General features: G+C 59.1%; 35 protein-coding genes and 20 pseudogenes (1 of these 55 running past the window's edge). 40 read left to right on the top strand and 15 right to left on the bottom strand.

Going from position 1 to position 57,671, the window contains the following annotated elements; genetic code table 11:
• Window positions 1–19 carry the final stretch of a hypothetical protein gene (locus I6F16_RS34280; RefSeq protein ID WP_225174365.1) on the top strand. The gene continues 176 nt to the left of window position 1, outside the view, so 19 of the gene's 195 nt are visible here — the last part of the coding sequence; its start codon lies off the left edge, out of view; its stop codon occupies window positions 17–19.
• A 349-nt stretch (window positions 20–368) separates the two neighbouring features.
• Here I6F16_RS34280 and I6F16_RS34275 read toward each other — a convergent pair.
• Window positions 369–654: pseudogene (locus tag I6F16_RS34275) on the bottom strand (ISNCY family transposase); the annotation flags it as partial.
• A gap of 19 nt (window positions 655–673) precedes the next feature.
• On the opposite strand from I6F16_RS34275, the gene I6F16_RS34270 reads away from it, so the two are divergent.
• Both I6F16_RS34270 and I6F16_RS38095 read left to right on the top strand, forming a co-directional pair.
• Complete coding sequence (locus I6F16_RS34270) at window positions 674–982, top strand: enoyl-CoA hydratase-related protein (RefSeq protein ID WP_249785702.1); 309 nt, start codon at window positions 674–676, stop codon at window positions 980–982.
• A 56-nt stretch (window positions 983–1,038) separates the two neighbouring features.
• A complete protein-coding gene (locus I6F16_RS38095) occupies window positions 1,039–1,173 on the top strand; it encodes a hypothetical protein (RefSeq protein ID WP_276573572.1) in 135 nt (44 codons plus the stop codon).
• A gap of 188 nt (window positions 1,174–1,361) precedes the next feature.
• Here the strand turns inward: I6F16_RS38095 and I6F16_RS34265 are convergent.
• A pseudogene (locus I6F16_RS34265) lies at window positions 1,362–1,666 on the bottom strand (transposase); the annotation flags it as partial.
• 1,387 nt (window positions 1,667–3,053) lie between these two features.
• On the opposite strand from I6F16_RS34265, the pseudogene I6F16_RS34260 reads away from it, so the two are divergent.
• Window positions 3,054–3,676 (top strand): annotated as a pseudogene (locus I6F16_RS34260) (transposase); the annotation flags it as partial.
• A gap of 328 nt (window positions 3,677–4,004) precedes the next feature.
• Here the strand turns inward: I6F16_RS34260 and I6F16_RS34255 are convergent.
• Together I6F16_RS34255 and I6F16_RS34250 are read right to left on the bottom strand one after the other, a co-directional pair.
• On the bottom strand, window positions 4,005–4,391 hold the full coding sequence (locus I6F16_RS34255; protein WP_225174363.1) for a transposase: 387 nt from the start codon (window positions 4,389–4,391) through the stop codon (window positions 4,005–4,007).
• Window positions 4,392–4,514: 123 nt separating this feature from the next.
• Window positions 4,515–4,703 (bottom strand): hypothetical protein, encoded by a 189-nt coding sequence (locus I6F16_RS34250; protein ID WP_225174362.1) that lies wholly within the window; start codon window positions 4,701–4,703, stop codon window positions 4,515–4,517.
• Between the two features lie 393 nt (window positions 4,704–5,096).
• On the opposite strand from I6F16_RS34250, the pseudogene I6F16_RS34245 reads away from it, so the two are divergent.
• The 19 genes and pseudogenes from I6F16_RS34245 to I6F16_RS34155 all read left to right on the top strand — a co-directional run.
• Window positions 5,097–5,298: pseudogene (locus tag I6F16_RS34245) on the top strand (transposase); the annotation flags it as partial.
• 394 nt (window positions 5,299–5,692) lie between these two features.
• Complete coding sequence (pimC, locus tag I6F16_RS34240) at window positions 5,693–6,892, top strand: pimeloyl-CoA dehydrogenase large subunit (protein WP_225174361.1); 1,200 nt, start codon at window positions 5,693–5,695, stop codon at window positions 6,890–6,892.
• Between the two features lie 88 nt (window positions 6,893–6,980).
• On the top strand, window positions 6,981–8,144 hold the full coding sequence (locus I6F16_RS34235) for an acyl-CoA dehydrogenase family protein (protein ID WP_225174360.1): 1,164 nt from the start codon (window positions 6,981–6,983) through the stop codon (window positions 8,142–8,144).
• Between the two features lie 53 nt (window positions 8,145–8,197).
• Window positions 8,198–10,408 (top strand): acetate--CoA ligase family protein, encoded by a 2,211-nt coding sequence (locus I6F16_RS34230; RefSeq protein ID WP_225174359.1) that lies wholly within the window; start codon window positions 8,198–8,200, stop codon window positions 10,406–10,408.
• A 310-nt stretch (window positions 10,409–10,718) separates the two neighbouring features.
• A pseudogene (locus I6F16_RS34225) lies at window positions 10,719–11,253 on the top strand (MaoC family dehydratase); the annotation flags it as partial.
• A 165-nt stretch (window positions 11,254–11,418) separates the two neighbouring features.
• Window positions 11,419–11,994, top strand: coding sequence for a hypothetical protein (locus I6F16_RS34220; protein ID WP_225174358.1), 576 nt, complete (start codon window positions 11,419–11,421; stop codon window positions 11,992–11,994).
• A gap of 151 nt (window positions 11,995–12,145) precedes the next feature.
• Window positions 12,146–12,274, top strand: coding sequence for a hypothetical protein (locus tag I6F16_RS38090; RefSeq protein WP_276573571.1), 129 nt, complete (start codon window positions 12,146–12,148; stop codon window positions 12,272–12,274).
• Between the two features lie 990 nt (window positions 12,275–13,264).
• A complete protein-coding gene (locus I6F16_RS34215; RefSeq protein ID WP_225174357.1) occupies window positions 13,265–14,056 on the top strand; it encodes a hypothetical protein in 792 nt (263 codons plus the stop codon).
• Window positions 14,057–14,805: 749 nt separating this feature from the next.
• Window positions 14,806–15,210: a hypothetical protein gene (locus I6F16_RS34210; protein WP_225174356.1), complete on the top strand. Its 405-nt coding sequence runs from the start codon at window positions 14,806–14,808 to the stop codon at window positions 15,208–15,210.
• Window positions 15,211–16,553: 1,343 nt separating this feature from the next.
• A pseudogene (locus I6F16_RS34200) lies at window positions 16,554–16,690 on the top strand (IS3 family transposase); the annotation flags it as partial.
• Between the two features lie 61 nt (window positions 16,691–16,751).
• Window positions 16,752–17,073 (top strand): annotated as a pseudogene (locus I6F16_RS34195) (IS5/IS1182 family transposase); the annotation flags it as partial.
• Between the two features lie 1,474 nt (window positions 17,074–18,547).
• Window positions 18,548–20,203, top strand: a complete 1,656-nt coding sequence (locus tag I6F16_RS34190; protein ID WP_225174355.1) for a class I adenylate-forming enzyme family protein — start codon at window positions 18,548–18,550, stop codon at window positions 20,201–20,203.
• 434 nt (window positions 20,204–20,637) lie between these two features.
• A pseudogene (locus tag I6F16_RS34185) lies at window positions 20,638–21,462 on the top strand (serine hydrolase domain-containing protein); the annotation flags it as partial.
• A gap of 592 nt (window positions 21,463–22,054) precedes the next feature.
• Window positions 22,055–22,744 (top strand): hypothetical protein, encoded by a 690-nt coding sequence (locus I6F16_RS34180; protein ID WP_225174354.1) that lies wholly within the window; start codon window positions 22,055–22,057, stop codon window positions 22,742–22,744.
• A 200-nt stretch (window positions 22,745–22,944) separates the two neighbouring features.
• Entirely contained in the window at window positions 22,945–23,169 is a 225-nt protein-coding gene (locus tag I6F16_RS34175) for a hypothetical protein (protein WP_225174353.1), read from the top strand.
• A gap of 448 nt (window positions 23,170–23,617) precedes the next feature.
• Window positions 23,618–24,205, top strand: coding sequence for a hypothetical protein (locus I6F16_RS34170; RefSeq protein ID WP_225174352.1), 588 nt, complete (start codon window positions 23,618–23,620; stop codon window positions 24,203–24,205).
• Window positions 24,154–24,855, top strand: a complete 702-nt coding sequence (locus I6F16_RS34165) for a hypothetical protein (protein ID WP_225174351.1) — start codon at window positions 24,154–24,156, stop codon at window positions 24,853–24,855. The genes I6F16_RS34170 and I6F16_RS34165 overlap by 52 nt, the downstream gene beginning before the upstream one ends.
• A 99-nt stretch (window positions 24,856–24,954) precedes the next feature.
• Window positions 24,955–25,590, top strand: a pseudogene (gene istB, locus I6F16_RS34160) (IS21-like element helper ATPase IstB); the annotation flags it as partial.
• Window positions 25,591–25,862: 272 nt separating this feature from the next.
• Window positions 25,863–26,187: pseudogene (locus I6F16_RS34155) on the top strand (transposase); the annotation flags it as partial.
• A 412-nt stretch (window positions 26,188–26,599) separates the two neighbouring features.
• On the opposite strand, the gene I6F16_RS34150 reads toward I6F16_RS34155, so the two are convergent.
• A complete protein-coding gene (locus tag I6F16_RS34150; RefSeq protein ID WP_225174350.1) occupies window positions 26,600–26,767 on the bottom strand; it encodes a hypothetical protein in 168 nt (55 codons plus the stop codon).
• Window positions 26,768–27,379: 612 nt separating this feature from the next.
• Window positions 27,380–27,544, bottom strand: coding sequence for a hypothetical protein (locus I6F16_RS34145; protein ID WP_225174381.1), 165 nt, complete (start codon window positions 27,542–27,544; stop codon window positions 27,380–27,382).
• 1,503 nt (window positions 27,545–29,047) lie between these two features.
• Between I6F16_RS34145 and I6F16_RS38260 the strand changes: the two genes are divergently transcribed.
• The 3 genes from I6F16_RS38260 to I6F16_RS34125 all read left to right on the top strand — a co-directional run bounded on the left by I6F16_RS38260 (window position 29,048) and on the right by I6F16_RS34125 (window position 31,923).
• Window positions 29,048–29,605, top strand: coding sequence for an ATP-binding cassette domain-containing protein (locus I6F16_RS38260; RefSeq protein WP_346656614.1), 558 nt, complete (start codon window positions 29,048–29,050; stop codon window positions 29,603–29,605).
• A 5-nt stretch (window positions 29,606–29,610) separates the two neighbouring features.
• A complete protein-coding gene (locus tag I6F16_RS34130; protein ID WP_225174348.1) occupies window positions 29,611–30,342 on the top strand; it encodes an ABC transporter permease in 732 nt (243 codons plus the stop codon).
• Between the two features lie 129 nt (window positions 30,343–30,471).
• Window positions 30,472–31,923, top strand: a complete 1,452-nt coding sequence (locus tag I6F16_RS34125; protein ID WP_225174347.1) for an amidase — start codon at window positions 30,472–30,474, stop codon at window positions 31,921–31,923.
• A gap of 241 nt (window positions 31,924–32,164) precedes the next feature.
• Here I6F16_RS34125 and I6F16_RS34120 read toward each other — a convergent pair.
• Window positions 32,165–32,523: pseudogene (locus I6F16_RS34120) on the bottom strand (FCD domain-containing protein); the annotation flags it as partial.
• 612 nt (window positions 32,524–33,135) lie between these two features.
• On the opposite strand from I6F16_RS34120, the gene I6F16_RS34115 reads away from it, so the two are divergent.
• Together I6F16_RS34115 and I6F16_RS34110 are read left to right on the top strand one after the other, a co-directional pair.
• Window positions 33,136–34,350 (top strand): serine hydrolase, encoded by a 1,215-nt coding sequence (locus I6F16_RS34115; protein ID WP_225174346.1) that lies wholly within the window; start codon window positions 33,136–33,138, stop codon window positions 34,348–34,350.
• Between the two features lie 299 nt (window positions 34,351–34,649).
• A pseudogene (locus I6F16_RS34110) lies at window positions 34,650–35,121 on the top strand (transposase); the annotation flags it as partial.
• On the opposite strand, the gene I6F16_RS34105 reads toward I6F16_RS34110, so the two are convergent.
• The 5 genes and pseudogenes from I6F16_RS34105 to I6F16_RS34085 form a co-directional block, all read right to left on the bottom strand.
• Entirely contained in the window at window positions 35,099–35,347 is a 249-nt protein-coding gene (locus tag I6F16_RS34105) for a hypothetical protein (protein ID WP_225174379.1), read from the bottom strand. The pseudogene I6F16_RS34110 and the gene I6F16_RS34105 sit on opposite strands and share 23 nt — an antisense overlap.
• 101 nt (window positions 35,348–35,448) lie before the next feature.
• Window positions 35,449–36,275: pseudogene (locus I6F16_RS34100) on the bottom strand (IS5/IS1182 family transposase); the annotation flags it as partial.
• A gap of 65 nt (window positions 36,276–36,340) precedes the next feature.
• Window positions 36,341–37,195 (bottom strand): annotated as a pseudogene (istB, locus tag I6F16_RS34095) (IS21-like element helper ATPase IstB).
• Window positions 37,195–38,406: pseudogene (istA, locus tag I6F16_RS34090) on the bottom strand (IS21 family transposase). Before istA (I6F16_RS34090) ends, istB (I6F16_RS34095) begins: the two co-directional pseudogenes overlap by 1 nt.
• Before the next feature lie 136 nt (window positions 38,407–38,542).
• Window positions 38,543–39,043, bottom strand: a pseudogene (locus tag I6F16_RS34085) (transposase); the annotation flags it as partial.
• A 400-nt stretch (window positions 39,044–39,443) separates the two neighbouring features.
• Between I6F16_RS34085 and I6F16_RS34080 the strand changes: the two are divergent.
• The 10 genes and pseudogenes from I6F16_RS34080 (at window position 39,444) to I6F16_RS34035 (ending at window position 50,974) form a co-directional block, all read left to right on the top strand.
• Window positions 39,444–41,039, top strand: a complete 1,596-nt coding sequence (locus tag I6F16_RS34080) for an ABC transporter substrate-binding protein (RefSeq protein ID WP_225174345.1) — start codon at window positions 39,444–39,446, stop codon at window positions 41,037–41,039.
• A 7-nt stretch (window positions 41,040–41,046) separates the two neighbouring features.
• Window positions 41,047–41,988, top strand: coding sequence for an ABC transporter permease (locus I6F16_RS34075; protein WP_225174378.1), 942 nt, complete (start codon window positions 41,047–41,049; stop codon window positions 41,986–41,988).
• Window position 41,989: 1 nt separating this feature from the next.
• Window positions 41,990–42,871, top strand: coding sequence for an ABC transporter permease (locus I6F16_RS34070; protein WP_225174377.1), 882 nt, complete (start codon window positions 41,990–41,992; stop codon window positions 42,869–42,871).
• A 1-nt stretch (window position 42,872) separates the two neighbouring features.
• Window positions 42,873–43,880: an ABC transporter ATP-binding protein gene (locus I6F16_RS34065; protein WP_225174344.1), complete on the top strand. Its 1,008-nt coding sequence runs from the start codon at window positions 42,873–42,875 to the stop codon at window positions 43,878–43,880.
• A complete protein-coding gene (locus I6F16_RS34060; protein ID WP_225174343.1) occupies window positions 43,877–44,947 on the top strand; it encodes a dipeptide ABC transporter ATP-binding protein in 1,071 nt (356 codons plus the stop codon). Before I6F16_RS34065 ends, I6F16_RS34060 begins: the two co-directional genes overlap by 4 nt.
• 423 nt (window positions 44,948–45,370) lie before the next feature.
• A pseudogene (locus I6F16_RS34055) lies at window positions 45,371–45,600 on the top strand (IS630 family transposase); the annotation flags it as partial.
• A 57-nt stretch (window positions 45,601–45,657) separates the two neighbouring features.
• Window positions 45,658–46,361: pseudogene (locus I6F16_RS34050) on the top strand (aminotransferase class III-fold pyridoxal phosphate-dependent enzyme); the annotation flags it as partial.
• A 1,152-nt stretch (window positions 46,362–47,513) separates the two neighbouring features.
• A complete protein-coding gene (gene istA, locus I6F16_RS34045) occupies window positions 47,514–49,016 on the top strand; it encodes an IS21 family transposase (RefSeq protein WP_225174376.1) in 1,503 nt (500 codons plus the stop codon).
• Window positions 49,013–49,854, top strand: a pseudogene (gene istB / locus I6F16_RS34040) (IS21-like element helper ATPase IstB). Before istA (I6F16_RS34045) ends, istB (I6F16_RS34040) begins: the two are co-directional and overlap by 4 nt.
• A gap of 571 nt (window positions 49,855–50,425) precedes the next feature.
• Complete coding sequence (locus tag I6F16_RS34035) at window positions 50,426–50,974, top strand: hypothetical protein (protein WP_225174342.1); 549 nt, start codon at window positions 50,426–50,428, stop codon at window positions 50,972–50,974.
• Window positions 50,975–51,598: 624 nt separating this feature from the next.
• Here the strand turns inward: I6F16_RS34035 and I6F16_RS37860 are convergent.
• Complete coding sequence (locus tag I6F16_RS37860; protein WP_249785701.1) at window positions 51,599–51,937, bottom strand: hypothetical protein; 339 nt, start codon at window positions 51,935–51,937, stop codon at window positions 51,599–51,601.
• A gap of 302 nt (window positions 51,938–52,239) precedes the next feature.
• On the opposite strand from I6F16_RS37860, the pseudogene I6F16_RS34025 reads away from it, so the two are divergent.
• Window positions 52,240–52,932, top strand: a pseudogene (locus I6F16_RS34025) (transposase); the annotation flags it as partial.
• A gap of 536 nt (window positions 52,933–53,468) precedes the next feature.
• Here the strand turns inward: I6F16_RS34025 and I6F16_RS34020 are convergent.
• Entirely contained in the window at window positions 53,469–55,922 is a 2,454-nt protein-coding gene (locus I6F16_RS34020; protein WP_225174341.1) for an FAD-dependent oxidoreductase, read from the bottom strand.
• 209 nt (window positions 55,923–56,131) lie between these two features.
• Here I6F16_RS34020 and I6F16_RS34015 point away from each other — a divergent pair, with 209 nt between their 5' ends.
• On the top strand, window positions 56,132–56,785 hold the full coding sequence (locus I6F16_RS34015) for an XRE family transcriptional regulator (RefSeq protein ID WP_225174374.1): 654 nt from the start codon (window positions 56,132–56,134) through the stop codon (window positions 56,783–56,785).
• Window positions 56,786–56,921: 136 nt separating this feature from the next.
• Here the strand turns inward: I6F16_RS34015 and I6F16_RS38085 are convergent, their stop codons facing one another.
• The gene (locus I6F16_RS38085; RefSeq protein ID WP_276573570.1) at window positions 56,922–57,254 is read right to left on the bottom strand and encodes a hypothetical protein; all 333 of its coding nucleotides are present in this window, start codon (window positions 57,252–57,254) and stop codon (window positions 56,922–56,924) included.
• Window positions 57,255–57,671: the final 417 nt, after the last annotated feature.

Below are 57,671 nucleotides of genomic sequence, written 5' to 3'. Positions count from 1 at the left end.
CGCGTATTGCCGCACGTAAAAGTGCTCCCTCAGGCTGGTCCGCTGCCTCATCTTTTTTGGTCCCGACTTGAAGTGGAGGCGGCGTCTCAATGATTGCCGAAGTGGGCCTAAGATGCGGTGCTGGAGTAACCGCCATTTGGTGGCGGTTCGCCATGAGCTTTGCTGACCGGGACAGGCCTCAAGGCCGGGCCTGCCAGCAAAGCTCATGGTGTCCGCGGCCTGATCCGTGCGCAGGGGTCAAGGCTCGCGGAGCGACCCGCGTAGCGGGCATGGCCTTGACGCCGAGCACGGATCAGGCACTCGGCCCGCACCGGATGCGATGATGGTCGCGGTTGGCAGCGCCCTGCTTTTCCTGCGCGAGCTCGCCGTTACTGAGGCGCTACGACGTCAAGGGCGAGCGGCGGCACTTGGAAGGGACCAAACAGCATGGCGTTGGCCTGTTCGGTGCGCCAGGTCTTTAGGCAACGCTGTAGCGTGCGCAGAAGTTTTTGGGGATAGATTCCAGGGTATTCTGCCTGCAATCGCGCCATAGTTCGCTGCCGGTCCGCCACGGCTCGGCTTCAAACCATTTGCGCAAATCCGCCGTCACTCGAATGAGCGGATCGGGACGGCGACGGCCTCTTTTGCTTTGGCGATCGGCCGATCTGTCGGCCGGGCATCGCGAGCGGTCGGATTGCAAAGGGCTAAGTGGTTGATTTTGAGCGCGGCTGCAATATCTGCTTCCCTAGCTAGGGATTGGGGGATCGTCACAGAGCTCAGTGGGGATCTGGACCTAATCGATGTAGCCGAGCAGATGGCGATGGCTCTCACTCGTGCGGACAGTGAAACCGTGGCAACGGTGAAAGGACTGATTTCGGATGGCTCGGAACATCCTTTGACTGCTTGTCTTGAAGGGGAGATTACTGCGCTGGAACGCCGATATGATGCCGCGTCGTTTCAAAACGGGATCCGCAACTTTCTTGAACGTAAATCGCGATCGTGAGGGGGAGCGCCGCCGGATTTCCGGCGGCGGATCGACAGCGACATGAAGCATCTCTGATGCCCCTGTACGACACCCTCGATCCGGTGGAGATCGTCATCGCGTCCGAGGTGCCCCTGGTTGCGAACGGTTGGAGAAGATCCGGCGAAGATGTGTCGAAGTGGCTGGACATGATGCGGGCTAAGTTCCGGTGATCGCCACCCGCCTACTCCTGTTGCAACCACGACGGCGGGTTTGGCAGGCCGCCGCCCATCTGGTCCAGAGCCTTCCAACCCAAGCTCCAAATATGCCGACTGGCGGCCCCTCTGCCGCAGCACGCCAGGCAAAGTCCGTCACGATCGTCGAAACAACTCTTCGACCGTAAGCAGCGTGCTTCCCGCACCTAACCTGCCACTGAATTCTCATAAGCAGCGGTTAGAGTCTCACGGTTTTGTACGCCAAGGGGCAGGTGGAGCAACGGACGATCGGCGCAGCTGGTCAGGGTTGCGCAGCCGATCGTCGGTTGCGGTGAGGTGCGCCTGTGAGGCAGGTATTTCAGCGACGAGTCAGGCTGCCGGATATTGTAGTCGGCGGCGCAGGCCGCAATCTTGGCGCGGCGCCATCCGGGTCGAAGAACAGAGTCTCATTGAGCAGTTCATCCCGCATCTGACCGTTGAAGCGCTCCACGAAGTCGTTCTGCATCGGCTTTGCCGATAAAGCGTTTTTCTCAATCTGAAGGAACTACGCGGTGGGAGGTCACCTTCACTAGAGTAGGTAGTGTCTCAATCCTTGTTGATGCTGTACAGCAAATACTAGACCTACACTCGATTGTCCCATAGGCAACGATGGCGGCGGGGCGGCCTGGCCAAAAAGTTTCTGGCAAGTTCGTCGTAGCGAGTTGCGACAGGCCGAAATCCTCGAGGTGGCAGAAATAGCATTCGATGACGTTTGCGCCCCTTATAAGCGCGTTTGCTAAGCTGTGGAGGGCGACTCTGTTGGACTTGTTTGGAAACGACGGGCTTGGCACCACGATTGATTATTTCGCCCCGAAAGCCGTCGCCTCGTATCCTAAGTGGCCGATCGCCTGTTCATGTTCGCCCTTTTCCGCCCCTTGCCGAGCGATGCTCCTTGATCGAAGTGGAGTCGATGGACAAAGTGACGCCGTCCTTTCCGTTAGCGGGCGAGCGTTCCAAACCTCGCCTGCCAATGACGCGCTTGGCCCACCGACAAAAGCGATTGTAGATCGTTGTGTAAGGACGAGTGTCGGGCGGGCAATCGAGAAAGCGTGCGCCGCAGTGAAGCGCATCTGCCAACGAAACTCGGCGCGCGATGACAATCGACACATATCAGCGGTATCATTCAGACGGCTCAATCTGAGTCCACTGCTTGTTGTTCATTCAGAACAGCCCCTTGCACATCGAAGTCCCCTGCGCCGGATGAATTCGGCGCAGGGTATCAGGAACTGCTAATTAGGGACAGAATCTATGTCGCAGGTTATGACAACTGGAAAAGGTGCAGCAATGAACGGCCTAGTTAATCTTCTGCACGTCACACGGTTTCTGCAAGTATATGATGATGCCGCCGCCAAAAGAGGCATCAAGCTTTCGATGGGATTCGACTTCCACAAGTATGTCTCGATCGCACGGGCCACTCCGACGAAGGCGCCAACAAAGACCAATGCAGATCACATCCAGGACCGGTGGCTCGCGTGGCGAGCAGGATAAGCTTCATACCAGCGTAGCCGAACTCCTCGGGTAGCGGGTAGCATCTTGGTCCGGCGGTCTTTGTCATGCCGCTCCGCTTTGACGAAGACCCAGAAGCGGGTTGTCCCAATCGACGGCTAGACTGTTTCGCATCACGCGATCATCACCTCGCAATTCGATTACCTTGTTTCGCCGTCGCCTCACGCTCCCATTGGGTGCGATTGCTCGAACGATTGCATTGAAAGAACCGGTTACATGCGCCTGGAGGCTGTCCGCTAGAAGGGAGAACGATGCTGGGTGAGGCTCTCTATTTCAAGAGAGCGATGGCATGTTCGCGCAAATTCAAAGCGACGCAAGTGACTCCGCGAGGCTTTGCCAATTGGTTGGCCTGTGTGCGGGGCGTCTCGACTCGCTCGGTGGACGACCTGGTGCAGGCGATGGGCAAGAGTGGCATCTCCAACAGCCAGATGAGCCGGCTCTGGCGCGGCGATCGACGACAAGGTGAAGGCCTTTCTCGCCCACCGATCGAAGGCCTATCTGTGGATCGACGCCACCTAGTTGAAGGTGCGCCAGAATGGCCGCATCGTCTCGGTCATGGTGATCGTCGTGGTCGGCGTCAACAGCGACGGCCAGCGCGAAGTTCTCGGCACGGACATTGGAGCCTCGGAGGCCGAGACGTTCCGGGCAGCCTTTATGCGCAAGCTCGCCCGCCGCGGGCTGCGCGGTCTCAACCTGGTCCCGTCCGACGCCCACGAGGGCATCAGGGGCCACCGGCGCTAAGGTGCTCAACGCAACGTGCCAACGCGCTGGCGCATGCCGGCAAGAGCGGCCGGGTGGTCTCCGCCTTCACGCCAGCGCGTTTGCCCAGGACGACGCCGCAACTGCGCAATGGGCAAGGGTCGCCGATCAACTCCGCCCCAAGCTGCAAAAGCTTGCCGGCTTCCTCGACGAGGCCGACACCGACGTGCTCGCCTACAAGTCGTTCCCGCCGCAGCATCGAACCAAGCTGCACTCCCGGATGAGATGGACAAGCGATTTTTTATGACCGCGCCGCGATGACGATTGCGGGAATCCCGTCCATTCTTTCGTTCGGCCGCACCGCGCGCCATTCTTCCGTCCCGGCCGCCGATCTCGCAGCCGCCGCGCGCAGGTTCGGTCAAGGCTGGCCGCGTTTGCGGCCACCGCACGGCTTGGCCTTGACCGGCCCGAGCACGGCGGCATGCTGGCGTGGAACGGGACTGCATTCCTGGCCGGCACTTGCCGTCACCGGCGGTTATGGTCGTCGGGCGCGGGCGCCCTCGTGGCGAAGCGTGACGCGTCGGCTGCAAGCATCACCGGACTGCCTATTTTGTCCTGCCGAACTGAGGCGCCCGCGCGCCGGGTTTTGGCCGCCGCAGTTTGCCCGGTCCCGACTGCCGCACCCGCGGGTTCAGCCCGAAATAGCTCACCAGCTTCTGCGGGCTGTCGAACCGGCTGATGTCACCGATCGCCGCCACTATGCCGGCGGCAACCGCCAGATTGACCCCGGTGATCGTCATCAATCTGTTGACCGCGAGATCGTCGATTGCGACCTGCGCGATCTCGCGGTCGAGCAGAGCCAGGTCTTCCGCCAGCCGGTCAAGCTCACGGCGCGCGCGCCCGGACGTGCCGATCCATGGCCGTGCGCTCATCGTCCGGCAGCTGTTGGGCGGCCAACCACGCCCGGCCACGGGCGTTGAAAAGATCGGCATGCGGGCACTTCGGGATTAGGTGCGCGTGCAGGATCGAATGCACCTCGTTCTTGAGCCGCGTGCGATGCCGCACGACCTGGTAGCGCCGCGCCACCAGGCGACGCTTGCGTTCGGTTCTCCGCGTCAGGCGTCCAGATCTGCGGCAGGTACCCGGCCGCCTGCAGACTGGCGAGCGTGCCGGCATCGATCTTCGGACTTAACGTGAGCCTGGGCGATCGCCTTCACCTGCACCGGATTGGCGATAATCACCCGTGCCACGAACGGCGCCAGAACCCGCGACACCGCCATGCTGTTGGCAGTCGCATCGACCACCACCTCATCAGTGGTCAGCGGGGTCTTGCCAAATCCTCCAGCGCAGTCTGTGTCATATCGATGCGGCCCGCATGTCGGAGCCTGCCGTTCTCCCAAAACACCACCTCGCCGAAAGTTCGGTGGACGTCGATGCCAATCACCCGTCGCATTCGCACCTCCCGCCAGACATATGACGGGAGCTGCGGGCGCCACGACAACTACGGATTCGCGCTCCCAGCGCAACCGGGCGAGCCGCAGAGGCGGCCAGCTACTAACTCGAGCTCTCGGCTCATCGAATAACTTCGGCCTGCCCGCGCTTCGTGCTCCCGGTGCCTCTGTTCCGATGATCGCACCATACGCCACGATGTAGAACTCCGCGCGGGAACGTTGCCAGCGAGACATCTCATACCGGTTACCAACATGCTGGAGAGGCTCAACGAGGAGATCAGGGGCGCGCACTTACGTGGTGCGGATCTTCCCCGATGCCGAGCGCTGCTTGCGGCTGGTGCGCGCCTTGACCGTCGAGCGTCACGAGATTTGGCTCGAGGATCATCGCTATCTGAACATGGACCTGCTGAAGGAACACAAGAAGGAGGCATTACGCCAAGCGGCCTGACGATGCTCAGGCCCACCTAGGGGATACGCCACCCGTCTCCGCCGCCGTCGCTCGCCAGCGCTACGTTTTTGGGCAAGCGAGCGACGGCGGCTCCGACGGGATGGCTCGAACGGACCCCATGATCAATTCGCTGAACGCTTTTTCCGCTTATCGAAGAAAATTCCAACGCGCATAGCCAACATCATGGTTTAGATTGGGCCCTCAGCTAAATTAAGGCTGATTTACGATGGGGACCGGGACAACCCAACTTCTTGGCGCAGAAAAGACTCGAGATTTCAGGCTATATCGCAGGTTTTCGGCTTCGTTCCGTCGGAATCGGGATTTTTGGATTCGGCGTCTGGTATATTGCCAACAATAACGATCGGCGCGCCGTGCAGCGCAATAGGAAGCATCGATGGATCTGAATTTTACTGCTGACGAACTTGCCTTCCGCGACGAGGTTCGAGCATTCTGCCGCTCCACAATCCCTGCAGATATCCGCGAGAAGCTGATTGCGGGCCGGCATCCTAGTAAGGATGATAAGGTGCGCTGGACGCGCATTCTGGCGCAGAAGGGGTGGGCCGTACCGCACTGGCCCATCGAGTACGGCGGCAAGGGATGGACACCAGTCCAGCAGTACATCTTCGGCGAGGAAGTGAGCCAGACGCCGGCGCCGGAGCCAGCCGGTAGCGGCATCAACTTGGTTGGGCCGGTTATCTATACTTTCGGCAACGAAGCGCAGAAGAAGTACTTCCTGCCGCGCATCGTAAACGTCGACGATTGGTGGTGCGAGGGCTTCTCCGAGCCGGGAGCCGGTTCCGATCTTGCGTCACTCAAAACGCGGGCCGTGCGTAACGGCGACCACTACATCGTCAATGGCCAGAAAATCTGGACGTCCTTGGCGCAATACTCCAACTGGATCTTCTGCCTGGTTCGGACGGATCCTGACGCCAAGAAACAGCTGGGCATCTCGTTTCTCCTGATCGACCTGAAGTCGCCGGGCGTAACCGTGCGGCCGATCCAGTTGTTCGACGGTTATCCCGAAGTTTGTGAGGTTTTCTTTGACGACGTGCGGGTCCCTGTCGAGAACCTCGTGGGCGAGGAAAATCGCGGCTGGGATTACGCCAAGTTTGTTCTTGGCAACGGGCGCGTCACGATTGCTTGTGTTGGCCTTTCGAAGGAGCGTATCCGGCGCATCAAGGAACTTGCTTCACGCACCCGCGTCGGGGGCGAGCGGCTCATCGACAGGGCCGATTTCCGCAAGAAGATTGCTGCCGTCGAGGTCCAGCTCAAGGCGCTCGAGATGACGCAGCTCCGGGTCGTGGCCAACCAATCGAAGCTCGAGAAGGGTGCGCAGGATCCCGCGAGCTCGATTCTCAAGATCAAGGGTTCGGAGATCCAGCAGGCGACCGCTGAGCTTCTGATGGATGTGATCGGCCCTTACGCACTGCCTTATCAGTCAGAGGAGGAGTTTCACCGCGGGGAGCCAGCGATCGGTCCCGATTGGGCTGGACCGATCGCGCCCGCCTATTTCAACGGACGTAAGGTGCCGATCTATAGCGGCTCGGATGAGATCCAGAAGAACATCATCGCGAAGATCGTCCTCGGCCTCTGACGCTTCAGCAACATGGAAGATGCTGACTGCGAGGGTTCTAAAGGGTTTGAGGGGCGAAGATGTGGCCCCGTTTCAGGAGGGTTTTCTAGTGGATCTTGATCTTTCCGAGGAGCAGCGGCTCCTTAAGGATGGCGTCGAGCGCTTGATGCGTGAGCATTATAGTTTTGAGGACCGCCGCAAGTACCAGACCGAGAAGCTGGGATTCAGTGAAGCGATGTGGGCGCGCTATGCTCAGTTGGGGCTTCTCGGGCTGCCATTTGCGGAGGTTTATGGCGGGCTCGGCGCCGGGGCGATCGAGACCATGATCGTCATGGAAGCTTTCGGCAAGGCGCTTATCCTTGAGCCATATTTCGCAACCGTCGTACTCGCAGGCGGCATCCTGCGGCATGGGGCGAATGAAGCGCAAAATTCGAAGCTCGTCCCCGCCATTGCGGAAGGTCGGATGAAACTCGCCTTCGCGTACGCCGAACCTCAGTCGCGATATGACCTCTTCGATGTTGAAACACAGGCCAAGAGAGATGGCGACGGTTGGGTACTCAACGGGACCAAGGGTCTTGTCCTCCATGGCGATGCCGCGGACAAAATCATCGTGTCGGCGCGAACGGCGGGGGGCGCGCGAGAAAAGGGCGGGATTGGCCTTTTCCTGGTTGACGCTAAGGCGCCGGGCCTTATGCGTCGCGCCTATCCCACGCAGGACGGGCTGCGCGCGGCCGAGATCACGCTTCAGAACGTACGAATCGGTGGGGCTGACGTTATCGGCGACCCGGCTGGCGCTTTGCCCATTATCTCCCGCGTAGCAGACGAAGCGATTGCGGCCTTGTGCGCCGAGGCCATCGGCTGCTTCGCTGAAATGCATACCATCACAGTAAATTACTTGAAGACGCGCAAGCAGTTCGGCACGACAATCGGCTCCTTCCAGGTGCTTCAGCACCGCGCGGTCGATATGTTTGTCGAATTGGAGCAGTCGCGTTCCATGGCGACGTACGCCACCATGATGGCGGGAGAGAGCGATGTGACCGAGCGTGAGCGGGCGCTCTCCGCCGCAAAAGCGCAGATCGGTCAGTCTTCCAAAGCGCTCGGACGGCAGGCTATCCAGCTCCATGGTGGCATCGGGATGACCATGGAATACAGCATCGGGCACTACTTTAAGCATGTGACGATGATCGACGCGTCATTCGGCGATATCGACCACCATCTTCAGCGCCTCGCCTCGCTCGGGGGCCTCTTCGGCGATCAAGCAATTCAAAGATAGGACTGGGATCTCGTCCAGACGCCAGCGTTACGCAAAGAACCGACGGGTTTAACATGCAAGTTGATCGTTTGCTGCAACAAGACCGCCTTCAGCAGGGAACGGCGGGTAGGATCGGCCAGCTTTTTCGGCCGGAATCCGTCGCCATTGTGGGCGCCTCCCAGAAGGGAGGCTTCGCGACCGAAATCCTCAGGAATATCAAGAAATGGGGTTTCTCAGGCGAGGTCGCTGCGGTGAACCCGCGTTACACGCAGATCGCGGGCGTACCATGCTATTCGAGCTTGAAAGCCATCCCTCATCCCGTTGGCCTGGCCACGATCGCCATTCCAAGCAAGGCCATTCCCGAAGTCCTCGAGGATTGCGAAGCCGCTGGTGTGCGAGCGATTCAGATCATCTCTAGCGGATTTGCCGAGCAGGCCGGAGATGGGGAAAGTAAGCAACGCTGGCTTATGGAGTGGGCCGCACGAACCGGCATTCCGGTTGTCGGTCCAAACTGCTTCGGCTTGATGAACTCGGCCAATCAGCTGATGGCGGTCCCGCTGGACTTTCACACCATGAAGGCAGGCGGAATTAGCTCCATCCTGCAGAGCGGTACCCTCGTCTATAGCTTGATCGTGCCGTTGCTAGCCCGTGGAATCGGCATCGGTCGCGTGGTCACGGTCGGCAATGAGGCATGTCTCGATGTCGCAGATTTCATTGAATATTTTGTCGACGAGGAGGAGACGCGCGTCATCACCTCATACTGCGAGCAGATCAGGCGGCCGGTTGAATTCATCAAGGCCTGCGAGCGCGCGGCCGACAAGGGCAAGCCCATTGTGATGATCAAGGTTGGCCGCTCCGAAAAGGCGCGCCAAGCGGCATTGGCTCATACCGGCTCTCTCGTAGGTTCGGACGTGGCGATCGATGCCGTCCTGAAACGATTGGGTGTCATCCGGGTCGATACCGTTGACGATCTGATCGAGACCGCGGTTGCGCTGTCTTCGACGAAGCGGCCGCGCGGCCGCCGCGTCGCGTTCGCATCTTTCTCTGGTACCGCCGCCGGCATTCTGTCCGACGTCGCCGATTCCTACGGCATAGAATTTCCGCCGCTGCCCGCACCGGCGAAGGCTCGGCTGGAGACGGTCTTTCCCGAGTTCGGCAATGTCGGCAATCCGCTCGATCTCACCGCACAGGGCGGCTATGACACGCACATCATCGATGAATCCCTGAGCACGCTTGCCAGCTGTGGCGCGTATGACATGGTGATCTGGGGGCGCGGCTTCCCTTCGTGCCTGGATATGCGCTCGGCTCTGGGACAAGCTTTGACGCGGGCTGCTGCGTCGGTGCCTGAGGTTGTTTTCCCGATCTTGAGCCTTGCAGGCGGTCACTTCTACACCTCTCTCGATCCGAAGGATCCGATGATCGAGCCGAAAGCGGAATTCGAAGGCATGCCATTTCTGCAGGGTCTAGCTCCTGGGCTGAAGGCGCTCTCTGCTCTGATTGGTTATGCTGAGTTCCAACGCGGCCGTAAACCTGGTGATCGCCTATCGGCACAGTGGGGCCGGCGCAGCCCTTCCTATTCTGACGCATTGCGCATCATGCGCGAGGCGAAAGACGACGTTCTGACGGAGCGGGAGGGCAAGCGTCTACTCGCGCTCTACGGAATTCCCGTCACGCGCGAAGCGCTCGCAACGCGGGCGGATGAGGCGGCGCGCATTGCACCGACGCTTGATTTTCCGGTGGTGATGAAAGTCGAGTCGGCCGAGATTGTGCACAAAACGGACGTTGGCGGCGTCATCTTAAATATTCCGTCAGCCGAGAAAGCAGCGGAGGCGTTCGAGCAAATCGTAGCTTCGGTCCGGTCGCACCGCCCTGAAGCGAAGATCGCCGGCGTCGTCGTGCAAGAAATGGCCAAATCTGGGCGGGAAATCATGCTGGGCGCTACTTTCGATCCGCAATTCGGGCCCGTCATCGCCTTCGGATTGGGCGGAATCTGGGTTGAGGCACTCAACGATGTGCAGGTGCTGCTGCCGCCTTGCGATGCGGCGGACGTGCAATCGGCAATCGGGCGGCTACGCGGTGCGAGCGTTCTGCGTGGCGCGCGGGGCGGCGCCAAGGCAGACTTGGAGGGACTGGCCGACTGCATTGTCAAGTTCGGGACGCTCTGCACCGATCTGGCCAACGAGATCGGCGAGATCGACATCAATCCCATCATCCTTTCTGCGAGTGGGACTGGGCTAGTCGCCGTTGACTGCCTTATCACCAAAAAGAAGCTCACAGGAGTTTGACGGGCGAGCCGGCGATTAGCTGCGAGGCTTGGCTCGACCAGCGAGATCGCCAAAGAAGGATATCGCCGCCTGCTCGAGGAGAGAGGCGGCGCAGAGTGATGTTTCTTATCTAGAAGAGAGATTTAAGTTAACTCGAGGAATGCTCGTTGTTTGGTTCCTCTCCGCAAAAAAACGCAAGCAGTCGAAGCTGTCCAAATTCCAGCTAGGCCTTGGCGCGAGGAAGATCAAAATGGCAATCAACTATGAGCAGCTGATGGCCATGAAGAGACTCGACCAATATAGCTAAAGCGATGGCGATGTGCTGCTTTACGACTCTTCCGTCCTTGCCGTCTACGACAAGGGCAGACACAAAGGGACAGTCATCCGCTTCCAAACGGTGCTGAAGGGCAGCCATGGAGAACCGATGGCTAACTTAGTGACTTCGTATTTTGCCAGGGGGGATGGCGGATTTGGCGGGCCTGCCGGTGGTCCGCCCGAGCCACACCAAATGCCGTGCCGAGCGCCCGACCGGGTCGTCAACATTCCCACGCGCCCCGATCAGGGGCTGATCTATCGGCTTTGCGGTGATCGCCATTCACTGAATTCCGATCCGGAGTCCGTCAAGCAATTTGGGTTTCTGAAGCCAATGCACGGCATGTGCTCCTACGGAATCACCTGCCGCGGCATTCTGCAGACATATGCCGATTATGATCCCAGCGCCTTCAGGCGGCATGCGGCTCGTTTTTCATCACGCGGAGACCATGAAGCTGGAGATGTGGAAGGATGGCAACGTGATCTCGTTTGAAGCGAGCGTGAAGGAGCGCGGCGTCAAAGTTGTCAAGAACGGCATGACAATGCTTGGCTGATAAGCCTGCGTAGCGGCGCGGGACGATTTCGCGAAACTTGCCCTTTATTCTGCAGAATTTCTTCGGTCCCCGCCGATTTATGCGCTCCTTGTGCCGGTTAGGCGGCTACGCTCATACGCAATTATACGCCGAACAACATAGTTCTGCATAACGAGGGCGAGCGTCATGACTAAAGGGGAGTCCGGGAATCATTCCGTTGGCGGCCCGAGTCGTCGCCTCGTACTCCAGTCGACGGCGACCTTGCTCAGCCTGCCGCTTGTTGCCAACACCACAAGAGCCTGGGCGCAGGAAAAGATCGCCGGCGGCGGCGAAGTCGTCGTCTTCAGCTATGGCGGCTCCTTTACCGAAGGTGTTCGGCGCTCCGTTTATGAGCCGTTCACGAAGTCGACCGGAATAGAAGTCGTAGATGTGGTGGCTGATTTAGCGGAGCCACAGGTCAAGGCGATGCACCAGGCTGGCCGCGTCGATTGGGACGTTGCTTATATCGAGGCAGAGGCCTTTCCGGCAATGCACAAAGCCGGGATGTTCGAGCCGATAAATTACAGTCTGTGGGATCAAGAAGCGCTTGAGGGCGCCGCCGCATACACGGCTCAAAAGACGCGGTCGTGGGGCTTGCGTCCGCGATCGTGCTTGCTTACGACCAGCGCCTCTTTTCGGGAAGCTTGGCCCTCAAGACTGGGCGGATTTTTGGGACGTCAAGAAGCTTCCGGGACCAAGGGGGCTCGACACTCTCTTCGGTAAGCACGCCATCTAATTTGCGCTCCTGGCCGGTGTCGCAAAGGATATCTGGCCACTGACAGACGACAAGCTCGATCGCGCGTTTGCAAAGCTGAACGAGATCAAGCCGTACATTAGCAAGTGGTGAAGCGCGGGCGGTGAGGCGCCACAGCTCTTGATCAATCGAGAATATGGTATAGCGGCCGCGTTCGATGGCCGATTGATTGCTGCGATCCGGCAGGGCGCGCCGATCAAATTTGTCTGGGAGGGCGCCTACGTCACCTACACATACATGCTGTTCTGAAGGGGGCCCCAACGCGGGGAACGCGAAGGCTGATCGCCTTTCTGAACCGCGCACAGATCGCGGCCGGCTGGACGCAGGGTACCGGCTGCCCTGGGCCAAATACAAATCAGCTAAAGTACCTGCTGGCCGAGTTGATCCCGCAGGTCAACGTGAACAATCCGCAGAACGCTTCGAAGTGCATCATTGATGACGCCAACTGGCTCGCGGAGATGCGACCAGATGGCAAAGACAGTGCAGATCACATGCAGGAGCGTTGGCTGGCATGGCGGACGCGCTGAGCTCAAGCGCAATCAGCCACCTGGCGGAGTTCTCGCGAGCTTGGTCCGCACAACGGGGCCTTGCCGCTCCTTGCCACTCGCGAGAGTGAGTTGGCTCCTTGCTATTCCGGCAGGTGCGGCGACGCTCCAGTGCGTATCGCACTAGAGTGTTTGAGCACAGCTTCAAAGGGAATTTTTTGTTATGGCAGGCGAGCAAGGGCAGAAGACTTCATCACTTGGTGTGATCACGGCAATCCGACTCATCGTTCATGTCTATACCCGCGGTCCCACCGCCCGCCCACGATATCGATCGACCTCTTCGTGATCTGATGGATTGCATCCGCCTGCGATCGCATTATCAATTTCGTCATTGAGCGCACGGCTGCTTCGCGCCTTCGAACGAGCACCGTAAGTCGCTAGCCCTGGCACGTGGCTAATGCTGTCCGAAACCGCAGGTGTAGATATCGAGATGTCCTCACCCCGACATCTGCACGCTCCATCTCGATACCATGAGATCGGCGGCGACGGCGTATGCGCGCAACGTTCGCAAGGGCGGCCGCTTGCATGAAAGGCCGGATCTCGCAGTTTTTTATCGGTCGGATGCCGGTTTTTAGCTGAAATGCAGCGCCGAGACGAGTTTACAATGTTGGCCGTTCGCTTTGAGTGGCTGGCACGGGCGCTGATTGACCGACCTTCACCGGTGGACTGGCGCATGTGGAGAGAGGGTAGCTAGATGAACAATTCTCAGCTCACCCAAGGCAAGTCCCGGCTCGCCGCGCGGCACCCGAACCAGGCGTTTTATGGCGCACCGGTCGGTATCTTGCTCCTTGAGCGGATCGGTCGCGGCGGTGAGTTCAGCCGCCCATTCATTCCCGGCAGCGTCGGCAATGCCAGCACTTGGAGCATACCTGCTCGCTACAAAACCATCCCTGGCCTTTCATTCACTGAACTTGTGGCACCCGATTACGAAAAATACACTTCAGCCGCCGTCCAGGCCGCCATTGAGCTCGTACGCGAGGGCGCGCAAATGATTACCGCCAACTGCGGGTTCATGTTGCGTTATCAAGACGCCGTGCGCAATGCCGTCGACGTGCCCGTGCTGCTTTCACCTCTACTTCTCGGTGCATTGCTGGGACAAATGCTTCCGCGCGGCAAAGCGCTTGGTATCATCACGGCAAAGGCGTCGTCGTTGACTCCGGACGTGTTGGAAGCCGCGGGGGTCCCGGCCGATTCCGACCGTGTGGTCATAGCGGGCCTTGAGGATGCCCCCTGTTTCGCCGCTGCTTTTCTTACAGCTAGCGGTGACCTCGATGGCAGTGCTGTCGAAAGGGAAACTATCGCTGCCGCCGTCGCACTCCTCAAGGATCGACCGGACATCCGGATGCTGCTCTTCGAATGTTCAGAGTTACCGCCCTATGCGGCCGCGGTTCAGCGAGCTACAGGCGTTCCGGTCTTCGACTTTACCTCGATGATCGAGTTCGTCATCAGTGGTTTGATACGTAAGCCATTCGCTGGAATCGACTAGGGGCGATGACGTGGTGATTGACTCTCGCGCGGAACTCTCCGCCCGCCGCCTCTTCGGTATACAGTCAGCTTGGCGCATAATCTGAGCTTCTTGCCGTCGCTGCGGCGATCGGCTCGGCTGTGCATACCGGTATGCAGTCGGCGCAGGGAGGGCTGCCGGGCCATGAGAGGTCCCCCTCGACTAAGTCCATGGTTTATTGATTGCGGATGCAGTGCATTCAAAGCATTGTCTACCCGCGCCATGTTCACCGCTGGTTCCTGCATCAGCATAGCTCCCGGGTGCGTAGCGCGGCGACGTTGGTGTGATCGACAATGGGCTCGCGGCCTACCTTGGGAAGATCACGTCCTTCAGCGGCCGGTCGTACCTTGGCCACATACCGCCAAGGGCTGCGCCGGTCCGTGAGCGGCCCTTGCCAGTCGACCTCCAATCGCTTCTCCCGTCAATCCATCGCTGGCCAACAACACAATCCGCGTCTTCCAACTTAAGTTCTCCGGCCCCGGCCGGCCGCTCAAGGCTTTGTCGATTAGCCGCGCGGCATGAACACTACTCGATCTCTTCCATCGACGCAGATTCACAGCCGCGCCCCGATCTACAACTCTTTATCCGCGACCGAACACTACGAAGGCCGTAACTCATTTTGCAGGATTGCTTTGACCGAGGTAAGTTCCATCCGTGTGCGCTGCTGTAGCGCTTCAGGACATACGTAGCGTGGGCGGAGCAAACGAGCTGAGCATAACCAGGAGGAGGGCATGAAGAAACGACAGATTTCTCAAATCCATTCCTCCGGTGGCCAGAGTCGGCGCTCAATGCTTCAGCCAACGGCAGTGTTGTTGAGCACTCCGTTCGTTGCCAAAGCGATGGGAGCCTGGGCGCAAGAAAAACTTGCGGGCAGTGGCGAAGTGGTCGTTTTCAGCTACGGCGGCTCATTTACCGAAAGCATTCGGAAATATGTCTATGAGCCGTTCACGAAGGCGACCGGAATAAAAGTCGTCGATGTGGTCGCCGATTTGGCCGAGCCCCAGGTCAAAGCGATGCACCAGGCAGGCCGAGTCGATTGGGACGCTGCCTACATTGTCGTGCAGAACTATCCGGCAATGGATGAAGCTGGATGTTTATGCCGGTTGATTATACTTTGTGGGATCAGGAGTCGCTAAGGAACGCCGCAGCACGCACGTCTCAACGACGCAATTGTTGTTTTCCAAACGGCGGGGGTTCTCGCTTACGACGCGCGAGTTTTTCCAAACGGCGGCCCGCAAAATTGGGTGGACTTTTGGGACGTCAAGAAATTTCCGGGATCCCGTGGGCTCGAGGCTCTACTTGGTAAGCACACCATCCCACTTGCGCTCCTCGCCACCGGGCTCGCACACCAGGACATCTGGCCGCTAACAGACGAGAAGCTCGATCGCGCATTCGACAAGCTCAACCAGATGAAGTCATATGTTAGCAAGTGGTGGAGCGCGGGCGGTGAACCGCTTTTCTCCAGGTTGCCTCCACCTCACGGGGCTGGGCAGCTCGCCTACGCGCGCAGGGTTGCGATCTCAGCATCAGGTCGGAAGCTGCTGCGCAAGAGGTCATAGGAATGAAGTTCGCGCAGCCACGCAGCGTGGCTGACGTCGGTCTTGCGTCCAGGAACGTTATTGGCGTAGCGCGCATTGACCAAAATCACGTCAAACCCGCGCTGCTACAGAATCTCATAGACGGGGATCCAATAGTCGCGTAGATTCCATCGCGACACTCGGCACGCCGCAGGCTTTGAACCAATCTGCCACATCATGCAGAGTTTTTGGGTGGATGTGCCAAAAGAGCGCACAGGTGCGTCGTTAGAAGCGGCGGGGTTAACCGCAGCCATATGCATCCTTGATCCGATGTCGATGGCGGCGCCCCGATGTTGATCAGCTTCAGTTCCGGTCTGGCTCCGGTCGTCCACTGGGGCAAGGCAATCCTCCAATCGAGGATGAGTAGGAGGGTCTGGGCTATGCCAATCGTCATCTTCCTAATCGGGATCGCTGCCGAAGCAGCGTCGCCACTCTCAGGTCCGCATGCACCCATGGAGCACGTTTTGTAACGGGGATTGAGCCTCCAATAATCAAATGGCCGCTACCCTCCCAGCCGCAGAGGATACACAAGGCTGCTTCTAAGCCGCACAGGTGCGCCGCTGTGCTAGACGGTTTTTTAAGATGTCGCGCTCTATGCGCAGCCGCTCGTTCTCTCACTGCAAACGCGCGATCTCTGCCCCGTGCTCCACCGGCGGCAGCGTGGCCCGCGTTGTGGGGCGCCGCGTCCCCCCCCGTCGGCTCCAGCCGGGCCCCTCGCCCCCACCCACCGGCGCAGCACGGAATCGTGCAGGCCAAGCTCCTTAGCCACAGATCCGCTCGACGCTACGAGGTCAAGCGCTTGCCGGTTGTTGTCGTGCGTAAAAGACCGACGTTGACGTCCTTCCATCCGACACCTCCTGGACTTCGAGCCTACGGGCATCTATCAATTCGGAGGAGGTTCACAGCTCGATAGTGAGAACGCGCAATTGCGGAAGAAGGTAGTCGCCGATCTCAGCCCGGACAAGGAGTTGCTGGAAGACGCCATCAGCCGAAAGCTCTGATGCCTGCTCGGAAGCGCAAGCTATTTGAAGAGATGCGTTGAGAGTGGGGTGTTTCGATCCGCTGAAGCTGCCGTCCAACAATTAGCCCGCTCCTTCCAGTTCGTGCTGCAAGCCAAGGCGTTGACCGACAATCCTTACGATGCTCATACCCTGTGCCACGTGATCGACGACGCCGAAGCCCAGACCGGACCTGAGATCGAGAGAACCTATGTCGATAAGGGATACCGCGACCACGACGCGCAGAATTCACGCAGCGCCTTCATATTCGGTCACGAGCGCAGTGTCATCCGAGTGTTCGCGCGCGAGCTGCGGCGCCGACACGCTATCGAGTTCTCGTCAGTCAAAGCAGGAGGCCATCTCGGCCGCTGCTATCTCAAGGACGGCTGGCGATGCCGCGAACATCATCCTCGCGGCAATCTGCTAGGATTTCCCTTCGGCGCGGCGATCAAGTGAGGGCGCGTTAATCAGGATGAGAACGTTGGTGGGAGGGGGACGCAGGGAGAGCGTAACCGGGGCTTCCGCCAAGCGAGGTTGGCACTGTTTGAGGGGGCTTGTGCTCGGGACCGCCAGGGTATGTCTAAGTTTTTTCCGATTCGCAGGAGTCGCTTTGTGCCCGGCCGCCCAGCAACTGATCACCAGATGACGCATTGTATGAAGCTCATACAGGCCCAACGATGGCGGCACGATGATCGAGGCCTCTGCATCCACGAAAAGCTCAACCCGAAGGACAGCTCGGGCTGAGAAAGCCGGCTCAAGGCGGTTGGGGCTATGCCGAAGCGGACTTCCACGGCCAGAAGCGCTCGAATCACAACCGAGCTTCGACCACCGATCCTGATGCCAAGCTCGACCGCAACGGTAAGGAGACAAAGCGACTTCTCGAGCATGAGCCGATTTGAGATCCGTCCACGGTCGCTGGTCGACGCCTGCTGACCCTAGCGGACCGCATGCCGAACGGGTGGCGCACTGCACTTGATCGTGAGTCGCGCCGAAAGCCGCCAGCGATCACACTTAGCTCCGACAAGGCCTGTGATGAAGAATTCTTCGTTAACGAGCCGCGCTCGATTAACGTGACGCTGCATGTTGCACGGAACACCCGTGGCCGCAGCCTTGCGATTGAAGGGTGAACGACCCGGCACGGACGTTATGCTGTCAGCCAGCGCATCGCGGAGGCATTCAATTTCGTCAAAACAGTCGCCGGGCAACAGAAAACCTGCGTCGTGGTCGTCGTCACGTCACGTAGGCTTTTACCTTCGTTGCCGCCGCCTGTAATCTTGGTGCGGCTGCCCAAGCAGATGGCGGAGACCGGCTGATGACCAAGGTGTTGCGATTCAAAGACCTTCGGCCGCTCGTGCATCGTCGAAATGGGCAACAGGGACAGTGACTTACCCTATCTTGTCGAAGAGGTGCATCTCGCTCTGAAGGTGGGCCCGATGGTGAAATTGCTGTCTGTGCGCTGAAGGGCTTGCTCGGCGTCCGCAACGGCGCGAGATGGTTAGGCTTGCGCCGAAGTTCTTATAGGAAGGGCACGAAGAGAATGGTCCCGCCGCGCTCGTGGATGGGTATGATCGACGTTGCGGGTAGGCTCGTCGGTCACATCTACATACGGCCAATGGCGACGATTCACGGGTCGTTTGCGAACGAAGCTGAGTTCTTCAGCAACCTGTTAGGATAGGTAGTGCCTCGATGCTTTTGAGTCAGGTATAAATCATCATGTAGACTAAGACGCTCTTCATCACAATAGGACAAGGTGTAGCAATGCAAAGCTTAGTTAATCCGTGTACGTCTCACGGTTCGTTCAAGTGTACGACCAATGCCCTGCCACTACCAAGCTCTCAATAGGAATGTCTCGATCGCGCAGGTGGCCTGTTGTTTGTACCCTGAACCAAAGGTTTCCGATGACATCCCAAATAGAGCTGACGCAAAATCAGCTGCTAGGGCGCGTCGCAAATGCGTTGCGCAAAATAGAGGGCCTGGAAGCTGCATATGAAACGATCACGATCGGGCAGCTGGTTTCACTGCGGGCGAGAACGCACGGTTCAGTGACCGCAATCGACGTCTTTGAGCGAGGCGAGCGCGCGACCTACTCCGAGATGGACCAATCGTCCAACAGATATGCATGTGCCTTGCGTTCATTGGGCGTATGCAAGCGCGATCGCATCGGGGTGATGCTGACCAATCGCATTGAATTCCCGATCCTATGGTTCGCGATCGCCAAGCTGGGTGCGGTTATGGTCCCGATCGACGTCCGCTACACGCCGAGGGAGATCGAGTACGTTCTCAGTGATACACATGCCAAGTTCGCCTTCGTCGACGAGTCCCTAAGGTCAGTGTTCTCTGCGATGAGGCCTTGGCCGCAAGACCTCGCCAAGGAGCGAGTAATTCTTGTCGGACGGGCTTCCGATGGGACAGCCACTACCCTCGATGAATTGCTCAAGCGTGTCGACTACTCTTTGGCGGAGGAAGATGTGCGACCCGACGACCTGTTGGACATTCAATATACCTCGGGGACAACGGGCTTTCCGAAGGGCTGTATGCTGACGCACGACCACTGGGGCGTGAGCTCGTACCAGGGGGTGTGCGGGGATGGCCAGTCGTACCGCAGGTATCTCTCTACGCAATCTTTTGCCTATGTCGATCCGAAACAATATCTTCTGAAGTCGTATCGACAGGGTGGCACGCTCTACATGGCTCCGTCATTCAGCCCGACGCGCTTCGTCGGTTGGATCAAGCAGCACCGCATCGAGTGGTGCGCTTTTCCGCCGCTGGCAGCGCGCCAAGCCGAGGCCACCGACGAAGACGGAACGACATGCCTGAAGCAGTGCCTGACATGGGGCTGCAGCCCTGAAATGGTACGCAAACTCCGGAAGCGGTTTCGAGTTCGGACCCAGGATGCTTATGGGATGACGGAAATCTGGTTTGGCACTCAACTGCCGATCTGTCTTGATGAGATGGCCGAATCCGGTTCGGTGGGGATTCGTGCCCCATTCCGGAACCTTCTGCTGATGAATGACAATGGCACACCCACCCCGGTCGGCGAAGTCGGCGAGCTGTGGGTGAGTGGTCGTGGAATCCTCAAGGGTTATTGGAATAGGCCGGAAGCAAACGCTACCGCCTTCGAAGGCGAATGGTTCAAGACGGGGGACCTGCTGCGGCGCGATGAGTTAGGTTTTCATTGGCTGGTAGGACGCACAAAGGACATGATCCGACGCTCGGACGACAACATTGCTGCGCGCGAGGTAGAGGCTGTCATCCGCGAGATTCCCGAGATTGCGGATGTGGCCGCTGTGCCTGTTCGCGATGCCGAGCGCGGAGAGGAGGTCAAGATCTACGTGGAGCTGAAAGAAGGCCTCACACCAGATGATCTGTCCGTGGACCGCATTCTCGAACATGCTCGTGCCGGTCTTGCTGTGTTCAAGGTACCGCGGTACATCGGCTTCACTCCCTTGCTTCCTAGAACCACATCGAGCAATAAAGTAATCAAACGTGAGCTGATGGCCGTGAGCGATCCGCTTGCCGGCGCGTACGACACTGAGGAGAAGCGCTGGCGCTAAGCCAATCTTTCATCAGAAGTTCTCGGACGCATACAGTCGCCAGTTCCGTAGTTCAATCGATGCCAGGGCCAGATGACCACCGTGGCGTTCGTCGTCGAATCGTGCGGAGGGCGTTCACGAGTTCGATGTTTCCGTTGGAGTTCGCTGTAGCGTCCGTCGCTACAACGTACATCACGCAAGAATCTCCCTGGCAAAAATTCGCTCATAGGCTTGATACGCTCAACGTGACTGCAAACTGCCGTCCAACGACCGACAACCGACCGAATGTGGGTGGCTCGGTTTAGAGAGAACGGAAGAAAGGGCACGAGCAAGCTATGGGTACGAAGTCTACGGGGCTTTCAGCTTTGACGGGGCTGGCGGTGACCTCACCGGCCGCGAGCGCCCCGAACGGCGCCGAACCTCTGCCGCAGAGCGTCGCGATGAACTCTTGGTACCTGCAGTGGACACCTGAGCAGCGAACCATCGGCTATCGCAATATGGATAAGATCGATGCCACTCACGTCGTCCGCCGCGGGCCGAGCGTTCACGTGCTGCCCGAGGCTGCCCGCCAGATCGCGCCCCGATGCACCTGGAAGGGCGAGGCCATGGACTTGGACAGCTATATGAAGGCGACGCGTACCTCGGGTGTCATCGTGCTCAAGGATGGCCAGGTCGTTCTCGAGCGTTATGGCCTCGGACGTACGGAAAAGGACCGCTGGTTAGCCCAATCCGTCAGTAAGTCGGTGACCGCGATCCTGGCTGGCGCGGCGATCCAGGACGGCTACATCAAAAGTATGGGTGCGCCGGTCATCGACTGCATCCCCGAAATGAAAAGCAGCGCCTATGAGGGGGTGACCGTCCGCCAGCTCTTCACCATGACCTCAGGTGTCAAGTGGAACGAGGATTGGCACGATCCCAATTCAGACGGATACAGAGCGGGCCGGTGCTGTTACGAAGCGGGCGTCGATCCCATCGTCGCCTACATGCGCCTCCTGCCGAGAGCCGCTGAGCCAGGCGCAAGGTACAATTACAGTACGGGGGAAACCGACATTGCCGGAATCCTGGTGTCCAACGCGGTTGGTAAGCCGTTGTCTGAATACCTCTCGGAGAAGCTTTGGCAGCCGTACGGCATGGAAGAGGACGCGAACTGGATAGTGGATCGGTTCGGCCGAGATCCGAAGCGCCAGGTGATTTGTTTTGACGAGTGCCAGACCCGACTGACCACGGTTCGCCAGCTGATCCCGACTAAGCGGGGCTCACTTGAGCGCTACGACTGCGAGTGCTGATTCTGCTCGATGTCGCCCGCATTCCGGGATGATGTCGTCCAGGCTGACGAAGCCTCTTCTGGCTCCGGTACGATCCCGCCTTTCGGCTTTGCGAAGGGGGACCTTTATGCACTGAGAGATTTGCGATGCGCCATGTGCGCGATGTCATCAGACTGAAGTCGCCCGAGATGCCGACCCGCGAAATTGCGAGGAGCCTCGCGTACTTGTTGTATGCGGGCCGACACTTCCATCTTCGAACTCCGAGCAACGTCAGTCGGTCCTGCATGGCGTATTGCAACGCGCTGCTCAAGACAAGATCAAAGCTCTGACTTGCTCCAGGGGCCGGCAACATAGTGAGGTGCAGAACGCATTTCGAGGCGTTTACTGCTCGTCGAAATGTCATCCGCCGCAACCCGCGGCTCGAGCCGATCGCGTTAGCGCTCAACAACGCTGCGTCGCCGTCACATGCGGCTACGTGTCAAGAATTTCGAACATCATATTCCTCACCAGAGTAGGTAGTGTCTCGATCAGTTGTTAGTCTTGTAGGATAAGAAATTGGCAAGCTACAGTTTGCGACGCATCTAATGACTATCAGTAAGGGGCAGGAATGACGCACGTAGTTAATCATTTGGAAGTATCGCGCTTTCTTCAGCTGTATGATGACGCGGCCACCCGGAAAGGCATTAAGCTTTCTATAGGATTCGATTTTCATGAGTATATTTCGATCACACGGGCCACTCCGACAAAGCAGCCGACCTCTCGAATTTTCCAGTCGCCAATCAAATCAGGCGATGGATTTTGGATGGTCGGAGCCGACAAGAATAATGACGTCGCTGTCTTACAGGCTGTTCGACTGTATGACGATTCTCGCACCAACTTTGCAGAACATCTTGAAAAGGCGTTTGGTGACGACCAGACCACCCGTGAACATACTTACGACGGCTGGACTTGCATAGCGCCAAGCGCGAGGCAGATGACCGGAAAAGTAGCCTACCATGGGGATGTTTGGGTGCGCAGAGACTATAGAGGACAGAGCATGCCCAACATCATGGCAGGAGTAGCATTCGGCGTTTCGTTTGCAATGTGGGTTCCTGACTTCGTATGTGCACTGGTAGCGCCCCGGCTTCTCGATAAGGGTGTCGTTGCCCAATACGCATATGCGCATCATGAAGCCGGCGGGCTCCGGCTGTTGGAAAGGAATGTTCTGAACGAGCATTTGCTAATTTGGCTAACCGGCGAGGAGTTGAGGAACCGTGTTGCTCGCCGCGACAAAAGTGAGTCTATTTTAGCCGCATGAGTTTCGGCGACGTGACCTGACCTTGCCCCTCGGGCTTAATCCAGTTTGAAGTTCGTTCTGGCCCCAACGAGGACCAGAGCATGAAGCGCAGCCGCTTTACGGAGGAGGTGGGGTATTCGGTCCCGATCGTCTGACCTATTTGCCGCGCGGCACGTTTTGCCTGACGATCATGGACCAACTCCATCCGAAGGAGAAAAGTCATGATCTACCTCGGCCTCGATGTTTCGCTGAATTCCGTTGTGGTATGTGCGGTGGGCGAGACCGGAAAGATTATCCGGGAGGGAACCACGTTGGCGGACGCGCCATCGATTGTGCAGTACCTCGAACCATGGGCTGGTCAAGTTGAACGGGTGGGCCTTGAGGCAGGACCGACGTCAGAATGCGTGTTCCAGCCGATCGTGATCACCAATTCCAGGCCATCGTGATCACCCATTCCAGAGCATCGTGATCACGGTTTCCAGTCGATCGTGATCGCTATTTCCAGCGATCGTGATCGGGGACAACCGGGAGGCGCACACCGTTGACAGTCTGCAACCCGGGTAGCTCGGTCTTTTGCCCAACCGCAGAGATCGAGAATGCCGGCAGAGAGACTGTCCATGCGCCACATTCGCGAAGTTCTACGCCTGCACTACAGCGTCGGCATGTCGCAACGCGCCGTTGCCCGCAGCCTCGGTCTGGCCCGGGGCACGGTCAGCAAGTACGTGAACCGAACCCGCCGCGCCGACCTGACCTGGCCGTTGCGCCGGAGCTGGATGACGACGTCCGGCTCGAGAGCCGCCTGTTTCCGCCGCCGTCTGATCGGCCTAGCGAGGAGCGTCCGCATCCGGACTGGGGGCTCGTGCATCGCGACTGCGGCGCCCGAACGTCACGCTGATGCTGTTGTGGGAGGAGTATTGCGACGCAAACTCCGACAGCTTCAGCTATGCGTGGTTCTGCGAACGCTACAGGGAATGGGCCGGCCGCCTCAAGCCGACCCTGCGCCAGGTTCATGTCGCCGGCGAGAAGCTGTTCGTCGACTATTCCGGCCACACCATAGAGGTGGTTGACGGGCTCAGCGGCGAGGTGCGCAGCGTGCAGATCTTCGTCGCCGTGCTCGGCGCCTCGAACTACACCTACGCCGAGGCCAGCCTCACACAGAGCCTGCCGGACTGGATCGCCTCGCACGTCCGGGCCTTTTGCTTTTTCGGCGGCACGGCCCGGCAGACGGTCAGCGACAATCTGAAGGCCGGCATCACCCGGGCCTGCTTTCAGAGCCGATGGTCAACCGGACCTATGCCGATCTCGCCCGCCATTACCGCACCGCCATCGTGCCGGCACGGCCGTATCGGCCGCGCGACAAAGCCAATGTCGAAGTCGGGGTCCAAATCGTCGGGCGATGGATCCTGGCGCGCCTGCGCAACCGCCGCTTCTTGTCGCTCGCCGCCCTCAACGAGGCGATCCACGTGCTCCTTGTCGAGCTGAACGATCGACCGCTGCGCAGCTGGGGACAAAGTCGGCGCGACCTATTCGAGGAGCTCGAGCGCCCGGCGCTGACCCCATTGCCGGATGAACCGTACGAGTATACCGAGTGGAAGCGCTGCAGGGTCAACCTCGATTATCACGTCGACATCCAAGCATTACTCAGCGTTCCTCACAACCTCGTGCATCAGGAGGTCGAGACTCGCATCACGCAAAAGACCGTCGAGATTTTCCACCGCGGCAAGCGAGTGGCGTCGCATCTGCGCAGCACCTTGCCGCATCGCCCGACGACGATTCCCGAGCATATGCCGAGCTCACATCGCCGCTATCGTGACTGGACCCATGAGCGCATTCGTTCCGAAGCCGCCAAGGTCGGTCCCGATATCGAGACGCTGATCGACGTCATCCTGCGGTCGCGGCCGCATCCGGAACAGGGCTTCCGCTCGGCGATCGGCATTCTCGGACTGGTCAAGCGATACGGCCGTGAACGCGTCAACGCCGCCTGCGCCCGAGGCCTCCTGATCAACGCCAGTTCGTACAAATCTGTCGCCGGCCTTGTTCTGCAGTTCAGTGAGGGTACCGGCCATAGCGGCGAGGCCGAGGGCGCGCAAGCGATCGATGGTGGGATGAATAAGCATGCTGATCTCTCCTGATCAATTGTAGTAACTGCGGCCACGGATGTTGGCATGGAAGAGGATGGGCGCCTCATCGGGGGGAGGCGCGGTTCTGTCGGTGCCGTTCTTGAGGATGCCGCCGATTGGCTCGGCCTCTTCGTCGATCGCGAGGTCACCGCCCGCGATAACCGCCGCCTCACGCGCCGCTTGAGCCGTGCCAAGCTCCGTCAAGCTGCCGCCATCGAGAACGTCGACTATCGCACCGCTCGCGGCCTCGACCGTTCGCTCTTCCAGAACCTCGCCACCAGCCAATGGATCCGTGATGCCAACCACCTGGTCATTGTCGGCCCAACCGGCACCGGCAAGTCCTGGCTTGCCTGTGCGCTCGGCAACAAAGCCTGCCGCGACGGCTTCTCCGTCCTCTACAAGCGGGCATCCCGCCTGTTCGCCGATCTCGCCCAGGCGCGCGGCGAAGGCCGTCTGGCGCGCCTGATCGCCGCGCTTGAGCGTGTCAACCTCCTCATCCTGGACGACTGGGGACCTGAACCGCTCACCGCCGACCAGCGTCGTGATCTGCTTGAGATCGTCGACGATCGCTAAGACAAGGGATCCTTATTGATCACAAGTCAGTTCCCCGTGTCGCGATGGCATGACGTCATTGCCGATCCCACTCTCGGTGACGCGATATTGGACAGTATCATTCACAATGCGTACCGCCTCGAGCTCAAAGGCGACAGCCTGCGCCGGCAGGCCGGCGAAAGGAAAGGCGCGTGATCACCTCCCGCGCGATCGTCCCGGCGGCCCACAGGTCCCTCGCGCTCGCGTCGCTCCGTCGCTCGTGGGGGCACTCCGCGCCGCGCACGGGGCCTCCCATGGACCGCCGGCACGATCTCCAAGCCAGCCACCAGCCTTGACGAGGAGACCATTTCCAGCACAGATGCAATCGTCAGTCGTGTCCGCTTCCGAACATGATCACGATCACTGGAATCTGTGATCACCATCGTCTGGAACCACTGATCACCATCCCTGGAATGCGGAGACAACGCAGCGAACTGACCAGCAATGCCATCCTGACATGGGCCGATCAGAACCGCATCGCCTGGCACTACATCGCACCGCGGAAACCCATGAGAGACCCTGTTCACCTCGCTCGCTCAGGCCCGCGTCGTCCTCCAACGCTGGCAGGCCGACTATAACGACGCTCGGCCGCACTCCCAGCTCGGATGGAAGACACCATCCGAGTTTGCCACCACGTGAAATCCGCGTCGGGATCTGGCGCTGCGCTATGCCGAGAGCTCCGCGCCAGCTCCCGCCGCTACCACCGCCCGGATGGGCATATCCAACCGCCCGAACGAACTTAGACCTGGATAAAACTTCGGGGCAAGGTCACGGGCGAAAGGGGCGGCGGCCTGACTATCAAGGATCCCGCAGCATGAAGAAGCAGATTTTCCCGGATATTGATACTACGCACGCAACACCACGCTCCTATTCGATACGGGCAATGACAAGGAGCGTCCGTGTTACCCGCCCTGCCAGCAGTTCCTTGAGAACCTAGCACGCGCAGGCCTCCCTTCCCGAGGAAGTCGACTTTCTCGTGTGCTCGCAGTGCATGCGGATCACGTCGGCTGGAACACCTGCAGCACAAGGCGAATGGGGCCACACTTTTCCAAACGCCTGGTATCTGATCGGCAAGCGCGAACCTGAATGGTGGCGAGAGACGGGACGTGGTGTGAAGCCGTACCCGGAAACTATCGTTCACCGACAGCACATGGCCAGTGGTTGATCACGGTTTGTCGCCTTCATGGAAGATGACCACGCCTTCGAGAACGAAATGCCTGACGAGCTGCGCTACTTGCTTCTCCACGATAACCGAGCCGGGCGCATTGCTATCCGGATCGGCTGGGTGAACAACATTGACCTTACAGGCTGTCCTAACCGAGGTCTGGCGCATCGCACCGACTCCAAGGGGCGAGATCCCATTCAATAGCTCGGAGGCGAGACCGCCCATATGACCACACATTCTCCATCGCCAATGTTTGCATAACGATGTCGAAGGTCGCTTGCGAAAGGCAAAACTGTCACCTTCGTTTAGAACAACGTGACGCTCGCCAGTCCATCGAGCTCACCTGAAACGAAGAATCCGGCTTGGTCCTCCTGATGCATGTAGGGTTCTCTGCCACTCTCGGATCCGGGAGGGAAGCACAGCGCAGCAGTTCGAGCTGCCGGCCAAGATTGGGTGACAGAAATTCATCGGTGATCCCCCCACGAAGGTCAGCCTTCGGCGTGAGCTTGATCTAACAACATACACGCAAATTGTTGTCGTCCTCGGTGTTCGGCGGAAAGAACCAAGCGACATACCGACGGAGTTCTGTTTCGATTACCTGCCTCAGGACTTCGAGCATTTCGAGCGGATCGTCGAGATGGCGATCAAGCGGGTTCCGGTGCTCGCAAAGACTGGAATTCAGCTGTTTTTCAAATGGCTATGAAAGCTTCACGCCGGATAAACGTAATTTGCTTGGAGACTTCCGAGGTATCGGGACTTTTTAGGGCCTGCGGATTCAATTCAGTCGGCATTCTGACTTCCGCCGGCATCGGAAAGGCGCTCGCTTTTTGGATCAAGGAGGGCCACGCACCGGTCGATCTCACTGATGTCGATGTTCTCCGCATGCAGCCGTTCCAATCGTGCGCAGAAAGTCACGGCTGCGATCGATCCGGCGAAAGACGTCATCCGATGATTGTCGGCAAGCTCTCACTGGGCGCAAGTGCCCGGGTACCCTGTACTCCGCTCGTGTGTATGCTCCTTATCAAGAGGGTTCGAGCCGAACTCGCCGGACCCAATGCCGTCATCGTTGGGCGTTCCGAGATCGACGGAAAGCCCCTTGCGCAATTTTGCTTCGAGAGAATTGCAATTTCACGGTCGCACACCCTGAGAGTGAAGATCTTCCTTTAGTGTGTCGTCGCGCCGAAATCTTATAGCTGCTGTGGGACAACCCAAGCTGGTCCGTGGTGACTGGATCAAGCCAGGTGCTATCGTAGTAGATGTAGGGACCAATCGCGTCGAAGATGAGGGACGACAGACAGTGATCGGCGATGTGGATTTCGGTGGCGCGCGCACCGTAGCCGGTGCACTTCCCCCCGTTCCGAGCGGGGTAGGCCCAATGACGATCGCCTCTTGAGAATAGAATTGAAGCCGCTTGTCCTCGACACGGCGTCGCTTCGGCTATCGGAGCTCGTGAGAGAGTCCATCCGCTGTCTCCCTGACTTCAGGCTCTAATCTGCGGCGGTGAATTTAGAGCCACTTGACTGTTTTCGAGTGCATTGGCGCGGGGTGGATCGCATGTATCCAATGCTTGACGGAGCGGGCTTGCAATTTCGTACATTCGGTCTGAATTTTGTGGTGCGAAAGCTAGACGAAGGGATAGTCGCCGAGGAGATGTGCGCCCAGAATCGTACACTCTGGTAATGTCGCCTGCTGTGCCCGAGCGAAAGGCAAGAGTGGACCGCGGCAGCATAGTCGAGGCGCGCTCCAGAGAAATTCAGCAGACGATCCATGTTGCGTCCGAAAAGACCGACGAGATCTTCCTCCGCAGCAAACCGTCGTCCTGCGGCCGTATCCGGAGCAGGGCTTCCGCTCCTGGCATCGGCATGGGCTGATCAAGCGCGATGGCTCATGGGGGTGAGGTCGGCATGTGCTCGGGAAGCGTGGTCTACGGCAAGGTGATGCGCAGATGCTACGCCGCGGTGCTGCAGATAGCGGTGTTTAGCGCGGCAGCGAAATTCTCAAGCTTGCTCGCGATGTGATGATGACCGTCACGGAAGCGTTGCTCGTGCGAGACATCGGGGCTCGCTTGTGGTCGATACACATTAGTGCCGTTCCTCATGGTTCCCGGAAGTGAAACCAGTGCACCGTTCGGCGTTATCTTTCGCCCGAGCGAACTTAGCAGCTTGTGAGCGCTTACATCCATCCGTCAATCGTTGTGCTCTCTGCTTCGTGCTCGCGTAGCATTGCCTCGGCCGAGAACGTTGCTGACATAAACCTTCGGATTTGCTTGATGCGGCGCAGGATTTCGGCCGTCTGACCCGCGAGATCGATGAAAAGAGATAGCATGAGCCGGATAATATTTTAGTAACGACGAAAGCCTAAGACCCAACCGTTCGAAATGTCACCGATTCAAAACGCAGTTCGGCGATAAACTGAGTCACCCGCAGGCGGCCCTCATGCAGGGTATAGATGCGGTCTCGACCGCACGCGCAGTTAATGCGAGCCGTCAAAGACAACGTCTTGGTCTGGGCTTTGACGCCGGAGCGCCCGGGGGAGAAATGGGGGCGATGCCAGGCACGGGACAATCGTTTGTCACATTTTTGCGGCGTTCAGAAGACCTTTGACGGCGAAACGCTGGTCGTTAGGAATCTCAACCCGGATATCGCTCCGGGGGAGCTCCTGACCATGTTGGCGCCCTCTGGCGCGAGCAGGACGACGATCCTCGTGATACTCGCCGGCTTCCGGGCGCCCACTAATGGCTCGATCCTGGTAGCAGGACGCTCAATTGAGAATATGCCGCCTCACAAGCACGATATCGGGTTGCTGTTCCAAAATTGCGCCCTCTTTCCGCATATGACCCCGTTGACGACAAAGCTCGCCCTTTGCACTCAAGGTGCGCAAGCTTGGCAAGGGCGAGATGGAGGCCAGGATCAAACGGGCGCTCGACATGGTCCGTCAGCGCTCACGGCAAACGCCGGCCCGACCGGCTTTCCGGCGGCCGTAGCAGCGCGCCGCGCTATGGGGTGAGAACGATGCCCGCTTTGGCCTCTGCCGGTCTGCTAGCGAAGGGCTGGCGCTATCTGCATCGGCTGATGTGCGGGGCGGTGCTGCTGCTTCGGATCGCGCCGATCCTTGCAATCATTCTGCTGCTTTTCAATTCTGTGTCCTTTTTCACTTATCCAATGCCCGGGATGTCGCGGCTCTGGTACGAGGAATTTTTAACAGGCCGTTGGCTGTGCGCGCTGCACAACTCTATCTTCGTCGCCGTGTTGGTCACGCTGCTGTCAACCGCGCTAGGCACATCAGCCGCGCTCTGGCTCAGTCGCCTAAAAGTTTCCTGCCGTAAGGCGGTGATGAGCGTTTTGATCTCACCCATGATCATCCCGGCAGTAATTAACGCGGTGGCCGTATATTTCGGTCATGCCGATATTGAGTTGCTCAACAGCTATATTGCCCTGGTCCTAGCGCACACCACGCTGGCCACATCGTTGGTTGTCATCGCTGTGACCGCGACTCTAATGGGTCTCGATCACTCGCTAACCCGCGCAGCCACCGGACTCGGTGCGCCCCCGGTCACCTTCGAGATCATCCTCCCGCCCATTATACCCGGCATGACCTCCGGTGCGCTCTTCGCCTGCCTTGCCTCCTTCGACGAGGTGGTGGTCGCCCCGTCCGTCGGCAGCGCCAACCAGCGCACTTTGCCTACCTGTGGTCATGTTCTCCGCATCGTGAAGAATTCAGTCCGACCATTGTTGCTGCCCTGACCGTGCTGATGCAGTTCTCCATCGCAATGCTAACCACTGTCGAGTTGCTGCGCCGACGCTCGCAGCGACTGCGCGGCATCCACAATACCTGACGGCTCCCATCAGATATTTCGGAAAGGGTAGTATAAAATGAAATTGAGAGAATACGTCGAGCACGATGCGACCGGTTTAGCTTCACTTGTGCGCGCAGGGGACGTCACGCCCTCGGAATTGACGCAGCTAGCCCGCGAGGCGCACGACGACGTCAACAGCCGACTCAACGCCGTCATCGAATTCTACGAGGATGCTGAGACTGTTTCGGGCGCAGACGGAGGGCTCTTCCATGGCGTGCCTTTCCTTCGCAAAGATATTGGTGCCACCGAAGCCGGCCGCCTCCAGGAACGCGGCAGCCGGCTGTACAAGGGCCATCGCCCCGATACCGAAAGCTATTTTTTTTGTCGAGCTCGAGCTGCCGGTCTCCGGACGCTCGGAAGAACGACAACACCGGAGCTCTTTGGCGGCTCCGGAATGAGCGAGTCCATTCTAAATGGTATCACGGGCAATCCATGGAATCTGGAACGCTCCGCAGGCGGGTCATCTTCTGGAGCAGCAGCGGCAGTGGCTTCAGGCATTACTCCCATAGCGCATGGAACTGATGGTGGCGGATCCATTCGCATTCCTGCCTCCTGGTGTGGCCTTGTTGGATTGAATCCCTCGCGCGGGCGTGTTTCGGGCGGACCGAACGACCAGGATAGGTCGTTTGGCCTTCCTCGCGACTTCGTTCTATGTCGAACTGTGCGCGACATGGCTGCTGCGCTGGATGTCTTCGCCGGTCCCCACCCCGGTGATCCATTTATCATTGTCCAGCCTCACCGAACATATGTGGAGGAACTTTCCCAGCCGACCGGAACTCTCAGAGTGGGGGTTGCTATCACTGCATGGGGGGCAGCTAAGGTCGAGCCGGAGACTCAACAGGCGGTCGAGAGGACTGCTGCGCTTCTTCAAGAAATGGGGCACACCGTGACTGAGATGCCACCGCCATTCGAGTCCGCCGAGTACTACAGATCACGTCTTCGCATAGGGAAGCTCAGCACGAAACTCAGCGCCGATTCCCTCGAAGAAGACGCGCGAGCCATGGGACGGCAGATTGATTCCAGCACCCTTGAGCCGTTTAGCCTCAAGCTTTATGAATATGGCAGGCAGTCTCAATCGGCTTCTGTGGGAGATGCGCTTGAAGCATTGCGGAGCTTGCGGTTCCGGGTGGGAGAGGCGATCAGTTCCTTTGATATTCTACTAACTCCTACATTGCCTACCGTGGCATTGCCTCATAATTGCAGTCTTTGCCCCACTAGCCCGACGCTCTCTGTAGAAGAATTCGGAGAAGCGGCGCGCGCGCTTTATCCGTATCTCGGCGTCTTTAATGTCACCGGTCATCCATCGGTGTCGCTGCCTTTGGCACAAAACGCCGGTGGGTTGCCAATAGGCCTTCAAATCGTCGGGCGCTTTGGCGATGAGGCCACGTTGGTCCGTATCGCACGGGATCTGGCGGAAGCGAGGCCATGGCACCACCGGCGGCCAAGTATTAGAGCTGGAGCGATCTGAAACTATCGATTGTGCCGACGATCGACGTTGAGACCAGGCGCGATCTTGGCGTGCAAACGATAGCCCGCTCTACCCTGCTTGAGCGGAAATTGATCACTGTCCATCGGAAACATCGGATAATGATGAACAAGCTGCGTGCCCGAGAGCTTGGTCTTCCTTTTCGCGGCAATGCTGATCGCAGCAGCGCCATTGCGACGTACAAGGTTGATGCGGGAGATGTCCCTTCGATGTTAAAGCTGGGAGAGCGAAGCATGGCAAGTCGCTCAATCGTTTGAATGGTGGCGCGCAAGCGGGTTGCAGGCTCGATCGACATTGCGCGCTCCCGACGCCTGCAGAATCAGGCGGTGGGTCCTGGGCGATCTCCAGCCGCCACTTCGCGCCATCGCGAACACTAGTTGCGAATTTGCAAGCTGTAATTCAAAACTCGCAAGGAGCCGCGGCATGCCGCAAGGAGCGACCAGCGCGTGGTGAAACGCGCGGTTCGCCCTCTCGAAATTCTCAATCGTCCGGGCGTTGTCTTCTTCAAACAGGGCGAGCTCGATCACCTCTCAATTTGCAAGAAGCGAGCCTTGGAGCCGCGTTGCGCATGGCAACCACTTTAGCGGGACTAGCTGCCAAACGGCCCGTCGACCATCGCCGACCTATTCGACACAAAGAAATCCCCGCCAAAACCCTCGCTATGGAAGAAACCCTCCGGCATATGGACGCTGATTGCGGATGGCGCGCCGAGTCTATAAGGACCTCCGCCGCACGCCGGATCCCGCATCCTGCCGCCGCAGCTACTGGCTGACGGGCAGGTCGTCATGAGCGCGGCGTGGAACGGCGGTTTACGCAACGGAATGGCGGTTTTCTCCGGCGAATCTTTTGAGTCGTGTGGCACACCGGGAATTAGGGCTGTTCCTACTAAATAAGCAGCTCGATAGTCGCCTACATCCTGGTCCCCGAAACCACACGCCGACCAGCTAGGAAATGCTCCCCTCTGTGCTGAGAACGTTCACAGGTTTCACTGTTTCCATCACGTCCGTTGCAGCATTCCGGCGCTAAAACGTAAGCCGCGCCCGAATTGTTCCTTGACCGGCGACTCTTTTGGAAAATTACGCTCATAGGCTTGATACGCTCAACGTGACTGCAAACTGCCGTCCAACGACCGACAACCGACCGAATGTGGGTGGCTCGGTTTAGAGAGAACGGAAGAAAGGGCACGAGCAAGCTATGGGTACGAAGTCTACGGGGCTTTCAGCTTTGACGGGGCTGGCGGTGACCTCACCGGCCGCGAGCGCCCCGAACGGCGCCGAACCTCTGCCGCAGAGCGTCGCGATGAATTCTTGGTACCTGCAGTGGACACCTGAGCAGCGAGCCATCGGCTATCGCAATATGGATAAGATCGATGCCACTCACGTCGTCCGCCGCGGGCCGAGCGTTCACGTGCTGCCCGAGGCTGCCCGCCAGATCGCGCCCCGATGCACCTGGAAGGGCGAGGCCATGGACTTGGACAGCTATATGAAGGCGACGCGTACCTCGGGTGTCATCGTGCTCAAGGATGGCCAGGTCGTTCTCGAGCGTTATGGCCTCGGACGTACGGAAAAGGACCGCTGGTTAGCCCAATCCGTCAGTAAGTCGGTGACCGCGATCCTGGCTGGCGCGGCGATCCAGGACGGCTACATCAAAAGTATGGGTGCGCCGGTCATCGACTGCATCCCCGAAATGAAAAGCAGCGCCTATGAGGGGGTGACCGTCCGCCAGCTCTTCACCATGACCTCAGGTGTCAAGTGGAACGAGGATTGGCACGATCCCAATTCAGACGGATACAGAGCGGGCCGGTGCTGTTACGAAGCGGGCGTCGATCCCATCGTCGCCTACATGCGCCTCCTGCCGAGAGCCGCTGAGCCAGGCGCAAGGTACAATTACAGTACGGGGGAAACCGACATTGCCGGAATCCTGGTGTCCAACGCGGTTGGTAAGCCGTTGTCTGAATACCTCTCGGAGAAGCTTTGGCAGCCGTACGGCATGGAAGAGGACGCGAACTGGATAGTGGATCGGTTCGGCCGAGATCGCGGCGGCTCAGGCATCTCAATGACCCTGCGTGACTACGCCCGCATTGGCCAGTTCATGCTGGACGGCGGCAAGGCCGGCGCCGCTCAGGTGCTGCCGTCCGACTGGCTGGTCGACGCGATCAGCGCCCAAGTCACCTTCCCGACGCGGCAACGCGGTCACGCCGCGGTGGGCTATGGATATTCCTGGTGGATCTACAAGGACTCCTATGCCGCCCTGGGCAGTGATGGGCAGGCCATCTTCGTCTATCCGCAGGACAGGGTTGTCATCGCAGTCAACTCCGCCTGGCCCGTGCCCAACACGCCTGAGGACTGGCAGGAGCTGGAAGCGGCTTTCGTTCCGGTCCTGCACGCGGAAGCTGTGCTGCGGCGCTGAGTGAGCAAAGTCAACTTGGGATCATGATTTCGGAGAACAAGACGCATTTAAGGAGTCCGTCTGTGAAGAATGGCTAAGCGACTGAGTGGGAGTCGCAATTCTTCCTGCAGGCTGTTTTGAATTGCAGGGCTCTGGCTCTGCGCACCGGAACCCTGCAATTTTGTTTTCGGGATCGCTCGAAAGGCGAAGCATCATTCCCTGTCTGCATCGGATGGGCGATGCGGCCGAAGAAGCACACGACGGCGGGATGCGGGACAATTCTGACCGGACTGTGCGGCGCGGCCCTGCCGAGGCCGTGCGTGCGGTCGCAACTGCCGTGCGGCGCTTCCGTGCCGGCCAGGCTGGACCAGACCATCAATATGGAGCACGAGCTGGTCCGGCTCGCCGGCAAGCTCGATTGGGACTGGATCGACAGCGAGATCGCAAGCGGCTCGACAGCGAGAACGGCCGGCCGGACCTCGCGACCCGCTTCTGGATCGGGCTGCTGTTGCTCAAGCACATTTTATAAGCTGTTTGACGAGGGGGCGCGAGCGCTGGGTGACGATCCGCGTCTCCCCTAGCTCACCGGCGAAGAGTTCTCTCAGCACGCGTTCCCGCATGAGCGCTCGGACCTGAGCCACTGGCGCAAGCGGCTCGGCGACAAGCTGGAACTGTTGCTGGCCGAGAGCTTGCGGGTGGCGCGTGAGGCCGGCGAGATCTAAAAAGGGGGCATGGTCGATACCACCATACCCACCGTGCAGCCAAGGCATCACCTTCCCGACCGATGCCAAGCCTTTCTTTGTACATCCCGGATGAGCCGGATCAGGTTTTCGATACTGAAGTGGGTGAAGGCCTGGACGCCATCTTCCCGAGGCCATACCACCCAGATGACGCCGTCTTCGATCTCCATTTCATTGGCGACGTCTCGCGGCCAATCTTCGTCTTCGCCGAGGTTCTCGGCAACACGACCGATGGTGGTGACGTGATGTTTACGAACGTGGTCATGCCGCTTGCGCAGCGATCGTTGCAGTCGGCTACGTCCAATTCCAGGGCAGCAACTCGTCCACGCGATGAGCCGGATGGGCGGCGATGCCGGCAAAGATATTGGTGAGTCGTCCGTTAACAACCGGGGTTGAGGGCGATTGGGGTTGCGAAGGCGCGCCAAAGGACCGCAAGAGCTTCCTGAGCCAGGCGAGGATGCGGCGGAAGTTGTGGGCGACGGCGGAGAGGATGACGTTGGCCACATCGCCGGCGCGGCCTTTGAGGTAGCAGCGGCCAAGGTGACCATCGGCCTTCAGGTGTCCGATGACGGGTTCTATGGTGGAGCGGCGCCGCAGCTCGCGCTTGATGACACCGAAGAAGCCGCGCTTCTGGCCAGAGATGAAGATTCGGCGGGGATTTTGTGCCTCGTGTGTCGACATAGGCCCGCTCGATCGCGCAGCCGGTGAGTTGTCTCGATGTGGTCGCTGGCGTCCCGCAAGGTGACCGTCGTACGGGTTATCGGGTAGCGCCCTGGCATGCAGCACGAACAGGCCGCCGGGAGCACGGCGGTTGTTGGTGACGATGGAGGCTTTGACACCGAACTCGTTCGGCTGCTTTGCCCTTGCCGGTGCACTCGACCTCCGGAGCATGGAAGGAATACAGCTTCCAGCCGCGCTGGCGCTGCTGCTCAAGCGGATCTGGGAGGCCCGGCTGAGCGGGAGGGCGAAGGCGTTCTCAAGCACAGCCTGACCTTCGATCTTGCGGCGGATATCGCGGATGGTCCGGCCCAGTCGGCTGCGCAGGATGCGCAACTGCCGCTGATGCCGCTTGAATCGCTTGGCATGGGCGTAGCGCCCCGCCATCATCGCCGCGCTGCGAAGATAGGACTGCCGCAACTTGACCCGATGCGTCCTCGCCACGCGATTGAGCCCCTTGATCGTCGCGTGCAGCAGCTTGGCAACCGTCGTCAACGGCGCACGGAATCTCCTCAGAAGTGGCGCCGCAAAGTCCCCAGTTGGCGGGATGGCGATCAGCCGTCGACGTGGTCAGCACCTCCGTCTTTTGGTGGCCCCGGCGTTTCAGGGTCGGCGGAATTGGGTTCGCGGTTGCCTGCGTTTTGTGTCGGATCGTCTCGGGGACGAGATCAGCATGTTCGCGTAGGCGATAGCTCGAGCCCGCGATTTGGATGACGACGGCGTGGTGAAGCAGGCGATCGAGCAGTGCGGTAGCGACGACGGAATCGCCGAAGATCTCTCCCCAATCGGCGAAGCCGCGGTTCGAGGTTAGGATCATAGCGCCTTTTTCATATCGGGCGTTGACGAGCTGGAAGAACAAGTTGCCGCCACCGGGAGTGACCGGGAGGCAGCCGATTTCATCGACGATGAGCAGCGCGAACGCGGCAGTAGTAGCGGATCCGCTCGCGCAGAGCGCCGTCACGTTCGGCCTCGGCGAGCGAGGCGAATATCGGCGAGGGAGCTGAAGTAGACGCTGCGCCCTGTCTTAACGGCCTCCACGCAGAGAGCGAGGCTCAAATGGGTCTTGCCGGTTCCTGGTGGCCCAATGAGATGGACCGCCTCGGCCCGATTAATGAACTGCAATCCGGCGAGCGCCAGGACGCGGTTTTTGTCGAGCGACGGTTGGAAGGCGAAGTCGAAGCCGGCGAGCGTCTTTATGGCCGACAATTTGGCCATTGATCCGCCATTTTGATGCGACGGTTCTCGCGCATCGTGAGTTCTTCGGTGAGCAAGGCATCGATGGCGTCGAGGGCGCTAATTTCGCCGTGTTAGAGGCCGCGCAGGGTGACATCGAGGATTTCCAGGGCGCGCGGCATCTTCAGACTGACCAGGTTGGTCTTGACGCGCTCGATGACGGAGAAAGCACTCATCATACGATCTCCTGGGCTGCCAGGCGGCGGCCGACGGCCGCGTAGAAGTCAAGCAAGCGACAAGCGGCGTGGTCACCGGCGCGCGTGAGGGTGACGGGTTCTGCACTGCCTGGACGGCGTCGGCCGAAGCTGGCGAGCTTGCGATGTGTCGGATCGAGCCGCTTCTGGCCCCGACCTTCGAGCGGGGCATGACTTGCCACCAGCACGCTGCCCTCGAAGATGCGGACTTCGTCGGCGAGGACGTGGACGTCGAAGACCCGCCGCCGCGTCGTATCAGGCACGCTATACAGACTGCCGCCGACGCTCACCATGCCTTCGCGCGAGGCCCGTCGCTCCAGATGCAACACCGCCCGATAGGGCGCGCTCCGCAAGGCTTGCAGTGCCGCCTTTTCCTCGGCGAAGGCCTCATCGACGACCCGATGGGTCGTGGCATGCACCCGCGGATTGGCGACGGTATCCAGCCAATGGCGGAGCTGGCCGTTGAGGTCGTCCAGATTGCGGAAGACCCCGCCGAGGAAGAAGTCCTCGCGGATGTAGCGGAATGGCCGCTCGACCTTGCCTTGGGCCGATAAGGCCGGCAAGCGCGCGGTTGTAGACCACGAGCCCCTCGGCGTCCTCGCCAAGGACAGCGGTCTTCATGCGGTCGTAGAGGATTTCGCGCGGAGCGCCGCCGATCGCTTCCAGAGCGGCGATATGGCAGCGAAGCACTGTTTGCAGATCCTGATGGACAACGAACCGCGCCCAGATCAGTCGTGAGTAGCCGAGCACCATCGAGAACAGCCAGACGATGCGCTTGACCCCTGGCTCATCGACAACTCGACCTCGAACCTGGCGAAGTCGACTTGCGCCTGCTCACCTGCTGAAGTTTCAAAACGCACTTGGATGGCTGCCGGCTGGGCAGGCCGCAGCTCGCGCACGCGATCGCGTACGATGCTGTAGCTGCCGACGAAGCCGCGTTCCTTGAGCTCACGCCACAGCCGCACGGCGGTGAGCGCAGGATAGGCAGCCAGCCGCTCACGCAAATAAGCTTCGAAGTGGTCGACAATTCCGGGCCGCACCGCTCGCTTTTTGTAGACCGGCGGCTCCAATCCTTTGGCGATGTAGGCCCTGACTGTCTTTCGGTCGACACCAAGTTGCCGGGCGATAGCGCTGACCGACAGACCTTGGCAATGCAAATCCAGGATCATGACAAGTTCCCCAAGTTTGAGCACCGCGCCCTCCCTTTCGCCTGCCGGAGGAACGTCGGCGATTCGACCATCCAGGGCATGCCCTGGACGGTCGGCCGTCACGAAAACTGGGGAATTTTCAAATGCCATAAGTGGGGAGAATTACTCTGCCACTCACAACCGTCGGGAAGGTGATGGGCTTCGGCTGCACGGTGGTATCGACCGTGACCCGCTTGAGGTTCTGCCTGCGTAACGCGCCGGCCTCTTGCGCCACCCGCAAGCTCTCGGCCAGCAACAGCTCCAGCTTTTCCCCGAGCCGCTTGCGCCAGTGGCTCAGGTCGGAGCGCTCCTGCGGGAACGCGTGCTGAAAGAACTCTTCGCTGGTGAAGTACTGGAAATAAGGGTCGTGCACCCAGCGCTCGCACCCCCCCTCATCGGACAGGCCGTAAATGTGCTTGAGCAGCAGCAGCCCGATCATGAAGCGGGTCGCGATGCCCGGCCGACCATTCTCGCTATAGAGCGGCGCGATCTCGGCCGTCGATCCACTCCCAATCGACCTTGCCGGCGAGTTGAACCAGCTCATGCTTCATATTGATGATCTGGTCCAGATATTGATGATCTGGTCCAGCCTGGCCCGGAACAGATCGCCCGATCCCGTCGTCCTATGCTTCTTCGGCCGCATCGCCACCCTCCGATGCGACGACGGAATCATGATTGGCGATTCGACGGAATCTTGAAAATGAAACTGCAAGGTTCCGACGACCGAAGCATCAAGACCCTGCAATCGCAAAAACAGTCCACCGAGGACAAATGCGATTCCAACTCAATCGCTTAGCCGCTCTTCACGGACGATTGGCCGTTTATGTCCACCCGTTTATTCGCGGCGATCTCCCGCTTCGCGCTCGTTTCGCATTGCCCCGCCGAAAACGCGCGGCTGGCATAAGCCTCAGGATTTGCGTGATCCGGCGCCGAATTTCGGCCCTCCGAGGGTCACGTTTGATGAAAACAGGCGAGGAGCCTGATGCAAGCTTTGGTATGGGCGTGGGTGCGGCGCGTCCCTAACGCATAGATGGGAGGGAAGTATGTCGATTTCTCGGCGCAAGTTTTTTCAAACAGGTATGGCTGTCGGAATGGCTACATCGGTTCCGTCAGTCCTACGGGCGCAAACAGCGCCGTCTGCCGCGCGGACTGTGAGCATGATGAATGGTCAAATTACCTACTTCGACCCATTATACTCTACGCCCCCTTATCGCACTGTCGAACATGGCTTGGCGATTTACGACACGTTGTTTGCGCTGGACTCCAAACTCACGCCTCAACCGCAAATGGTGGAAAGGTGGAGCGTTTCTGACGATAAGAGAACCTACACGTTTGCGCTGCGGGACGGCTTGGGCTTTCACGACGGAACCCCTGTCACTGCCGCGGATTGCGTGACCTCGATTCGCCGCTGGGGTCAGACAGCCGGCGGAAAATTGGTCATGGAACGGACCAAGGATATCTCCAAGAAAGATGACAACACGTTCACCATCACTCTCAGGGAGCCGCTAACGCTGTTGATCGATCAAATGGCGGATTCTACACACTACCTGCTTTTTGTCATGCGTGAGAAGGATGCGGACCGTCCCCCGACGCAGCCGGTGACCACGCGTGTCGGATCGGGGCCGTTCAAGTTCAACGAGGCGCTTTCCAGGCCGGGTGTGAGGAACGTCTACGATCGGAACGAAAAGTACGTTCCGCGTCAGGAACCGCCCAGCGGGTTGGCCGGCGGCAAGATCGTCAAGGTCGACCGCGCCATCTGGGAATATATCAACGATCAGCAGACGGCCCTGGCGGCCTTGCAAGCGGGCGAGGTCGATTTCGTGTCAGAACCGCTGGCCGATCTTTATCCGATGATCGAGAGTGATCCCAATCTCGTGCTCGAAGATCTCCACAAATCAGGCGATAACTATTATCTCGGCATAAACTCTTTGCAGAAGCCGTTCGACAACGTGAAGGCACGCCAAGCGTTGCTTCATCTGGTCGATCAGGATGCGTATATGCGCGTTATTAACCGAAATCCAAAATACAATCGCCCTGTCACGTCCTTGTTCGGAACCGATACGCCATACACCAATGACGCAAACACTGGATGGTATAAGAAAGGCGGTGATCCGGATAGGGCCAAGCAACTTTTCAAGGAGGCCGGATATGCCGGCGAGAAGGTCGTCATTCTCCAACCCACGACCTGGGCCCCCGCTAGTAATAGCGCGCAGCTTCTAGCGCTCACGCTGCGCAACATCGGGGTCAATGCCGAGCTTGCACCGAGCAACTGGGCTGGGCTTGTCGAGCGCCGGTCGAAGAAGGGCCCCGTCGAGAACGGGGGCTGGAGCATCTTTCCCACGAACGGAGTTGATATCAGTTTCGGCACCCCACTCTCCTCGTCGTGGTTGGCTATGGATGGTACTGCCAATGGCTGGGGGAAAAATGACGAATACGAGGCTCTTCGGGCCCAATGGGCGAATGGGACGCTCGAAGAACGCAAGGTGCTGGCTCGCAAGATGCAACAAATTTGGTGGGATAGCGTCGGCTTTGTTTTCTTAGGGCAAACTGTTACGCCCATCGCCCGCCGCAAGACGCTCACAGGTCTTATCGGCTTTCCGGCACTTCTCCCGATGTGGAATATGCAGCGGGGAGCTTGAACTGGTGATCGGCCTTTATGTGCTTCGAAGACTAATCTCTGCTATCGCCGTCATGGCGGTGGTCGGGATGTTCATCTTCTTGCTTCTCAGACTAGTGCCCGGCGATCCGGCAGATGCGATCGCCGGCCCCAAAGCCACGCCACAGATGGTGGCCGCCATCCGTGAACAATTGGGACTGAACGAACCGCTCCCGGTTCAATTCGTCCATTGGGCGCTGGGTATCATTAGCGGCAATCTCGGCATTTCGATTATTGCGGGGTTGCCAGTTCTCACCCTGGTCTCGCAACGGCTCGAGCCGACCATTTCGCTGTCGATCCTGACGATGATCCTTTCGGTCACCGCGGGGGTCTCCTTCGGCATTTTCGCCGCGTGGCGCGCGGGCGGCTTTGTCGATCGCATGCTCATCGCGTTCTCGGCCCTTGGCTATTCCGTCCCGGTGTTTGTCGTCGGCTATTTCCTTGCATATTTTTTTGCCATCGAGATGCGTTGGCTACCGGTCCAGGGATATGTGTCTATAAGCCATGGCGTGGGACCCTGGTTCATGCATCTGGTTCTGCCGGCTGTGGCTTTGAGTTTGTCCTATATTTCCTTCATCGGCCGGATCACGCGGGCGAGCATGCTCGAAGTTCTGTCGGAAGATTATATGCGGACGGCGGCAGCCAAGGGCGCCTCGACTTATTCGATGCTTTTTCACCATGCTTTGAAGAATGCGGGCGCCCCGATCCTCACCGTAATTGGCGTAAGCTTCGCTTACTTGATCAGCGGCGTGGTGATTACAGAGACGGTATTCAACCTGCCTGGCATTGGACGCCTGGTCGTCGATGCGATCAACGGCCGTGACTATCCGGTCATTCAGGGCGTGCTGATCCTCGTTTCTGGGCTTTACGTCCTCATTAATCTCGCAGTCGATCTTGCCTACCCCCTGGTCGATCCTCGTATCCGGTATTGATATGGCCCTTCCTTCTGCGTCAATTGATGCCGCGCCTACGGCTTGGCCGCGAGTATCCGATCTTCCCCGGTTGGGGAGGCGGCATCCTTTGGTCTTTGCCGGCGGCGGTTTATTGGCAGTCATAGTCGTCATGGCACTTTTTGCCCCGATTTACGCCGGAGACCCGATGAACATGCATCCGTTTAGGACGCTTGAAGCTCCTTCGGCCGCAATGTGGTTCGGAACCGACAATTTGGGCCGCGATGTCTTTGCGCGAACGGTGTTCGGCGCGAGAATCTCACTCATAGTCGGTTTGATGGTGGCGGCGAGCGCGGCTCTGAGCGCACTTCTGATCGGTGTTGTCGCCGGCTATCACCACCGCTTCGATAGTATCATTATGCGGGTCATGGATGGCCTGATGTCAATCCCGACGATTCTCTTGGCCATGGCCCTTGTCTCTCTGGTAGGCTCCGGGCTTGGTATCCTCATCCTCGCCATCACCATTCCCCAGATCCCAAGCACCGCGCGGCTGGTTCGTTCGTTGGTCCTGAGTGTTCGGGAGCGTCCCTATGTGGAGGCCGCGATCTGCGGCGGTGCGCGCGTACCGAAGGTGCTGTGGCGGCATATCCTCCCGAGCACTATTCCGGCGCTCATGGTCCAAAGCGCCAATATCTGCGCGGGCGCGATCCTGACCGAGGCTGGGCTAAGCTTCCTCGGCGCCGGCGTGTCGCCCGAGATTCCCAGCTGGGGCAATATGATCTCAAGTTCGCGCCTGTATCTCGGCATTGTGCCAATGACGGTCTTCGCCCCCGGGATCTGGCTTGCCGTCACGGTCCTTGCCGTCAATCTGCTCGGGGATGGCCTGCGCGACCTGTTCGACCCACGCTTGAAGCGCAGACGCTGACATGCAAATGCAAAAGACCGCAGCACATGACGTGCTTCTCGATGTTTGCGACCTCGAGACACACTTTTACAGCGAAGAAGGCGTCACCCGCGCCCTTGGCGGCATCAGCTTCCAGGTTAAGAAGGGTGAAACCCTGGGCGTTGTCGGCGAATCCGGCTGCGGCAAGAGTGTCACCGCGCTCTCCATTCTTCGTCTGCTGCCGAAGCTGACAGCCAAGACGGTCGGCGGAGAGATCCGCCTTCACGGACGCGACCTCCTGAAACTCTCCGAACGCGAGATGCGAAAAATCCGCGGCGACCGGATCGCCATGATCTTCCAGGAGCCGATGACGAGCCTGAGCCCAGTTCACACTATCGGCCACCAAATTGCCGAGGCGGTGCAGATCCACACTAGGGCCTCCCGCTCCGATGCGATGGCAAAGTCGCGGCAGATGCTCCATCTCGTCCGCATTGGAGACCCTGAGCGTCGCCTTAACAGCTATCCCCATGAGATGTCGGGCGGCATGCGCCAGCGTGTCATGATCGCGATGGCTCTTGCCTGCTCACCCGAACTATTGATTGCAGACGAGCCGACAACAGCATTGGACGTCACCATGCAGGCTCAGATCTTGCGCCTGATAATCGATCTGAAACAACGCATGGGAACGGCTGTGATGTTCATCACGCATGATCTGGGCGTTGTGGCGGAAACGTGCCAGCGAGTGATTGTTATGTATGCTGGCCGGATCGTAGAGCAAGCAACCGTAATGGAGTTGTTTGCGCGCCCCGCGCATCCCTACACCCAGGGCCTGATGCGCTCGGTGCCCGGCTCCCGCCATGGCCGGCGACAACGCCTTCCAGAGATTCCCGGCATTGTGCCAAGCCTGCGCGAGCCCATTGTTGGCTGCAGCTTCGCGGCTCGCTGCCGGTTTGCGATCGATATTTGCCGCGAGAAGACCCCGGCCATGCGTGATGTCTGGCCGGGCCATGCCGCGGCCTGCTGGCGCTCCGAAGAGGTCATGGGATCATGACTGGTCCGTTGTTGAAAGTCGAAGGCCTGACGAAGCATTATGGCCGTGGTACGGGATTCCTTACGAATACTGAGCCAGTGGTGCGGGCGGTAGAGGATGTCTCCTTCTCGGTCGAGGCAGCCGAGACACTCTGTATCGTCGGTGAGTCCGGGTGCGGCAAGTCCACTGTCGCGCGACTCCTGATGCGGATTGTGGAGCCGACGGCCGGACGCGTGATGATCGACGGCGTCGATATTGCCGGTCTAAAGACACATGCGCTTCGGGCGTGGCGCCGGCGAATACAAATGGTCTTTCAGGATCCTTACTCATCACTGAACCCGCGCCTCACCGCCGGACAGATCATCACCGAGCCCGTCGAGAATTTTGGGCGCCTCAGCCGCAAGCAACGCCAGGCGCTTGCGGCGGAGCTTCTACAAAAGGTCGGAATGGCGCCCGATATGATGCACAGGCTCCCATCCGAGTTCTCGGGTGGGCAGCGGCAGCGGCTCGGGATCGCGCGGGCGCTGGCCCTCCAACCCTCACTCATCGTCGCAGACGAAGCGGTGTCGGCGCTTGACGTCTCAGTGCAAGCACAGATCCTAAACCTGCTGATGGACCTCCAGCGGCAGATGGGAATCGCTTTCGTCTTCATCTCGCATGATTTAAGCGTCGTGGAGCACATCGGCCATCGGGTCGCGGTCATGTATCTCGGCCGGATCGTCGAACTCGCCTCGTGCGAAGCGCTCTTTGCGAAGCCCGTCCACCCCTACACCGAGGCACTGATCGCAGCAGCTCCAGTGCCCGATCCCACACGGGTCCGGCAGGAGGTGCCGCTAGAGGGCGAGGTGCCAAGTCCTATCAATCCGCCAAGTGGTTGCACTTTCCACCCGCGCTGCCCGATCGGGATCGAGCGCTGCCGCATCGAGAGGCCGCCTTTGGTGCCGATGGCAGACGGGCGCGTCGTGGCCTGTCATGTGCGCGCTCCGGCCGTTGACAACCATGCCGAGTGCTCGCGAAAAGATACTGATCGATCTGAGGCGGTAAATTCTGAATTGCCGTTTGCGGTCGGGAGGAGCGATTCTCCATGAACATTCACAGTTCCGCCATTCCCTCGTGAACTCGATGATTCCTCGTTGGTCGGCGATCTCAGGCAGCTTCCTACGCGGTCTTCTGAAGCCGTTCCGACCAGCGACGTGCGCCCCTGATATGGAGCGATGATACGCGTGCTGAACTTCAGTCGCTGACGACGCGGCGAAAGACGGCGCAGGCGTTGGCTCTGAGAGCCCGGATCGTGCTCGCTTGCGCCGAAGGCGGTCAGAACAAGGAAGTGGGAAGTGGCGCCCAAGTTAGGCCTGGAGCGGGGGACGGTAGGCAAATGGCGGTGGCGCTTTGTGAAGCAGCGCGTGGCTGGGCCGCACGATGAGCTGCGCTCAGGGAGCACCGCGCACCATTGACGATGGTCGCATCGAAGCCGTGATCGTGCGGACGCTGGAAAGCTGCCCCGAGAAGAGAACGCCACTCATTGGAGTTCCCGCGGCCTGGCAAAGGCAGCGGCCTGTCGGTGTCGACGGTGCAACGTATCTCGCGGGCCTTCGGGCTCCGGCCACACCAGCTGGAGCCATTCAAGCTCTCCACCGATCCGAACTTCGTCGCCAAGGTGCGCGACGTCGTCGGCCTTTACGTCTCGCTGCCGGCACATGCCATCGTTCTGTGTGTAGACGAAAAGTCCCAAATCCAGGCTGGACCGCAGTCAGCCGATGCTGCTGATGCGTCCCGGTCAGCCGGCTCGAAGGTGTGCCGCGGCGTCTTCACGCGGCGTACGAGTCCCTGCTGTTCGAGGTGAGTGCCATCCCATTCCCTGCAAGGGGGCGTGAGCGGGCGAGTCTGCGTACCGATCCGAAAGTCCGGCCTCCTTCATCGTTGAGCCGCTGATATTGGGGCGGGCGGAATGCTGATGTACTCGGCTGGGTACTCAAGGAGATGAAGCGAATCTGTGAACGCTCGGACCTCCTGTTCACTGCCGATGAGGTGATGACGGGCTAGGGCACCGGTTCTCTATTTGCCCGCGAGCAGGCAAATGTCACGCCTGATATCGCCTGCTATTCCAAAGGCCTGACTGGCTACTCAAGAGATCGTGCGCGCACCGTTTTTCATTCGAGTTCATATACGGCGAATCCGATCGCATGCGGGGCCGCAAAGGCACATCGGGAGCTCTGGCAAGACGAAGGACCTCGCGAACGCCTAAGGTTGATCGCAAGCTTGCAGGAGCGCGCAATCGCGCCGTTCCGCGCGGCCTCTCGGTTTGAAATGTGCGCCAGACGGGAACCATCACAGCGCTCGAGCTGAAATCCGCTGATGCCGGTTATCTCGCGAGCACGGTCCGAAAACTTCAGCGTCTGCTTAGAAGCCGGGATCTGCTGCTGCTCCCAGCTAGGAAATACGATTTATGTGATGCCGCCCTATTGTGCGACTCCGGCAGATCTCGACGAAATCTATGCCGCATCAGGGAAGCTGCCGAATCGCTGGGCTGATAGCACGCGCTCCAATTTCGGCCAAAAGAGGGAATCCTCCGACCAGGGCGGAGGCTTGTGCCGGCAATTGGAAAGATTGCGGGTAAACCGATCTAAATCCCTAGAGGATACGCCAAAGAGAGCAGGAATACCCCCGTTATTGCACAATGGGGTAATCCTCGGAGAGTAAGGTTGCGGAGTTCGGTGGAGGGTGTCGATGGCGCATCGAGCCTCGCAGGACCTATTCGGGCGTACATGCTGCGTCTCGGTCAGGACGGGGCACGATGTAGCCAGGTTAAAATGCGAAGGCATAACGTCAACAGGAGGCGAGGAATGCGGATGGCTTCCATAATTCCCGGTACGTTCAGCCTGGTTGCTGCGCGCGACCGCACAGACGTCGTTTTCGAGCCCGGGTTGGCCAGGAACGTAGATCCAGCTGCCGGGAATCTGGTGGGGGTGTATCGGTCAGCCGAAACGGCGAATCTGAGGCGAGAGCGGCGTCTGCCCAGAACCGTTCGCACAAGCGCTGGCCGCGTTAGCGGGCGAGTCCGAGCGCCCTCAAAGGAAATCGTCCCAATGAACGTGATCCGGACTGATCGCGCGCAGCGCGCGGGCAGCGCGTGATCGCAAGTAGAAAAGAGCTAGGCTCAACGTCGTCCTGACCGTTGAGAGAGCGGCACGGGAGCAATAGGTTAAAGAATGTCGGCGACAATCATCGATTTTAGCACTAAGGCGAATAGGCGCGTTTCGCGTAGAACAGCAGGCGACGCTCCGCGCTCGAAGGCGCGCTCGCGCCGCTCTTCTTCTTTCCGCTTTTCCTGGCTTGGATGCCCGTTTGCCTGTTGGCATTGCCTGCGACGCATCAACGGGCTACCCGCACATGCCCCTGACGTTGGTAACAGGAATCCACCTGGTTGACTGTGCGCGGCGGCGATCAGGGTGAGACTCCAGCGACAATCAAGGTGAGACTGCGCCGATGGGGACGGACCGAAGGGAGGGCGTAGCCCGACCGGAGGACCGTCCCCATCGGCGTCGCGCGTTTTTGGACCCGTCTGGCGGCTGGGCGGGGCTAGTGCAAGCTGTTGATTCGTCTCGACAAGAGGGAATCGATGCCTTGCCTGGCCTGCACATCACCGACCACCAGATGAGGCTGTACATGACCTACCGACAGACACTGTCCCCCGAGGCCGCCGCGGCCAAGGCGGGGTTCTCGAAGGCAAGCGCGTATCGAATCGAGGGCGATTGTCGTCCGCCATCGCAGAAGAAGGCGCCGAGGGGCCGGCGCCGGTCCCATCCGCTCGCGCAGTATTGGGAGGCCGAGATCGTTCCGATCCTGAAGGCTGCGCCCGGCATCCGCGTGATCGGCGTGCTGGACGAGCTGCGCCGACGGCATCCCGACCTCAAGGCGAACATCCGTCGCAGGCTGGAGCGGCGCATCAATGCCTGGCGAGCGCTCAACGGTCCCGAACAGGACGTGATCTTCCGCCAGGAGCACGAGCCCGGCCGTCTGGGTCTGTCGGATTTTACCGACACAAGCGCGCTCGGCATTACCATCGCAGGTGAAGCGCTCGATCACCGGCTTTATCACTTCCGGCTGGCGTTCTCCGGCTTCGAGCATGCCCATGTCGTGCTCGGCGGCGAAAGCTTCGTCGCCCTGGCGAAGGGCTTGCAAAACGCGCTGTGGGCGCTTGGCGGCGTGCCGCGGGAGCATCGCAGCGACAGCCTGTCGGCAGCGTTCCGCAATCTGGCCGCCGACGCACGGGAGGATCTGACGCAGCGCTACGCCGGGCTGATGGGCCACTATGGCATGGCGCCAACGCGCAACAATGCAGGCATCGCACATGAGAACGGCTCGATCGAGAGCGCGCATGGCCATCTCAAGCGGGCACTGGAAGATGCGCTGTTGCTGCGGGGGACGCGCGACTTCGCCAGTCTCGATGCGTACCGGGCGTTTGTCGACGAGATTGTCGGCCGGCGCAACGCCAACCTCGCCAAGCCGATCGCGCTCGAGAAGGAGGCATTGGCGCAGCTGCCAAAAGGCCGCACGACCGACTTCGAGGAGAAGGTGATCCCGGTGACGTCGTCAGGCGGCTTCATCCTGCGGCGCGTGTTCTACACCGTGCCTTCAAGATTGATCGGCCATCGCCTGCGTGTGCGCATCTTCGACGACCGGCTCGAATGCTTCCTTGGCGTCACGCCGGTCGTGACGCTGCGGCGGGGTCGACCCGTGTCGGAGAGCCAGGGCGGTCATGTCGTGGATTACCGGCACGTCATCCATGCCCTGCGGCGCAAGCCGATGGCGCTCCTCAATCTCGTCTATCGCGACCAGCTCTTCCCGCGTGCAGCTTACAAACGTCTGTTCGAGACCTTGCGGGAGCATGGTGATGACCGGCGCGCCTGCAAGGTGACGGTCGAGCTTCTGGCGCTGGCTCACGAGCGCGCCTGCGAAGCAGAACTCGCCGGGGTGATCGCGATGGATCTGGATGCCGGACGGTTATCCGATCCTGCCGCGCTGCGCGACCGCTTCCGACCCGAGGCGGCCTCGATCCCGCGTGTCGCCGTCAAGCTGGCGCCGCTCGACGTCTACGATGAACTCGCCTCCGTCAGCGTCATGTCGGGCCGCTCGAATCTAGGAGAGGCAGCATGACCGGTATCGCTACCTCCGTCGATGCTGCCCGCGTCGAGCTGCTTCTCAATGAGCTCCGCCTACCTGGCGTCAAGGCGATCTGGCCGAAGCTCGCCGCACAATCGGACAAGGAAGGCTGGCCTGCCGCCCGCTTCCTCGCCGCCCTTGCCGAGCACGAGGCCGCGGATCGCACCCGCCGTCGGATCGAGCGACACATGGTGGAAGCGCGTTTGCCTGCCGGCAAGACGCTCGCCACCTTCGACTTCGAAAGCGTGCCGATGCTGTCGAAAGCACAGGCGATGGCGCTCGCCGCCGGCGACGCCTGGTTGAAGGCCGGCGCCAATTTGCTCTTGTTCGGTCCACCGGGCGGCGGCAAGACCCATCTCGGCGCGGCGATCGGCTTGGCTCTCGTCGAGAACGGTTGGCGCGTTCTCTTCGCGCGCACCACTGATCTGGTGCACCGGCTGCAGGTCGCGCGGCGCGAGTTGGCGCTGGAGTCCGCGATCACCAAACTCGATCGCTATGACCTCCTGATCCTCGACACATCACATATGTGAGCAAAGATCAGGCAGAAACCAGTGTGCTGTTCGAGTTGATCGCCGCCCGCTACGAACGACGCTCGCTGCTGATCACGGCCAATCAGCCATTTGGCGAATGGGGGCGTATCTTCCCGGACCAAGCAATGACGTTGGCTGCCATCGATCGTTTGGTCCACCACGCCACGATCCTCGAGATGAACGTCGAGAGCTACCGTCGAAAAGCTGCCCTCGATCGCAAGCGCGGTCCAGGTCTGCCGCCCGTTCACGCCACACCTAACGAGCTCGACAAGACTGTGATTGACGCCAGCAGCTCAGCTTGATTGTCGCGCAGCGTCAATCAACGCTTGCCAAGCCGGCCGCCAGCGTCAATTATCTCCCAACTCGGCCGCCTCGTCTCATCTCGATTGACGCGCCGCTCTCATCCTGATTGTCGCGCTATATTGACTGCGCGTCATGCTTCGCGGCTGGTTGCAAATAGCGCGCTTTTTCTGTTGTTGCTGAGAGACGCCTCATCATTCGCGCACTTCGTGTGGTTCAAAGCTTCCGAAAGATAAAGCCGAGATCCGTTGGATCGTGGTCGTTGCCAATCATTTGATGGGCGCGTCCTTACGGACGCTCAGTCCGAAAGTGCGACGATCGAAGCACAGGGGTTTGTAGAGAATGGGTCAGATTTCGTCCCCGACCCGTCAAAAGGGCACGATTCCGGAGGACCGTGGAGCGGAAGAGGCGCGGGTCGCGATGACCACCGCTTACGAGGCGCGGCGAGATCGCAGCTCTCGGTCATGAGGTCCGGCTCATTCCGCCGGCTTATGTCAAACCCTTCGTGAAGCGATGCCTCGCTGTCCGTTCCACATACGGAGGCAAGGTCACGGTGGCACATTGGACTCTTTGATGGCCGTCTTAGTGGGATTGCGGTTTTGGCAACGTGGTCCTAACCTCCTCTGCCATTTGCAAGAGATGCGACAGTGCAAAACGGCGTATGCGACGCAAATATTCCTTTTGATTTGTCTCGATCAAATATTTGTATCCAGCGACATGATTTGCTTTCCGGCAGCATCGACACATGAAGCTCTCGGCGAGAGAGTACTCCGAGCAATTATAATCAATCGATATTTCGCTGGTCTCACGATTAATCTCAGAGATGGCATTCAGAACAATGGTTTCGGATTCGACTCGGATATAGGCGCTCGGGCGACAATTATGATTAACAAAGTCGATAAAATCACTACAAAGGTGCCGATCACGGTCGATCTGTATGGTTCTCTTGTTGGGCGTCCGTTGAATAGCGCCACCAAGTCTCCCCACGATAGCGCCGCTCGATATTGTTTTCCTCGAAAACAGACCAAATCCGTTGATCTCGGAAGGGCCAATGAAAAGCCAATCACTCTTCTCATAGCCGTAGTCATCCTGAGGCATATCGAAAGTTTCCCTGTTCCCTGACATACGGCGGGATCGTTGCGCCATCACCGGCGTTGGAGACGCGCGCTGTTCGCATCGTAGCCCGCAGCGATGAGCCATCTAAACCGCGATGCTCCTGGCCTGGCAAGCTATGATCTCTGATAGCCTATCTTCCGGATAGCCCACATGCGGTGCCAAAGTCCTCAAAGAATGCTTACGGTTCGGATCAGGACTTCCAAAGGCCCCTTCCTGTGCGCCAGTGTCTGTTTCACACACGATTGACAGTGCCTGTGTTATCACAAACCGGTGCTGCGGCTTCAGTTCTTCACCGCAGCTGGCCGGCGGCAGACGTGGTTTCACGAGGACAGGATGCGCATTGTTTGGCAGATTGTCGCAAGGCTCGGTATGTTCAGCCTCGCGACGGCATCAGCCCTCAATTCCGAGCTGACGGTCGCTTCCAAGTATATGACCAGAGATGTGTGCGCTATGAAGCGTAGTTGAGCTTAAGATTTCGGGCGCCAGGCCTTTGCGGCTAGGCACCGATACGTTTTGACGATTCAGTCCGTAATAGCCGCCTCAAGAGGAGAAGGTGCTCTATGGGGCTGACATTAAAGGATCGATCGGCGAGAGACTGTTTGCGATCCTTGGGGGATGACGGCGGGGTGATCAAGAGATTGCTGAATGCGAGTTTAGGGACGGCTCGGCGATAGATTCCGCGAACAGCTCACCCAGATTGGAGGAGCCATGGGACAGAGCATTCCTCTGGTGTGGCAGGACTGGGCGAACACCAAGGCAGCCTATCGCTTCTTTTTCTAGTGCCTGGGTCAACCAAGCGGACATTCTGCCGGTCATTTCCAATCGACGCGTGATCGTGCCGCCGCTGGCGGTCGCGTTTCTGTACTGCACGACACGATCGAGTTTAGCTATAAACGCAAAGTTCAGATGAGACGGCATCACCAAGAGCATAAACAGTGTACGGGACACAGCGGGCCGCTCGATATCCATGGGTTTGCGGCATCCTGAGGCACTCGGGCCTGGCGGTAACGACGAAGGGCTGTCGCTTGGACTGTCGGCCGTCAAATTCTGGACCCGGAAGAAATTCAGCGAAGCGCCGCGCTTAAGAGGATTTCGAGAAGCGAGAGCATCCGGTGGATCGTATGTCGGGCAATCCGCGGAGCTGCTGGGGTGATCCGGGACATTGCGTCAATGTCGGGAATCGCGAGAGCGACGCTGTGAGCTGTTCTGCGCGGCCCCGGGGAGCGGGACCGACTTCGACGCGTCGTGTTTGAGACGGGCCCTTGTGCCCCAAGGCGGCGCTAGATATGGCGTCGAACAAGACGACGCAAATGACACGGACGGGCTCTCGCATCTTGCGGAGGTCGGAAGACGTTCGGCCTCGTCATACCCAAGAGAGCAGGACGCGGGTTTGAGGGCCATGTGTGCAGCCTGCTGGCGAATAATGCCGGGCTCGGGCAGATTATCAAGCCGTTGCTCGATGTCTGGAGGGGCATGCGCGCCCGTGCTGCCGAATTGAGCAAACAACTTGTTGCTTCAGCCGCGCGAGTGAGCAATGCCAGTTGCTTGCGCGATCCCCCGTGCCGGCGCGGTAACGACTTCCTCCTTCGTTGCAGCAATCGAGGATCCGACAAACTTCAGAACATCGCGCTCGGTAAGCGCCTGGATCGGTCTGACGATCAGACGCTACCACTCGGGCAAAGTAGACTACGACTGTCATGTATCCCGGCGCGGCGACAATCATCTGCGCGGACTGTTGTATGAAGCAGCGACCGTGATACTCACACGCACCAGGGCCGACAGCGCTGCGCATCTTGGGCCTGAAGCTCAAGGACAGGATAGGGGTCAAGCGAACCGCCGTTACGGTCGCGCGCAAGCTTGCCGTGATCATGCATGCCATGCTCCGTACGGGCGAACTCTTCGAGCATTCCATCCTTGCTGAAAATCTGACATGTCTCAAAGACGCCAGAGCAGCGCTCTTCTGAACAGGCCTTTTTTCGCTTGCGTCCACGCAATGGATGAGCTGATCCGTCCCCATCGGGACGTGGATGGGGTCATTCCGATATACGGGTATACGGGCTGCACCTGGCACTATCTTGGTAGCAAAGCAAGTGTGTCAATTACATTGGAGGATCTGTCCCACGAAGTCGTCCTTAGGCGTGTTCCGACCGCGTAAACGACCCTGTTCCCGACAAACGGAAATCGTCAGCACAGCAGAAGTTGGAGGAGTGCATACAAACCGGCCAGGCCTATGCCGAAACGAATGTTGAGGTCGAAGAAAGATGTAAATGGACCTTGACGGAGGCGCGATTAAACGACACGCCGACGCCGATAAGCTGCTGCATGGCTGTCTGCCGGACGCGTCTGGATCGTCCAGTAGCATATCTTGCGTTCTAGAGCGCGATCCCGCGCCGAAGCGGTACAGCTGTATCTGATCATGGAGCGTTCGCTCTGGATGCTTGCTCTGTAGTGAAACCGCACAAGATACGGTTTCCGATGCGAGGGTCTTTCGCGGAGCATCCTACGCAGTGATCTTGGAATTTGATGGATCATAGTGCGCAGCGAGCTGGGCTGCTGCTCGATGACGCCGACCCGCCACCTCGATCTCGAATTTGGATGCTAATAGAAACGAGGAGTCGATCCCTTGGTCGTTCTCAACGTACCCCATTCCGAGGGAAGCTCCGACACGATGTCCATAAGCGCCAGATGTTATAGATCCGATCAAACGACCATCAGCCCATATGGGCTCCTGATGGTAGATAAGCGGAGCGTCCGGTTCGATCATTCTGAGTTGGACGAGACGGCGGCATACGGGGCCGTGATCTTTCTGTCGCAGCAATGCCTCGCGGCCAATGAATCCTCCGGGCTTCTCCAGTTTCACGGCAAAGCCGAGGCCCGCTTGATATGGTGTATCTTCCGGCCCGATGTCATGGCCCCAGTGACGATAGCCTTTTTCCATACGCATAGAGCCAAGAGCAAAGTAGCCCGCCTGCGCCAAGCCGTAGTCAGCGCCAGCTTCAACGAGCCTGTCAAAGACATGCGCCGCAAATTCGGCCGGGACGTAGAGCTCCCACCCGAGTTCGCCCACATAGGTAACACGGCTTGCGCGTATGTTCGCGTAACCGATCTCGATTTCCTGACTGGATGCGAACGGGAAGGCCCCATTCGAGAGGTCGCAACCAGAAAGCTGCTCGAGCAACGGCCTCGCATTTGGTCCCATAAGGCCGAGCATTGGCAATCCCGAAGTCACATCTCGGATAAAAACATGGGCCTTGTCTGGAGTGTTGCGTCGCAACCAAGCGAGGTCGCGTATTTGCGATGTCGCTGCGGTCACAACCAGGTAGGAATCTTCGGCAAGCCGAGTGACTGTGATGTCAGCTTCGATCCCACCACGCTCATTCAGGCATTGCGTGTAAACAAGCTTGCCAACGGGCACATCCACATTGTTGGCACAAATTCGGTTGAGAACTGCACAGGCATCCCGCCCGTCCACCATAAACTTGACGAAGCAACTCTGATCGAATAGGGCGATGTGCCCGGCTGCGTTACGGCACTCTTGGCCGACAATATCAAACCAGTTCTGTCGACCATACGAATATTCGATTCTCTTCGCCTTTCCGTCAGGGGAGAAGTATCCAGGCCTCTCCCATCCGGCAGCCTCTGTCATCACCGCGCCGAGTGCTTTCAACCGATCGTGGAAGACGCTTTGACGAATGTCGCGGGCCGTCGCGTATTGGCGGTAGGGCCAATGCATATCAAAGAGCAGGCCAAGTGCCTCCTTCGTTCGATCGTAAAGATATGACTTGTTCGATTGGAACGGTTGCATGCGGAGAACATCGACATCCGCAAGATCGAGAGGTGCGTGGCCTTCTTTGATCCAAGAGGCGAGGGCCTTTCCGATTCCGCCGGATGAGAGAATGCCTACCGAATTGAATCCGGAAGCCGTGAAGAGCCCCGACACCTCGGACGTCTCACCAAGCAGGTATCGATTGTCAGGTGTAAAGCTCTCGGGGCCGTTGAAAAACAGCTGTATGCCGGTATCGGCAAGGACAGGAACTCGGTTGACCGCCATCTTGAGGATTCGTTCGAAGTGATCAAAATCCTCAGGTAGCGAGTCGAAACAGAAGTCGGCGGGTATGCCATCGCGCGCCCAAGGCTTCGCCTCCTTTTCGAAGCATCCAACTAGCAACTTGCCAGCATCTTCCTTGTAGTAAGCCTCCTCATCGGCCACGGACAGTACCGGCAGTTCGCGCGGCAGGTCGGGAATCGCCTCAGTGACGACGTAGAAGTGCTCTGCTGCATGGAGAGGCAAGGAAATCTTATGTTTTGCGGCAAAGTCTCGTGACCACATACCGCCACAAATGACGACCTTTTTGCAGCGAATGTCGCCCTCTTCGGTCGAGACGCCAGTGGCACATCCGTGCTCAATCAGAATCCGGTTGACGGGCAGGTTCTCGACGATCCTGGCACCCCCCATACGCGCGCCCTTCGCAAACGCCTGTGTAACGTCGGCAGGATTCACTTGGCCATCTTTGGGAGCCCAGATCCCGCCAATAATGCCGTCAAGATTGAGGAGCGGCCAGCGCTCCTTGATCTCTGGAGGCGAGACTGCATGCATCTCAAGGCCAAAATTACGCCCCATCGAAGCCCCACGCAGCAATTCCTCGAGACGGCCGGGAGTTTTCGCGAGCCGCAGAGCCCCGTTCTGCCTGAAGCCTGTCTGCTGTCCAGTCTCGGGACCGAGACTGTGAAACAATTCGCCAGTGTATTTGGCGAGTTCCGTCATGTTTCGGGTAGCGCGCAACTGCGTCACGAGACCCGCGGCATGCCACGTCGTTCCCGAGGTTAACTGCTTGCGCTCGAGCAAGACGACGTCGCTTACACCGAGCTTGGTCAGGTGATAGGCCACTGAACAGCCCGCTATGCCACCACCGATGATCACGACTTCGGCCTGCCGGGGGATGCGTCCTGCCATTCTCTCGGCCTCCTTGATGAACTCACTGGACTAAAATCCACAATAGTGAATATATCAAGGGGTAACTAACACTTTACAATGACTTTTGGTCTACAAAAGAATGCTGGGCGAATAATCAGTTCGGGGGCTTGCCTACACCGAGACAGAAACGGACAGAGGTGACCTCTGCGACGCATGCACTGGAGAACTGAGGAGCGCACGTGAATTCCATGATCAGGACGCGACCCAAGATGCTGCGCCCCTCCAATCTGGAGGGCCTGGCAGAGCAGGCTGAGCAACCCGTTAACGTGGAACAACTGCTCAATCTCGACGACCGCATCGGGGGCGAGATCAAGAGCCTACGCAAGGCGCGTGGCATCACGCTAGACACGCTTAGTGACGCCGCGGGCTTGTCGAAGGGATATCTCAGTCAGATCGAACGCGGAGTCTCGAGTCCCTCGGTGAAAGCTCTTCACGGTATCAGTCGGGCGTTGGGCGTCACAATCAGCTGGTTTTTCCCCCCGAATAGGGACGAGGAACGTGATCTGCGTGAGTATGTTGTGCGAGCAAGTTCACGACGGAAACTGACCTTCGTGGGGGGCATTACTGACGAACTTCTGTCTCCCAACCTTGACCGGCAGCTCGAACTTCTGCGTTGTACTTTCCCTCCCGGGTCAGAAAGCGGCAAAGAACCCTACACGCATCAGGGTGAAGAGGCAGGGTATGTCGTTTCGGGTAAGCTCGATCTTTGGATCGGCGACCGCCATGTGGTGTTGCGTGAAGGCGATAGTTTCGCTTTTGCAAGCGACCTTCCTCATCGTTACGCCAATACTAGAGATCTCCCATGTGTCGTCATTTGGGTGGTTACGCCTCCCAGCTATTGAACCAAGAGGGGCAAATCGGATTCCTCGAGATGTCATAGCAACGTGAAGATCACCGGCCACAGATGGAAGACTCTTATAGCCTTCGCTTAGAGCCGCCGCGACGCGACGGTATCGGTATTACTTCGCGCGTGGGTCGCTAGACGATCAGGAGGACGGCTTCCAACCGGTCGCAAAGCTTGTCGCGGCGGCGGCGATAGGCGGCTTGCAGCTCTGGAAGGCCGTCCGGAAACTCCTCGAGCGCGGCGACGGCTGCGTCCTGCAGAAAGGTATGAATGCCGTAGGTTGAGCAGAGGGCTAGTTGACCGGCACGACAAGGCCGGCACCTCTCACCTTCTGTCCTTCCGGGATGGCGGAACGTACGATCACCTAGCCTTTCTAAATCCCATGCGATGGCCGGTTGGCGACTCGGCTGGATGATCAGTCCGCTGGAATTGTCGTGCCACCGGCCCGACGGCTGCATGTTTGTCATGCTAGGTGTGCGTGCCACCGGTTTGTCGGTCTATGACTTCGCCAAAGGCCTCGTCCTTGAAGGTGTGGCAATCCTCCCGCGGTCGGTTTTGGCGAGAGCGCAACCGGCTATTTGCGCATCAATCTGGGCGTCACGTATACGGAGATAGAGGAAGCGGCTTTGCGGATCGCCCGCTACGCCCGGAGGCTCGGACTTCATCGGGCCGTCTCTTGAATGAGCCGTCGGAACGCCCGTCGATCAACGGAACGCGGCGCTCCAAAGTCATTGTGCGTGTGCAGGGTGGTTCTTTTTGACCTTGCCCCCGGGGCTTAATCCAGTTTGAAGTTCGTTCTGGCCCACGACGAGGACCAGAGCATGAAGCGTAGCCGCTTTACGGAAGAGCAGATTATCGGGATCTTGAAGGAGCACGAGGCCGGG

This window comes from Bradyrhizobium sp. IC4060 (assembly GCF_020193715.1).
GTDB lineage: Bacteria > Pseudomonadota > Alphaproteobacteria > Rhizobiales > Xanthobacteraceae > Bradyrhizobium > Bradyrhizobium yuanmingense.
The sequence above is the reverse complement of the archived record's forward strand: the minus strand, read 5'-3'. Positions and strand labels throughout refer to the sequence as shown.

What these genes read in the sequence shown, in the direction of transcription:
- I6F16_RS38095 (WP_276573572.1), top strand. Translation starts at nt 1,039, where the DNA reads ATGCCCCTGTACGACACCCTCGATCCGGTGGAGATCGTCATCGCGTCC.
- I6F16_RS34255 (WP_225174363.1), bottom strand. Translation starts at nt 4,391, where the DNA reads ATGCCGATCTTTTCAACGCCCGTGGCCGGGCGTGGTTGGCCGCCCAAC.
- pimC (WP_225174361.1), top strand. Translation starts at nt 5,693, where the DNA reads ATGGATCTGAATTTTACTGCTGACGAACTTGCCTTCCGCGACGAGGTT.
- I6F16_RS34230 (WP_225174359.1), top strand. Translation starts at nt 8,198, where the DNA reads ATGCAAGTTGATCGTTTGCTGCAACAAGACCGCCTTCAGCAGGGAACG.
- I6F16_RS34220 (WP_225174358.1), top strand. Translation starts at nt 11,419, where the DNA reads ATGACTAAAGGGGAGTCCGGGAATCATTCCGTTGGCGGCCCGAGTCGT.
- I6F16_RS34215 (WP_225174357.1), top strand. Translation starts at nt 13,265, where the DNA reads ATGAACAATTCTCAGCTCACCCAAGGCAAGTCCCGGCTCGCCGCGCGG.
- I6F16_RS34210 (WP_225174356.1), top strand. Translation starts at nt 14,806, where the DNA reads ATGAAGAAACGACAGATTTCTCAAATCCATTCCTCCGGTGGCCAGAGT.
- I6F16_RS34190 (WP_225174355.1), top strand. Translation starts at nt 18,548, where the DNA reads ATGACATCCCAAATAGAGCTGACGCAAAATCAGCTGCTAGGGCGCGTC.
- I6F16_RS34180 (WP_225174354.1), top strand. Translation starts at nt 22,055, where the DNA reads ATGACGCACGTAGTTAATCATTTGGAAGTATCGCGCTTTCTTCAGCTG.
- I6F16_RS34175 (WP_225174353.1), top strand. Translation starts at nt 22,945, where the DNA reads ATGATCTACCTCGGCCTCGATGTTTCGCTGAATTCCGTTGTGGTATGT.
- I6F16_RS34170 (WP_225174352.1), top strand. Translation starts at nt 23,618, where the DNA reads ATGCTGTTGTGGGAGGAGTATTGCGACGCAAACTCCGACAGCTTCAGC.
- I6F16_RS34150 (WP_225174350.1), bottom strand. Translation starts at nt 26,767, where the DNA reads ATGCGCCAGACCTCGGTTAGGACAGCCTGTAAGGTCAATGTTGTTCAC.
- I6F16_RS34145 (WP_225174381.1), bottom strand. Translation starts at nt 27,544, where the DNA reads ATGACGTCTTTCGCCGGATCGATCGCAGCCGTGACTTTCTGCGCACGA.
- I6F16_RS38260 (WP_346656614.1), top strand. Translation starts at nt 29,048, where the DNA reads ATGCGGTCTCGACCGCACGCGCAGTTAATGCGAGCCGTCAAAGACAAC.
- I6F16_RS34130 (WP_225174348.1), top strand. Translation starts at nt 29,611, where the DNA reads ATGCCCGCTTTGGCCTCTGCCGGTCTGCTAGCGAAGGGCTGGCGCTAT.
- I6F16_RS34125 (WP_225174347.1), top strand. Translation starts at nt 30,472, where the DNA reads ATGAAATTGAGAGAATACGTCGAGCACGATGCGACCGGTTTAGCTTCA.
- I6F16_RS34115 (WP_225174346.1), top strand. Translation starts at nt 33,136, where the DNA reads ATGGGTACGAAGTCTACGGGGCTTTCAGCTTTGACGGGGCTGGCGGTG.
- I6F16_RS34080 (WP_225174345.1), top strand. Translation starts at nt 39,444, where the DNA reads ATGTCGATTTCTCGGCGCAAGTTTTTTCAAACAGGTATGGCTGTCGGA.
- I6F16_RS34070 (WP_225174377.1), top strand. Translation starts at nt 41,990, where the DNA reads ATGGCCCTTCCTTCTGCGTCAATTGATGCCGCGCCTACGGCTTGGCCG.
- I6F16_RS34065 (WP_225174344.1), top strand. Translation starts at nt 42,873, where the DNA reads ATGCAAATGCAAAAGACCGCAGCACATGACGTGCTTCTCGATGTTTGC.
- I6F16_RS34060 (WP_225174343.1), top strand. Translation starts at nt 43,877, where the DNA reads ATGACTGGTCCGTTGTTGAAAGTCGAAGGCCTGACGAAGCATTATGGC.
- istA (WP_225174376.1), top strand. Translation starts at nt 47,514, where the DNA reads ATGAGGCTGTACATGACCTACCGACAGACACTGTCCCCCGAGGCCGCC.
- I6F16_RS34035 (WP_225174342.1), top strand. Translation starts at nt 50,426, where the DNA reads ATGGCCGTCTTAGTGGGATTGCGGTTTTGGCAACGTGGTCCTAACCTC.
- I6F16_RS37860 (WP_249785701.1), bottom strand. Translation starts at nt 51,937, where the DNA reads ATGGATATCGAGCGGCCCGCTGTGTCCCGTACACTGTTTATGCTCTTG.
- I6F16_RS34020 (WP_225174341.1), bottom strand. Translation starts at nt 55,922, where the DNA reads ATGGCAGGACGCATCCCCCGGCAGGCCGAAGTCGTGATCATCGGTGGT.
- I6F16_RS34015 (WP_225174374.1), top strand. Translation starts at nt 56,132, where the DNA reads ATGATCAGGACGCGACCCAAGATGCTGCGCCCCTCCAATCTGGAGGGC.
- I6F16_RS38085 (WP_276573570.1), bottom strand. Translation starts at nt 57,254, where the DNA reads ATGACAAACATGCAGCCGTCGGGCCGGTGGCACGACAATTCCAGCGGA.